The 57,671-nt window shown below is 28.9% G+C and carries 43 protein-coding genes, 2 tRNA genes, 2 pseudogenes and 1 riboswitch (2 of these 48 only partly in view); of the genes and pseudogenes, 40 read left to right on the forward strand and 7 right to left on the reverse strand.

Going from position 1 to position 57,671, the window contains the following annotated elements:
* Nucleotides 1-1,051, forward strand: partial view of a bifunctional O-acetylhomoserine aminocarboxypropyltransferase/cysteine synthase gene (locus DIC82_05715; protein ID AWK50564.1) — the 3' portion only. 221 nt of this gene lie to the left of the window's left edge; 1,051 of the gene's 1,272 nt are visible here — the last part of the coding sequence; the start codon falls outside the window, past its left edge; its stop codon occupies nucleotides 1,049-1,051.
* A 265-nt stretch (nucleotides 1,052-1,316) separates the two neighbouring features.
* Here DIC82_05715 and DIC82_05720 read toward each other — a convergent pair whose 3' ends face one another.
* Complete coding sequence (locus DIC82_05720) at nucleotides 1,317-3,248, reverse strand: threonine--tRNA ligase (protein ID AWK50565.1); 1,932 nt, start codon at nucleotides 3,246-3,248, stop codon at nucleotides 1,317-1,319.
* Between the two features lie 1,042 nt (nucleotides 3,249-4,290).
* On the opposite strand from DIC82_05720, the gene DIC82_05725 reads away from it, so the two are divergent.
* Nucleotides 4,291-4,375: transfer RNA gene (locus DIC82_05725), tRNA-Leu, on the forward strand.
* Between the two features lie 4 nt (nucleotides 4,376-4,379).
* Nucleotides 4,380-4,454, forward strand: a tRNA-Gly gene (locus DIC82_05730).
* 152 nt (nucleotides 4,455-4,606) lie between these two features.
* On the opposite strand, the gene DIC82_05735 is transcribed toward DIC82_05730, so the two are convergent.
* Nucleotides 4,607-5,011 (reverse strand): HNH endonuclease, encoded by a 405-nt coding sequence (locus DIC82_05735; protein AWK50566.1) that lies wholly within the window; start codon nucleotides 5,009-5,011, stop codon nucleotides 4,607-4,609.
* A gap of 287 nt (nucleotides 5,012-5,298) precedes the next feature.
* On the opposite strand from DIC82_05735, the gene DIC82_05740 reads away from it, so the two are divergent.
* Nucleotides 5,299-5,973, forward strand: coding sequence for a hypothetical protein (locus tag DIC82_05740; GenBank protein AWK50567.1), 675 nt, complete (start codon nucleotides 5,299-5,301; stop codon nucleotides 5,971-5,973).
* 175 nt (nucleotides 5,974-6,148) lie between these two features.
* Here the strand turns inward: DIC82_05740 and DIC82_05745 are convergent, their stop codons facing one another.
* The gene (locus tag DIC82_05745) at nucleotides 6,149-6,622 is read right to left on the reverse strand and encodes a 2-C-methyl-D-erythritol 2,4-cyclodiphosphate synthase (GenBank protein ID AWK50568.1); all 474 of its coding nucleotides are present in this window, start codon (nucleotides 6,620-6,622) and stop codon (nucleotides 6,149-6,151) included.
* Nucleotides 6,623-7,053: 431 nt separating this feature from the next.
* Here DIC82_05745 and DIC82_05750 point away from each other — a divergent pair, with 431 nt between their 5' ends.
* Nucleotides 7,054-8,088 (forward strand): hypothetical protein, encoded by a 1,035-nt coding sequence (locus tag DIC82_05750; GenBank protein AWK50569.1) that lies wholly within the window; start codon nucleotides 7,054-7,056, stop codon nucleotides 8,086-8,088.
* A 14-nt stretch (nucleotides 8,089-8,102) separates the two neighbouring features.
* On the opposite strand, the gene DIC82_05755 is transcribed toward DIC82_05750, so the two are convergent.
* Nucleotides 8,103-9,044 carry a polysaccharide deacetylase gene (locus tag DIC82_05755; protein AWK50570.1) on the reverse strand — a complete coding sequence of 314 codons (942 nt, stop codon included), beginning with the start codon at nucleotides 9,042-9,044 and terminating at the stop codon, nucleotides 8,103-8,105.
* Between the two features lie 312 nt (nucleotides 9,045-9,356).
* Here DIC82_05755 and DIC82_05760 point away from each other — a divergent pair, with 312 nt between their 5' ends.
* A complete protein-coding gene (locus DIC82_05760; protein AWK50571.1) occupies nucleotides 9,357-10,100 on the forward strand; it encodes a DUF3298/DUF4163 domain-containing protein in 744 nt (247 codons plus the stop codon).
* Nucleotides 10,101-10,308: 208 nt separating this feature from the next.
* On the opposite strand, the gene DIC82_05765 is transcribed toward DIC82_05760, so the two are convergent.
* Nucleotides 10,309-11,358 (reverse strand): [FeFe] hydrogenase H-cluster radical SAM maturase HydE, encoded by a 1,050-nt coding sequence (locus DIC82_05765; GenBank protein ID AWK50572.1) that lies wholly within the window; start codon nucleotides 11,356-11,358, stop codon nucleotides 10,309-10,311.
* A gap of 244 nt (nucleotides 11,359-11,602) precedes the next feature.
* Complete coding sequence (locus tag DIC82_05770) at nucleotides 11,603-14,266, reverse strand: ATPase (GenBank protein AWK50573.1); 2,664 nt, start codon at nucleotides 14,264-14,266, stop codon at nucleotides 11,603-11,605.
* Nucleotides 14,267-14,891: 625 nt separating this feature from the next.
* Here DIC82_05770 and DIC82_05775 point away from each other — a divergent pair.
* The 27 genes and pseudogenes from DIC82_05775 (at nucleotide 14,892) to DIC82_05905 (ending at nucleotide 48,099) form a co-directional block, all read left to right on the forward strand.
* The gene (locus DIC82_05775; protein AWK50574.1) at nucleotides 14,892-16,607 is read left to right on the forward strand and encodes a methyl-accepting chemotaxis protein; all 1,716 of its coding nucleotides are present in this window, start codon (nucleotides 14,892-14,894) and stop codon (nucleotides 16,605-16,607) included.
* Between the two features lie 127 nt (nucleotides 16,608-16,734).
* Nucleotides 16,735-17,577 carry a patatin family protein gene (locus tag DIC82_05780; protein AWK50575.1) on the forward strand — a complete coding sequence of 281 codons (843 nt, stop codon included), beginning with the start codon at nucleotides 16,735-16,737 and terminating at the stop codon, nucleotides 17,575-17,577.
* A gap of 245 nt (nucleotides 17,578-17,822) precedes the next feature.
* Nucleotides 17,823-20,177 carry a formate C-acetyltransferase/glycerol dehydratase family glycyl radical enzyme gene (locus DIC82_05785; protein AWK50576.1) on the forward strand — a complete coding sequence of 785 codons (2,355 nt, stop codon included), beginning with the start codon at nucleotides 17,823-17,825 and terminating at the stop codon, nucleotides 20,175-20,177.
* A gap of 3 nt (nucleotides 20,178-20,180) precedes the next feature.
* Nucleotides 20,181-21,113 carry a glycyl-radical enzyme activating protein gene (locus tag DIC82_05790; GenBank protein AWK50577.1) on the forward strand — a complete coding sequence of 311 codons (933 nt, stop codon included), beginning with the start codon at nucleotides 20,181-20,183 and terminating at the stop codon, nucleotides 21,111-21,113.
* A gap of 213 nt (nucleotides 21,114-21,326) precedes the next feature.
* Nucleotides 21,327-22,004, forward strand: a complete 678-nt coding sequence (locus tag DIC82_05795) for a fructose-6-phosphate aldolase (protein ID AWK50578.1) — start codon at nucleotides 21,327-21,329, stop codon at nucleotides 22,002-22,004.
* 413 nt (nucleotides 22,005-22,417) lie between these two features.
* Nucleotides 22,418-23,116: a FadR family transcriptional regulator gene (locus DIC82_05800; GenBank protein ID AWK50579.1), complete on the forward strand. Its 699-nt coding sequence runs from the start codon at nucleotides 22,418-22,420 to the stop codon at nucleotides 23,114-23,116.
* A 384-nt stretch (nucleotides 23,117-23,500) separates the two neighbouring features.
* A pseudogene (locus DIC82_05805) lies at nucleotides 23,501-23,670 on the forward strand (L-lactate permease).
* A gap of 26 nt (nucleotides 23,671-23,696) precedes the next feature.
* Nucleotides 23,697-24,485: an electron transfer flavoprotein subunit beta gene (locus DIC82_05810; protein ID AWK50580.1), complete on the forward strand. Its 789-nt coding sequence runs from the start codon at nucleotides 23,697-23,699 to the stop codon at nucleotides 24,483-24,485.
* Between the two features lie 89 nt (nucleotides 24,486-24,574).
* Entirely contained in the window at nucleotides 24,575-25,765 is a 1,191-nt protein-coding gene (locus DIC82_05815; protein AWK50581.1) for an electron transfer flavoprotein subunit alpha, read from the forward strand.
* A 3-nt stretch (nucleotides 25,766-25,768) separates the two neighbouring features.
* Nucleotides 25,769-27,172, forward strand: a complete 1,404-nt coding sequence (locus tag DIC82_05820) for a 2-hydroxy-acid oxidase (GenBank protein AWK50582.1) — start codon at nucleotides 25,769-25,771, stop codon at nucleotides 27,170-27,172.
* Nucleotides 27,173-27,550: 378 nt separating this feature from the next.
* Nucleotides 27,551-28,876: a zinc chelation protein SecC gene (locus DIC82_05825; GenBank protein ID AWK50583.1), complete on the forward strand. Its 1,326-nt coding sequence runs from the start codon at nucleotides 27,551-27,553 to the stop codon at nucleotides 28,874-28,876.
* Between the two features lie 62 nt (nucleotides 28,877-28,938).
* Complete coding sequence (locus DIC82_05830; GenBank protein ID AWK50584.1) at nucleotides 28,939-29,763, forward strand: AraC family transcriptional regulator; 825 nt, start codon at nucleotides 28,939-28,941, stop codon at nucleotides 29,761-29,763.
* 374 nt (nucleotides 29,764-30,137) lie between these two features.
* Nucleotides 30,138-31,094, forward strand: a complete 957-nt coding sequence (locus tag DIC82_05835) for an L-glyceraldehyde 3-phosphate reductase (protein AWK50585.1) — start codon at nucleotides 30,138-30,140, stop codon at nucleotides 31,092-31,094.
* A 479-nt stretch (nucleotides 31,095-31,573) separates the two neighbouring features.
* Nucleotides 31,574-33,520, forward strand: a complete 1,947-nt coding sequence (locus DIC82_05840; GenBank protein AWK50586.1) for a nucleic acid-binding protein — start codon at nucleotides 31,574-31,576, stop codon at nucleotides 33,518-33,520.
* A gap of 182 nt (nucleotides 33,521-33,702) precedes the next feature.
* Nucleotides 33,703-34,770 (forward strand): mannose-1-phosphate guanylyltransferase, encoded by a 1,068-nt coding sequence (locus tag DIC82_05845; GenBank protein AWK50587.1) that lies wholly within the window; start codon nucleotides 33,703-33,705, stop codon nucleotides 34,768-34,770.
* A 287-nt stretch (nucleotides 34,771-35,057) separates the two neighbouring features.
* Nucleotides 35,058-35,639 carry a hypothetical protein gene (locus tag DIC82_05850; GenBank protein ID AWK50588.1) on the forward strand — a complete coding sequence of 194 codons (582 nt, stop codon included), beginning with the start codon at nucleotides 35,058-35,060 and terminating at the stop codon, nucleotides 35,637-35,639.
* A gap of 519 nt (nucleotides 35,640-36,158) precedes the next feature.
* Nucleotides 36,159-36,794 carry a redox-sensing transcriptional repressor Rex gene (locus tag DIC82_05855; GenBank protein ID AWK50589.1) on the forward strand — a complete coding sequence of 212 codons (636 nt, stop codon included), beginning with the start codon at nucleotides 36,159-36,161 and terminating at the stop codon, nucleotides 36,792-36,794.
* Between the two features lie 308 nt (nucleotides 36,795-37,102).
* Complete coding sequence (locus DIC82_05860) at nucleotides 37,103-37,888, forward strand: crotonase (protein AWK50590.1); 786 nt, start codon at nucleotides 37,103-37,105, stop codon at nucleotides 37,886-37,888.
* A gap of 220 nt (nucleotides 37,889-38,108) precedes the next feature.
* The gene (locus DIC82_05865; protein AWK50591.1) at nucleotides 38,109-39,248 is read left to right on the forward strand and encodes an acyl-CoA dehydrogenase; all 1,140 of its coding nucleotides are present in this window, start codon (nucleotides 38,109-38,111) and stop codon (nucleotides 39,246-39,248) included.
* 13 nt (nucleotides 39,249-39,261) lie between these two features.
* Complete coding sequence (locus DIC82_05870; protein ID AWK50592.1) at nucleotides 39,262-40,041, forward strand: electron transfer flavoprotein subunit beta; 780 nt, start codon at nucleotides 39,262-39,264, stop codon at nucleotides 40,039-40,041.
* A 22-nt stretch (nucleotides 40,042-40,063) separates the two neighbouring features.
* A complete protein-coding gene (locus DIC82_05875) occupies nucleotides 40,064-41,071 on the forward strand; it encodes an electron transfer flavoprotein subunit alpha (protein AWK50593.1) in 1,008 nt (335 codons plus the stop codon).
* A gap of 184 nt (nucleotides 41,072-41,255) precedes the next feature.
* A complete protein-coding gene (locus DIC82_05880) occupies nucleotides 41,256-42,104 on the forward strand; it encodes a 3-hydroxybutyryl-CoA dehydrogenase (GenBank protein AWK50594.1) in 849 nt (282 codons plus the stop codon).
* Nucleotides 42,105-42,552: 448 nt separating this feature from the next.
* Nucleotides 42,553-43,485, forward strand: a complete 933-nt coding sequence (locus DIC82_05885) for an 8-oxoguanine DNA glycosylase (protein ID AWK50595.1) — start codon at nucleotides 42,553-42,555, stop codon at nucleotides 43,483-43,485.
* Nucleotides 43,486-43,626: 141 nt separating this feature from the next.
* On the forward strand, nucleotides 43,627-45,114 hold the full coding sequence (locus DIC82_05890; protein AWK50596.1) for an iron hydrogenase: 1,488 nt from the start codon (nucleotides 43,627-43,629) through the stop codon (nucleotides 45,112-45,114).
* A gap of 435 nt (nucleotides 45,115-45,549) precedes the next feature.
* Nucleotides 45,550-45,834 (forward strand): co-chaperone GroES, encoded by a 285-nt coding sequence (locus tag DIC82_05895; GenBank protein AWK50597.1) that lies wholly within the window; start codon nucleotides 45,550-45,552, stop codon nucleotides 45,832-45,834.
* A 57-nt stretch (nucleotides 45,835-45,891) separates the two neighbouring features.
* Complete coding sequence (gene groL / locus DIC82_05900) at nucleotides 45,892-47,517, forward strand: chaperonin GroEL (GenBank protein AWK50598.1); 1,626 nt, start codon at nucleotides 45,892-45,894, stop codon at nucleotides 47,515-47,517.
* A gap of 159 nt (nucleotides 47,518-47,676) precedes the next feature.
* The gene (locus tag DIC82_05905; GenBank protein AWK50599.1) at nucleotides 47,677-48,099 is read left to right on the forward strand and encodes a pilin; all 423 of its coding nucleotides are present in this window, start codon (nucleotides 47,677-47,679) and stop codon (nucleotides 48,097-48,099) included.
* 17 nt (nucleotides 48,100-48,116) lie between these two features.
* Here DIC82_05905 and DIC82_05910 read toward each other — a convergent pair.
* Nucleotides 48,117-48,406: pseudogene (locus tag DIC82_05910) on the reverse strand (transposase).
* A 301-nt stretch (nucleotides 48,407-48,707) separates the two neighbouring features.
* Nucleotides 48,708-48,805: riboswitch (purine riboswitch) on the forward strand.
* A gap of 145 nt (nucleotides 48,806-48,950) precedes the next feature.
* Here DIC82_05910 and DIC82_05915 point away from each other — a divergent pair.
* The 7 genes from DIC82_05915 to DIC82_05945 all read left to right on the forward strand — a co-directional run.
* The gene (locus tag DIC82_05915) at nucleotides 48,951-50,408 is read left to right on the forward strand and encodes an IMP dehydrogenase (GenBank protein AWK50600.1); all 1,458 of its coding nucleotides are present in this window, start codon (nucleotides 48,951-48,953) and stop codon (nucleotides 50,406-50,408) included.
* Nucleotides 50,409-50,623: 215 nt separating this feature from the next.
* Nucleotides 50,624-52,165, forward strand: coding sequence for a GMP synthase (glutamine-hydrolyzing) (locus tag DIC82_05920; protein AWK50601.1), 1,542 nt, complete (start codon nucleotides 50,624-50,626; stop codon nucleotides 52,163-52,165).
* 348 nt (nucleotides 52,166-52,513) lie between these two features.
* Nucleotides 52,514-53,455, forward strand: coding sequence for a hydrolase (locus tag DIC82_05925; GenBank protein AWK50602.1), 942 nt, complete (start codon nucleotides 52,514-52,516; stop codon nucleotides 53,453-53,455).
* A gap of 232 nt (nucleotides 53,456-53,687) precedes the next feature.
* Nucleotides 53,688-54,008 carry a hypothetical protein gene (locus tag DIC82_05930; GenBank protein ID AWK50603.1) on the forward strand — a complete coding sequence of 107 codons (321 nt, stop codon included), beginning with the start codon at nucleotides 53,688-53,690 and terminating at the stop codon, nucleotides 54,006-54,008.
* Nucleotides 54,009-54,663: 655 nt separating this feature from the next.
* Nucleotides 54,664-56,013: a glucose-6-phosphate isomerase gene (locus DIC82_05935; GenBank protein AWK50604.1), complete on the forward strand. Its 1,350-nt coding sequence runs from the start codon at nucleotides 54,664-54,666 to the stop codon at nucleotides 56,011-56,013.
* Between the two features lie 5 nt (nucleotides 56,014-56,018).
* A complete protein-coding gene (locus DIC82_05940; GenBank protein AWK50605.1) occupies nucleotides 56,019-56,450 on the forward strand; it encodes a YaiI/YqxD family protein in 432 nt (143 codons plus the stop codon).
* A gap of 279 nt (nucleotides 56,451-56,729) precedes the next feature.
* On the forward strand, nucleotides 56,730-57,671 hold the 5' end (the start) of the coding sequence (locus DIC82_05945; GenBank protein AWK50606.1) for a triple tyrosine motif-containing protein. 1,512 nt of this gene lie beyond the right edge of the window; 942 of the gene's 2,454 nt are visible here — the first part of the coding sequence; its start codon is at nucleotides 56,730-56,732; its stop codon lies off the right edge, out of view.

A 57,671-nucleotide genomic window follows, 5' to 3' on the forward strand; every position in this document is an offset into this window, starting at 1 on the left:
AGCTCTTTGTACAACTTCAGGTCAAGCAGCTTCATTTATAAGTATATTAAATATATTAAGTGCTGGAGATCATATTGTAAGTGCAGCTACTATATATGGAGGGACAATAAATCTTTTTGCAGTAACACTTAAAAGGTTTGGTATAGAATGTACATTTGTTGATGCTGAGGCATCAGAAGAAGAAATACAAAAAGCATTTAAATCAAATACTAAGGTAGTATTTGGAGAAACTATTGCTAATCCTGCAATTACAATATTAGATATAGAAAAGTTTGCCAATATAGCACATAAAAATAATGTTCCACTTATTATTGATAATACATTTGCAACACCTATTCTTTGTAGACCTATAGAATTTGGCGCAGATATAGTAATTCATTCTACTAGTAAATACATGGATGGACATGCAGTACAGTTAGGTGGGGTAATTGTTGATAGTGGAAACTTCGATTGGACAAATGGTAAGTTTCCAGAATTTACTGAACCAGATGAGTCATATCATGGTATAGTATATACTAAACAGTTTGGCAAAGCAGCATATATAGCTAAAGCTAGAGTTCAACTAATGAGAGATTTAGGAGCATATCCAACTGCAAATGCTGCATTTCTTTTAAATTTAGGACTTGAAAGTCTTCCAGTTAGGTTAGAAAAGCATTGTAGAAATGCAGAAAAAGTAGCACACTTTTTAAATGAAAGCGATAAAGTAGAATTTGTAAACTATCCAACACTTGAAGGAAATAAATATAATGATCTTGCTAAAAGATATCTACCAGATGGATGTAGTGGAGTAATTTCATTTTCTATCAAAGGAAATCGTGAAAATGCAATTAAATTTATGGATGGTTTGAAATTAGCAGAAAATGTAGTTCATGTTGCAGATATTCGTACATGTGTACTTCATCCAGCAAGTTCAACACATCGTCAACTTACAGATAGTCAACTTGTAGCAGCAGGTATAACACCTGGTCTTATAAGGTTATCAGTAGGAATTGAAAATGTTGAAGATATTATAGAAGATGTTAAACAAGCACTTGAATCAATTAATAATTAACAATTGAGAATGAAAAGCCTGCTGGCTTTTATGAAATAATATATAAAAGCATAAGCTGCGGAAAATCAACTTAATTGGTTTCCGCAGCTTAATATTTTGCTAATAGTTATATTTTACAACAAAGGACTCAATCTTTAAGAATCATAAAATTATATACTTAAGATATTCCGAAGGAAAAGTGAGAATCAAAATTTTACATTTTGTCATTCTAACTTTCTCCTTGGTCTATCATCCTTTAACTCTTAACTCTTAACTCATAACTGAATTAAAGTTCTCTGTTGGCTATTTCTGTTACGATTCTTTCGATGAATGCATCTAAATTCATAGCACCTTCATCATCATTTTTTCTGCTTCTTACAGAAACTTCATTGCTAGCAGCTTCTTTTTCGCCAACAACTAGGATATAAGGAGTTCTTTCAAGTCTTGCTTCTCTAATCTTATAACCGATCTTTTCAGCTCTGTAATCCGCTTCAACTCTAATTCCTTTATTTTTTAATGATTTTACAACTGAATCAGCGTAATCATTGTACTTATCAGAAATTGGTAATACTTTTGCTTGAACTGGAGCAAGCCAAGTAGGGAATGCACCTGCATATTCTTCTATAAGCATTGCTAATGTTCTTTCATAGCAACCAATTGAGGATCTGTGAATTATATATGGACGTTTCTTTTCTCCATCTTTATCTATATAGCTCATATCAAATCTTTCAGCTAAAGCAAAGTCAATTTGAACTGTGAATAATGTATCTTCTTTACCATGAACATTTTTAAACTGTAAATCAAGCTTTGGCCCATAGAATGCAGCTTCATCATTAGCTTCAACATAGCTAACTCCTAAATGATCTAAAATAGTTTTCATTATACCTTGAATTCTATCCCATGATTCAGGATCATTAATATATTTTTCAGTATTATTTGGATCCCATTTAGAGAATCTATAAGTTATTTTATCTGCAATACCTAAAGTAGTCATAAGATATTGAATTAATTCAAGAACACCTTTAAATTCATCTTCTAATTGTTCAGGTGTAACAATTAAATGACCATCAGCTAAAGTGAATTGTCTAACTCTTATAAGACCATGCATTTCTCCTGATGCTTCATTTCTAAATAGAGTAGAAGTTTCACCGTATCTTATAGGAAGATCTCTATAACTATGTTGTTCAGCATTATATATAGTGTATTGGAATGGACAAGTCATTGGTCTTAAAGCAAAAACTTCATCGTCTTTTTCTTCATCACCTAATACAAACATACCATCTTTATAGTGATCCCAGTGACCAGAAATCTTATATAAGTCGCTCTTAGCCATTAATGGAGTTTTAGTTAAAACATATCCTCTTTTTTCTTCTTCATCTTCAACCCATCTTTGAAGAAGTTGAACTATTTTTGCTCCTTTTGGCATTAGTAAAGGAAGTCCTTGACCTATATTTTCGTCAGTTGTAAATAGCTTTAATTCTCTACCAAGCTTATTATGATCTCTCTTTTTGGCTTCTTCTAAAGCTTCTAAGAATGCATCTAAGTCTGCTTTCTTTAAGAATGCAGTACCGTAGATTCTAGTAAGCATTTTGTTCTTTTCGTCACCTTTCCAGTAAGCACCAGCACTTCTAATAAGCTTGATTGCTTTAACTGGCTTTAATGATATAAGGTGAGGACCAGCACATAAATCAGTAAAGTCTCCAAGCTTGTAGAATGAAAGTATTTCATTCTCAGGAAGATCGTTGATTAATTCTACTTTGTAAGGTTCATCTTTCATTAGTTCTAAAGCTTCATTTCTTGAAAGTTCAAATCTTGAAATTTCAGGATTTTCTTTGATTATTTTTTGCATTTCTGCTTCAAGTTTTTCAAGATCTGAAGCTGTGAAAGCAACATCTTTATCAAAGTCATAATAAAAGCCAGTAGCAATAGAAGGTCCTATAGCTAATTTTGTCTCAGGGAATAATCTCTTTACGGCATAAGCTAAAACATGAGATATACTATGTCTTAACGCATTCTTACCTTCTTGAGAATCAAATGTACATATGCTTAAAGACACATCTTCATTAATTTCACGTCGCAGGTCACAGACTTTACCATTAACTATACCGCAACAAGCATTTCTAGCTAAGCCCTCACTAATTGATTTAGCAATTTCATAAACTGATAATCCAGCTTCGAATTCTTTAACTGAACCATCATTTAAAGTTATTTTTATCATTTTTAAAACTCCTCTCAATACTTTATTTAGTTAACAATTAACAGTTAATTGATTTGGAAAAAATCACTATGTAATTAAAATAAAAAAACTCCGTCTCTAAAAATATAGAGACGAAGTAATATTCGTGGTTCCACTCTAATTACCTAAAAATAGATTAATTAAAAAAGTCTAAATACTAAAATATAGTAATATAAAAGACTATTTTAAATAATTTAAAAAAATAGGTCACTTAAATTTATCGTAACGTGATAATGACGGGCTTCATTAAAGCCACTCAGAGGTGGTTTTCAGTCTAAATTTATTTAAGAATAATCACACCAGCATATTCTATCTCTGAAAAATAAGATTTTAGCTTACTGTCCTCATCAACGTATTATTATTATTATATTAATATTTATTATTATTATATTAATATTTATTATTATAATCATTGAAATTTTCTATGTCAACAAATTAACAGAAAAAAATTGTAAATAGATATTTTTAAAAGGAATATATTTCTAATATTCACATAATTCTAATGCTATGTTAACAAGACATTAATTAAATCTTAATAGGAATTTTATTAAAATGCATTATAATAAAGCTGAATAGAAATATATGCCAAGTTATTTACATTAAAGCTTGCAAAACTTGGAGAAGAGTTAAACCATAGTTTAGATATATTATCATATAAATCAGATGAACTTATAGAAAAAGTAAAACAGTTTAGAATAGAAAAAGAAGACTTTGAAAATAAAGTAGAAACAGATGTACAAACTATAGAATTGAAATCATTACAGGGAGAAGATTTACAATAAATAGAAGGTTTAGATATAAAGAATGAGCCTTTAGAAGAATCAAATTTAGTACAGAAAATTGTGGATATAAAAAAAAGAAGAAAATCAGTATATAAGAAATTTGGATTTAATATTAGAGGAAGAGTCAAGAAATTTTTATGTATAGAATATTATGTAAGATAAAGATTATAATTCAAAATATTTTTTATTTTGGAAGAAAGTCTCTTGATTTAATTAATTCAAAAGATATATAATATTAATATGCAGATGTGGCGGAATTGGCAGACGCACTAGACTTAGGATCTAGCGCTTTTCGGTGTAAGGGTTCGACTCCCTTCATCTGCACCAATATGCGAAAGTGACTCAACGGTAGAGTGCCACCTTCCCAAGGTGGACGCTGCGGGTTCGAATCCCGTCTTTCGCTCCATAATATATTTAATTAATGCATAATATAAAGTATGCATTAATTTTTTTACTCAACTTTACAACTCGGAATTTGCTTTGGTAATCAAAGAAAAAAGAACTTTCTAAGAAATAGAAGTTCTTTTTTCTAATAAATAGTAAATTTAATAATAGGAATTACTCAATGCTTTTAATTAATTTATCTAAAGTCAAATTAACAATCATTTCTTCTGAGTAGAATTTCTCACCCATTATTTTAAAAATCATATCTGATTTTTTATAACCTTCTTTATAAAGTTTTAAATTTTTAGTTATTCTCTTAAGTGTGTTTTTAGGAATATTCAATTCTAATGTTAATTCTTTAAAAGAGTAATAATCCTTTTTTAATATATCAAATAATTTATTTTGAAGATCTAACTTATATCGAAGATCGACTTCTTTGGATTGATGGGGTCCGTATTTTCCTCTATGATGTGATGAACACAAATATTTATAATTTAACTCTATATCAAAGCCACCTTCACTTCTGTGAACAATATGATGTATATCAGCTTCGGCATTACATATTTCACATAAAGACAATATTTTAATCCTCCTTAGAATTTATCTCATATTACATATGAAATTACTTGACATGTAATATTATAAAGTAATCAATAAGAAATATCAATTTTAATATATAGAATATAGTATAATTTAACAAAAAAGAAACTAAATGGAGTATAATATAAATAGAGACAAACAAATTTCAAATAACAAATATAGGAAACTAAAAAATAGAATGTAGTATTCTTTATACTATGATAAAAGATAAGGGATAACATTGATATATTATATTTTATAAAATATTAACTGGGAAGGTGAGTGAATTGAGGGAAAATTATAATTCAATTAATTATTGGGAAATCTTTATCAACGAAAATAAAACAATAAGAGGACATATGTTTACGCAAAAACCACCTAATGAAAACAGTATTTATTTTCATACACTTATGTTTTCAAATAAAAATGGAATAAATAATTTATGGGGATACTTTCCTAATATAAGGAGTCTACTGGGATATATTCAGTATTCATTTCTACAAGAAGCCTTTTATAAATGGATATATGGACAGGAAAAACTAGTCACTAAGATTCCACAGTTAACAGTTGATAAAATAGCTGATGAAGGAGAAAAACTGAAGAAAATAAGTAAAGAAACTTGCATTGATATGAAAAGAGAGTATGAACTTCTAAGCAGATTATGGGAAATGCCTGTTGATAAAATTGAAAGAGAATTAAGAAAATTTGTTATAAATTTTAATAGAAGATGGATGGGTGATAATAAAGAATTTATATATATAAAATTTTTTAAGACTCCAGAAGAATTGGGAGAGTTTGTGATTTCATCTACTCTATTAACGGGTACAGAAGAAGAACTAGAAAATAGAATAGGTATGACAATAGGTGAATGGAGAGAAATTTGCAAGGTTGCAGTAAAAGATTCAAGAAAAGGTCAAATATTTAGAAAAGTTTTGCTGAAAAAATTAAGTGAAGTATATTAAAAAAAGTTAAGCGACAAACATTTTGTATATAAGCGTTAAATATTAGAAAACGATAAGCTTTACAATGAAAACCTTTTAATAAAAATAATAGAAGAGGTATTTATTTAGTTACTTAGTGAATTATAATAAATATCTCTTCTATCTTAATGTATCATAAGTTTTATGTTGCGTAAAATTAAATGTTTTCAACAGAAGCTATGCTTTGGGATGAAATTCCAAGCATTTCACCAGTAAAACCAAGTCCCTCTTCAGTAGTAGCTTTAATATTTATCTTATTAATATCTATAGCAAGAGCTGCTGATATGTTTTCTCTCATATTTTCTATATGTGGTAACATTTTAGGCTTTTGAGCTATTATTGTAGCATCTATATTATTTATTAAATATCCAGCTTTAAAAACTAGTTTGCCAGTCTCTTGAAGTAATGCAATACTAGATATCCCCTTAAAGGTATTATCCGTATCTGGAAAGTGCCTGCCAATGTCCCCCAGTGCACATGCTCCTAGTAGGGAATCCATTATAGCATGAAGAAGTACGTCTGCATCAGAATGACCTAGTAATCCTTTATCATATGGAATTTCAACTCCACCTAAAATTAACTTTCTGTTTTCAACTAATCTATGTACATCATATCCTAATCCAACTCTCATATAGTCACCTCGTTTAAATGTTTTAATATAATATATATTTTAACATATATATTGTAATTCACAATGCGAACTATACATTGTGAATTACAACATATATATTATAATGGTTGGTTATATAAAAAAACAAGTCAGTATGCTAATTAGAAACACGTCTGTTTTTATTAATATATATATTTTTAGATGGCATTGTCTTAATGTTAAATTTAACAAAAAATAAAGAAATAAATTTGTTTATAATGAAATGTATAAATGTTATTCTACGTTTTTTTATAAAGTCTACATAAATAATTTTACTTTTCATAAATAATCTCCAAAATATTGATTTCAAATCAAGTGTATAAAGGTTTATGGATAAGTAGATTTATATGCTATAATAACATAGTATGAATAAGTTATATAAAGAGTTAATCTTTTAAAGAGGTGTTAATTATATGGAAAATTTGAGCTTTAATAAAGATAAATATGTATTTGCTTCACTCCCATCAATGTTATTAATAGGAGATTCAGCAGAATACAATAGAAATAAACAAATAGCTTTATTTTTGAATGAATTAAACATGTATAGTGTTTTACTTAAAGACTTAGTAAACTTTTCACTTAAAGAAAATGATAGAAATATAGCTTTAAACATAGCTTATTACATAACTGATAATGATGATTTACTTAAAACAATAATTCGAAAAAAAGATTTACCCATATCAAAGCTAAGTAAGTTAACTAAGATTAAATCTGAACAGATAGAAAAATGTAGAGATTATATTATAGCTTATTATATAATATTAACAAATCCTGATTATAGACTTATACAAGAATATTTTAGAATAAAATTAAGAGAAGATAATAATGTAATCGGCATTTCAAATAAGAAGCAGGATTTGTATAAGGGTTTAGTAATAAGATCATTAAAAAAATCTGCTTATATAGTAACTTCTAAAGGCGAATTTATGAAAATAAAAACTGATAGTAAAGCAAGTATTGGGGAACTTTCAGAGGGGAGAAAAAAGAAAACTCTAAGAAACTATAGAATACATATTTCTATTTTGTTATTTATACTCATATTAATCGGAAGTGGAATTATTATTGAATACAGAAGAACTCAAAGTATAGTTGTTATTGAAACAACTTCAAATATAAAAATTAATATTAATAAATTTAATAAAGTTATATATGCATATTCACCTACTGATAAAGGACAGAAACTTATTGATAATGTTGATATTTTGAATAAAGATATTGATGAGGCTATGGCTGAAATATTTAAATATGCATTAAATAATGAAATGTTGGATTTAAGCAAAAAAACTTTGGTGACAATAAATGGACAAGCGATAAAATATGGTTTACTTACTAAAACCAATAAAATTATATCTGAAAATAATATACCTATAGTTATAAATAATTCAGGTAATCAACAAAAGTTACCACAATATTTAACACAAGATGAAGAAGATAAAACAGAAAAATAACTCTCAATAGAGAGTTATTTTTCTGTTTTATTTAAAATTTCTTTAAATGTATTCATATCATATTTAGAGCTGATATAAATCCTATCAAGTTTAAGGGAATTATCGCCTCTATCTGAAAGACCTCTTTGAGTTGTAAATCCTAAGATATAACCAGCATCTTTCGCTGCTTGTATACTATTATCATTAAAATCTCCAAAAGGATAGGCAATTGAATAAACTTTTTTACCTGTCATTGATTCTAAGGATTTCTTGGATTCTTTTAATTCAGTAAGTTGCTCATCATAAGTCATTTTATCAAGATTAGGATGATTGACAGTATGACTTTGAATATCTATGCCATAACTGCTCATTTCATTTATAGCCTCTTTTGATAAATAATAATTACCATCTAACGCAGATGTTATGCAAAATATAGTCGCTACCATATTGAAATCTTTTAATATAGGGAAAGCGTTATAGTAATTATCCATATATCCATCATCGAAAGTAATAACTATACTTTTATTTGGAATAGGAGAGTTGTTTAATAAATATTCCTTAAGTTCATTTAAAGTCAATGTTATATAACCTTCATCTTTTATGTACTTAAGTTGGGTTTTAAGATTTTCAGGAGTTATTGTCACTTCATTATCGGCAGATTCTTTAACAGAATGATAATATAATACTGGTACACCTCTATTATCATTGATTAAAGTAACTTCACCAAAAGCTCGAATATCTTGAAGTATATTTTTATCATTATTGATATATTCTTGATTTTTGGAATCGTTTTCTATAATGAGTTGTTTTCTCGTATCATCATTAGTTGTTGCAGTATTTTTTGGATAAATATTATTGTATATAATGTAGACACTTAATATAAGAATGAAGATAACAATAAGAAAAGTTAAAATGTTTTTATTTTGAGAAATACTTTTTATTAAAGAATATCTTTTTGAATTATTATTTCTAGACATAGATCTATTAATTGACCTCCTTACATTGGAATTTAAGAAACTATTCTATTATCATTATATCCTAAATTATAATAAAATCGCTCAAACTTTAAATAAAATTTAATCAATTTTATTCAGTTATTTCAATATGAAATTAGAATAATATTATTAAAAGTATAGCATAATATAAGCAGAGGACAACTTATTAACATTATACACAGGCACCTGTGGATAACCTGTTATAAATATGTTAACATACATAATATTACATATTAATTTTGTGGATATATAATGAATGAAGTCATAAAAAGTATAAATTAAAGAGGTGTTAAAATGACTCTTATAGCCAATATAACAGGCGTAATAATCATAGGTTCCATGTTATGTACAGCTTATCCACAACAATTGTGTATAAGTTGTAAAATACAAAGTGAAAATAAATTTAAAATTGGGGAAAAGTCTATAATTAAAAACTTAGATTATTTAAAAGAAGACATAAAAATACCACAACTAGTAGATGGAAATGACGAAAAAGCGATAAAATTGATAAATAGTGTAATTAATAAAGACATTTTACCCAAAATAGAAGACGCGGAAAAAATCTCAAAAGAATATTTTGCAGGAGCAGGACAAGAAAAGCCAATATTTCCATATGAAATTCATTCAAGATATACAATAGCTGAAGATAATAACATACTTTTAAGTTTATATAATGATTATTACGAGTATTTAGGAGGAGCCCATGGAATGACAACAAGGACTTCTTATACAATAGATAAAGAAAAAGAAAGTATAATAACTCTAAAGGAGTTATTCGTTAAAGGATATAAGTATAGTGATATAATTAATAAAAAGATAAAAGAAGACATTAGCAAGAATCCTGAGAATTATTTTGATTCAGGAAATGAATTTAAGGGTATTAGCGAAACTCAAAGTTTCTATATAGAAGGTGATAATCTTGTGATTTATTATCAATTATATGATATAGCACCTTATGTATTTGGGATTCCTGAATTTAAAATTCCACTAAAATCATTTGATGAAAATTATATTTACTATAAAAGCTTAAAAGAATAATAAAGAATAGGAAGCAAGAAATAATAAATGCTGTAAAAAAGATTTACATAAATATGAGTTTGGAATCTATCTTAGAGGATTTACTATGGTGTATGAAGAAACGAACATAAATTTAAAAAAAATGAAGCAAAAGAAAAAGATGTCTCTAAAATTAGTTTTGATATGTTGAGACATCTTTCTAATATATATAATATTTTATATTAATTTCTTAGCTTTTGTCATGAGCATTGGTATTTTTATTTCCTCTAAATCCGTAGCTGTCCGAAATAACTCTTCCAATTCCAGTTACTTTGCCTGTTATACAACTTCTACAATGAGCTGGTGTATCACCTGTGCATATTTTGCCTGGATATAGAGCATAAAGCTTTCTATATTCACCTTCAGTTACATTAGGCATTACAACATTAGCACCACTTTGAAGTGCAATTATTCTCCCATTTGGAGTTAAAGATTCCATTGCAGTTGTTGCAGGAATATTTATATCAGGAAGTATCAAACGTGTTAAAGCCATAACTTTTAAGGATAAAGTAAGATTTCCACCTTGTGCATCTTTTAAAGGAGTATCCTCATTAGGTATAAATGGACCTATGCCTATCATATCTGCATTTATTTTTTTAAAGAATAATATATCATTAGCAATAGATTCCAAAGTCTGATTTGGAAGACCAACAAGAATACCACTTCCAACTTCATATCCTAAATCACTTAAATTTTTTAAACAATTCAATCTTTCTTCGAAACTCATATTGGGATCCATATCTTCATAGAGTTTTTTATCTGTAGTTTCAATACGTATTAAATATCTATCAGCACCAGCTTCTTTAAATGATTTATACTCATCATAAGTCTTTTCACCTAAACTTAAGGTCAAGGCAACACCTAATTTTTTTATTTCTTTTACTATATTAGTCATTCTCTCTTTAGTAAAGTAATCATCTTCACCACCTTGAAGAACAATAGTTTTATAACCATAACTAACTGCTTTTTTTGCAAAATCTAAGATTTCTTCTTGTGTTAGTCTGTATCTTTCAATATTTTTATTATCTCTTCTTAATCCACAATACATGCAATTTCTTTTACATATGTTTGTAAATTCAATTAATCCTCTTAAATGAACATAGTCACCTAGATACGTTTGACGAATTTCATCTGCTGCCTTAAAAAGTTCTTCATTTATATTATCATTTTGTAATAATTCTAATATTTCTTCTTTATCTAAATTATGAGTAACTTTAGCTTTTTCAATAAGTTTATTCATAGCGCCTCCTAAGTCAAAATAAAATTAATAATTAACTGTTATTAGTATACTATAGAATTTAAAAACATAACAATATAATAGTTCTAATTAATAAGCGAAATCAAATAAATATATATATAATTGTATAATGGAGATAAACAGTTATAAAAAGTAACTAAAGTAAAAAGGCTATATCAAAGTAATTATTAGTTAGCTTGATATAGCCCCAATTTAGTTATCTGGTTATGTGAAATTATAACTTGTTTTAAGCTGCCTTATTTTTTTCTCTGTGATCATTTTTTTCTTGAGATTTTTCATTTTTGTCTTCAATAGCATCTCTAATTAATTTAAATATTTGTATTATTAAAGTTGGAACGAAAGCAAATAAGTGAATTAATAATAGTTGATTAGTGCTAAGTGGAGTTATTTCAAATAATCCTTGAAGGAATGGTATAAGTAAAACTGCATTTACTAAAACAACACCTGCTATAAAAGCTATCCAGCTGAATTTATTACTGAAAACTCCAAGTGAAAATATAGATCTTTTTCCACGGCAGTTAAATCCATGGAATAATCGAGCTAAACATAATGTACTAAATGCCATAGTCATAGCAATTCCATTATTGCCTGTAGCTAAACCAATATGATAAGAAACCATAGTAAATATTCCTATAATTAAACCTTGAATACTGACATCTTGAATGAAATCTTTAGTTAATATAGATTCACTAGCATCTCTAGGTTTGTCTTTTAAAACATCTTTTTTAGATTTTTCCATACCAATTGCAATAGCTGGTAAGCTATCTGTTAATAAATTAATAAATAATAAATGTACTGCAGCAAATGGTACTGGAAGTGCAAATAGTGATGAATACAGTACTGCAAGTATTCCTGACATATTACCTGAAAGAAGGAATTTAATTGAGTTCTTTATATTAGCATAAATATTTCTTCCATTAGTAATTGATTTAACAATAGTTGCAAAATTATCATCTGTTAAAATCATTGAAGCAGCATCTTTTGATACTTCAGTACCAGTTATACCCATTGCAATACCAATATCGGCTTGCTTTAAGGCTGGAGCATCATTAACGCCATCTCCAGTCATAGCAACAATTTTGCCTTTATCTTGCCATGCTTTAACGATTCTTATTTTATGTTCAGGTGATACTCTAGCATAAACTGAAATATGTGTTAACTTAGAATTGAGTTCATCATCGGACATCTTATCAAGTTCTAATCCTTCTACAGCTAAATCGCCTTCTTGTAAGATTCCAATTTCCTTAGCAATAGCAGAAGCTGTAATCTTATGATCACCAGTAATCATAATTGGTTTAATAGAAGCTTTTATACAATCTGCAACTGCTGCTTTAGATTCTTCTCTAGGTGGATCAATCATTGAAATTAATCCTAAGAAAGTATAGTTATCTTCATCTTCTAATGTAAGCTCTTTATTTTCATCAAGTTCTTTATAAGCAAAAGCTAAAACTCTTAAGCCTTGTGACGAAAGTTCCTTATTAATATTATTTATAGTAGTTTTATCTTTTTCAGTAAAGGCTACTACTCCATTGGAAGTTTTAATTGAAGTTACTCTATTCATTAAGACATCAAGAGCACCTTTAGTAAGCATTGTATACTTGCCATTTATTTCATGAAGTGTACTCATAAGCTTTCTATCAGAGTCAAAAGGAATTTCCCTAAGTCTTTCATAAGTATTTCTACAGTCAATTTCATTTAAAGAATATTTATGACCTAAATTTACAAAAGCAACTTCGGTTGGATCACCGATTTCAGCGCCATCTATAGAGGTAGAGTCATTACAAAGTACAGAACTAGTTAAAAGAAAGTTTGAATCAGGATCTTTAAAATCTATCTCGTCACTATCAATTAACTTATTATCAACAAAAATCTTTTGAACAGTCATTTTGTTTTGAGTTAATGTACCAGTTTTATCAGAACAAATAATAGACACACAGCCAAGACCTTCAACAGCCTTAAGCTTTTTAATGATTGCATGTTCTTTAGCCATTGATTGAGTTCCAATAGCAAGTACAATTGTAACTATTGAACTAAGAGCTTCAGGAATGGCAGCAACAGCAAGAGCTACAGCAAACATTAATGAATCTAAAAGAGGCGTACCTCGATACATGCTTAATCCAAACACAATTACACATATGCCAAGTATCCCAATGGCTAATTTTTTAGAAAAGTCGTCTATAGAAACTTGAAGTGGAGTGGTTTTTTCTTCTGTTTCTTCGAGTAGAGTAGCGATTTTTCCAAGTTCTGTGTTCATACCAGTGTTAGTTACAAGGACAGTAGCTCTACCATAAGTTACTAATGAACTAGAGAAAACCATATTTTTTTGATCACCTAAAGCAACTTCATCCTTATTAATAACATCAGGAAATTTATCGACACTTTCAGATTCTCCGGTTAATGAGCTTTCATTAACCTTAAGTGAATAATTTTCTAAAATCCTACCATCAGCAACAACTAAGTCTCCGGCTTCTAATACTAAAATATCTCCTGGAACAACATCCTTTGAAGCTATTTCAATTTTAACTCCATTTCTAATAACTTTGGCATTAGGAGCAGATAAAGCTTTTAAACTAGCTAGAGATTGTTCGGCTTTAACATATTGGACAGTACCTAAAATGGCATTCATAGTTATAACAGCTATAATTACAATAGTACTTTCCATATTACCAGTAATAGCTGAAATAATAGCAGCAACAATTAAAATAACTACTAATAAATCTTTAAACTGTTCTGCAAATATAGAGAACATACTCTTCTTTTTCTTTTCATTTAAAATGTTTTCGCCAACAGAATTTATTATTTCGGTAGCTTTTGCACTAGTCAGTCCGTTTAAGGTCACATCAAAGTCTTTCATAGACTCTTCTGTGGTTTTACAAAAATATTTTTTCATGTAACATCTTCCTTTCAAATCTTAATAAGGTACATTTATACACATTTGAATAAATTCTTATTGAATAATTGCAAAATAGATCCAATAAAATGAGTGTAAAAAATTAAAATTCCTATGGCATCTAAAAAATAGCTGTTTAAAGATGCCGAAAGTCTTCTTATAATAATTATTAACAAAAAAGACCTTTAATATAACTTCAAATTTTTGAAGTTATATTAAAAGTCTCGTTGCCACATGGGCACATAACACCAGACTATAAATATAGTCGCGATTGTTGATGTCATATTTATAACTACTCCCTTTTAACATAAAATAACTATTAATATTAATATATTGTAAAAAGGACAAACTGTCAATGATTTAATTTTTATTTTACATGAATTTAACTGAAGGGTAGAATAAGTACATTTTAGATAAACAGGGTTAAAAGCTATTAATTAATTTTATAGATACGATTTTAATAAGATAACAAATAAACCTAGAATATCATAAGTATCTCAAAAAAAGATAAAAATAGACTAAATAAGTGAGGATATTATACGAATATAATATTATATTCATATAATTAATAACTTATTCTTGTTAACGTGTGCAAAAGGATCTAATTTATTTAGGGGGAAAGAAAATGAAAACAAACTTTAAAAGATTAAAAAATATAAAAATTGTACAAAGCATAATAATAATAGTAATTATATCTTTATTATCCACAATCACTATTGGGGTTTTAGGATACATAAATACAGCTAAAATGTATAATGCAAATATAGAAATGTATAAGAATGTAATTCCTAATTTGAGTGATTGGGGAGAAGTTAACGGAAATATGGGAGTTTTAAGAAATACGTTAACTAAGATAATTGATAGACCATTTGATGAAGCAAATGAGAAAACAATGTTAGAATTAAATAAAAATATAACAGATATAATAAATAAAAATGTTACTTTATCAGAAAATAATAGTGAAGAGCATGAAATGGTTATGGCATTGAAAGAGGGATATGAACATTATTATTCTTTCATACCTAATATTATTGAACAAAGAAAGAATAATATAATCCCAGATGCTAAAATAACAAATGTTGATATGGGTGTATATGGAACAGAAATTGCTAAGCAAAACACAGCACTTATACAATATCAAAAGGATAAAGCAACAACTGAAATCAACAATTCTAAAAGTTTATATGAAAAAAACATAGCTATGTTTATAAGTATAACAGGTGTATCTATTGTAATATTAGCTTTAATATCAATAGGAATAATACTTATGATTAGGAATTCAACAAAAGGATTTATACATAAAGTATCTGTTTTATCAGAAGGTGATTTTACAGTAGAATTTGATAATGAATTATCTAATGAATTTGGGCTAATGGAGGGTGCATTAGGTAAAACTATAAGTTCTATTGCAAATACTATTTCTAAAATAAAAGATGATTCAATACAGGTTAATAATAATTCTATTTCGCTTACAAATGTGTCAGAAGAAATGAAGTGTTCCATAGAAGAGGTATCTAATGCAATTCAAGATGTAGCAAAAGGATCAGGTGAGCAAGCTAGTCAACTTATGAAAATAAATAATGATGTAAGCTCTTTTGGAGATAAAATAGAAATAATAACACAATCTATAAGTAAAGTAGATGAAAATACTAAAAATATTAGTAATAGAGCAAATGAAAGTGATACTAAGTTAAAAAATCTAGGTGTTTCTATGAATGAAATTGCAACATCTTATAATGAAGCAAGAAAAAGAGTTACTGATTTAAGTCTTAGTGTGGATAAAATAACAGAAATAACTAATATGATTAATGGGATAGCAGAGCAAACTAATTTACTTGCTCTAAATGCCGCAATTGAGGCAGCAAGGGCTGGAGAAGCTGGAAGAGGATTTTCTATTGTTGCAGATGAAATTAGAAAATTAGCAGAACAATCTAAAAGTTCATCGCAGGATATAAATGATTTATTGAGTGTTATAAGTACAGAGACTAACCTAGTTGAAGAAACAACAACTTCTGCTAATGAAGAATTAAAAGAACAAATTAATATAATAAGTGAAACTATAACGTCATTCAGAGAAATAGTAAAATCTATAGATGAGATAGTACCACAAGTTGATGAAATGAATCATTCAATAATTGACATTAAGAAAAGAAAAGATAATATTATAGAAAGTGTAGAAACTTCATCAGCTGTATCAGAAGAAAATTCAGCATCTGCGGAAGAAATTACTGCATCATCACAGGAAATGGAGGCGGCTGCATCTCAAGTTTCAAAATCATCAGAAGAATTAAAATCTATAATGCAAGAGATTATAAATCAAATTGAAAAATTTACTTTATAGACATATTTTTTTGATTGTGCCTAAGTACTAGAAAGTGAAATTGGAAATTAAATAGAAGAATTTGTATGATTAAATATTCTATTTAAGTTATAATATATTAATAGAATATTTAGTGGAGGTTTAAATTATGACTGGACTTGTACTTGAGGGTGGAGCATTTAGAGGATTATTTACAGCAGGTGTATTAGATGCACTTTTAGACATAAAAGCAGAAATAAAATATGTGATAGGGGTTTCAGCAGGAGCCACCAATGCTTACTCATATGTCTCTAAACAAAGAGGAAGAAATTTAGAGATAATGGAAAGATTCATGGATAATAAAAGATATATTAGCTATGGAAATTTAATTAGGTGCAAGTCTATTATGGATTTAGATTTTGTATTCGATGAGATACCCAATAAGCATTGTATTTTTGATTATAAAACTTTTCACGAATTTGATGGAAAGATGTTAGCAGGAGCTTTTAACATTGAAACTGGAGACGTTGAATATTTTGACAAAGACTTATTAGATAAAAGAAGTTCAATTCTTAGGGCAAGTATTGCAATACCACTGATGTTTCCATTCGAAAAAATTAATGGACAATATTATGCAGATGGAGGTCTTTCAGACCCTATACCAGTTAAGAAATCAATAGCTGATGGTAATGATAAAAATATAATTGTATTAACAAGAAATGAAGGATATAGAAAGAAAAAATCTAAAGCTACTGAAATAACATATAAAATCTATAAAAAGAAATATCCAAAGCTAGCGAATGTATTGAAAGAGAGATATATTAAATATAACGAACAGCTTGATTATTGCAAAGGTTTGGAAGAAAATGGAGAAGCAATTATAATAAGACCTACAATAAGTATGAATATAAGTAGATTTGAAAGAGATAAAAGTAAATTAAAGGCAATATATCAAAATGGATATGATTTAATCACAAATGATAAAGAGAAAATACTTAATTATATAAGATGATTTTAGCTGATATATAGCCGTTATAATACTTCACATGAAAAGCTTCACTTTAAAGATAAAAAACACTTCTTAATATTAAAATTGGGTTTAATATTTAAGAAGTGTTTTTTGTAGAATAAATTTATATAATTCAAAAAAATATATAAAATAATAAGAAATACATTGAAAAACAATGTCAAATAATATAAAATAAAGATAAATAAATAAAAAACAAGAACAAATAAGCGGAAAGGAGAAAAAGGGAAATGGATAAAATAATTATGTCTCCTAGAATTAAAAGATTAAAAGAAAAGATGTTACGTGATAAAAGATATGCATCTGTTGAACAAGCACTTATAATAACTGAAACATATAAGCAAAATGAAGATAAGCCGATTATTATAAAAAGAGCATTAGCACTAAAAAATTCTCTGTTAAAATTAGAAATTGATGTAGAAGATGAAGAATTAATTGTTAGTAACCGTACTAAAGGGGTTAGATATGGAGTTGTCTTCCCTGAAAGTGGGAGTTCATGGATTGATAGGGAAATTGAAGATTTGCCAACTAGAGCGCAAGATAAATTCAATGTAAATCCAGAAGATATAGAAAAATTTCGTAAAATTATTAAACCATATTGGAAAGAGCGATCATTAGAAGATGTAATTAGAAAGAGATTTGGAAAAGAAATTGATGAAATTGCAAAGGTAGTAAAAATCAATCAAAAAGATCATGCACAAGGTCACATATGTCCGAATTGTAAGGAATGGCTTGCATTAGGTCCAGAAGGAATAAAACAAAAAGCACTTAAAAAAATAAAGGATTCCAATAAAGAAAACAAAGATTTTTATGAGAGCATAGTAATTGTTATGGAAGGTACTCAAGAATTTATGATGAGATACCATAACTTAATGAAAGAAAGAGCTAATACTGTATCTGACGGAGTCTTAAAATCAAACATGTTTGCAGTTGCAGAAAACTGTGAAAATCTTTCAAAAAGACCTGCGAAGTCTTTTCATGAAGCAGTTCAATCTATTTGGTTCTTATTTGTTATACTTCATATGGAATCAAATGCATCATCATTTTCTCCAGGAAGAATGGATGAATTCTTATATCCATATTACAAGAAGGATATAGAAGATGGAATACTTGATAATGAAAAAGCCTTAGAAATAATTGAATGTATTTGGTTAAAGTTTAATCAAATTGTATATTTAAGAAATTCTCATAGTGCTAAATTCTTTGCAGGATTTCCTATAGGTTTTAATATTGCAATCGGTGGTCAAAATGAAGATGGAAATGATTTTTCTAATGAACTATCATTCTTATTTTTAAAGGCACAAGAACATTTAGGATTACCACAACCTAACTTATCTGTAAGATTGCATAAAGAAACATCTGAAGAATTATTAAAGGAAAGCATAAAAGTTGTAGCAAGAGGTAGTGGGATGCCACAATTTTTTAATGATGAAGCAGTAATTTCTTCTATTATGAAACTTGGTATTTCTGAAAAGGATGCAAGAGACTATGCAATTGTTGGCTGTGTAGAGATTACAACACAAGGTAATAATCTTGGGTGGAGCGATGCTGCCATGTTTAATTTAAATAAAACTTTAGAATTAACACTTAATAATGGTAATTGCTTACTTACAGGTGATTCAATTGCTCCGAACTTAGGGAATATAACAAACTATAAAACTTATGAAGAGTTAGAAAAAGCATTTGAGAGTGAAATAGATTATTTTATTGATAAGATGATTTTAGCTTGTGAACAAGTTGAAAAGGCGCATATAGATGTGCTGCCATCACCATTTTTATCATCAGTTATAGATGATTGTATAGAAAAAGGAATTGATGTTACAGCAGGCGGAGCAGTTTATAATCTATCAGGGATTCAAATGATACAAGTTGCAAATTTAGCAGATAGTTTAGCTGCAATTAAACTTTTAGTATATGATGAAAAAAGAATTTCAAAAGAAGATTTATTAAAAGCTCTTCAAAGTAATTTCGAAGGATATGAAGTTATAAGAGCAATGCTATTAAATCGTGCACCCAAGTATGGTAATGATGTTGAATGGGTAGATGAAATTGGAGCTAAATGGGCTAGATATTTTAATAACAAATTAACTCATTATACGAATTATCGTGGTGGAAGATATCATACAGGAATGTATACAGTATCGGCACACGTACCAATGGGAGAAAATGTAGGTGCATCTACAGATGGAAGATATGCAAAACAACCATTAGCTGATGGAGGAATGTCACCAGTTTATGGACGAGATGCGGCAGGACCTACAGCTGTATTAAATTCTGTATCAAGATTAGATAATATATTAACGACTAATGGTGGATTATTAAATATGAAATTCTTACCCGAATTCTTTAAAACTGAAAATGGTGTTGATAAATTCTCAAAATTCCTAAGGACCTTTGTGGACCTGGAGATACCTCATATTCAGTTTAATGTATTAAGAAGAGAAGATTTGTTAGATGCTCAAAAGAACCCTGAAAACTATCGTAGTCTAACTGTGCGCGTAGCAGGATATACAGCATATTTTACTGAACTTGCAGGAGAATTGCAAAATGAAATTATAGCAAGAACAAGTTATGGAGATGTATAGCTTATGAAAAAAAATGATACATTAATAGGAAGGATTTTTGACATTCGAAGATTTTCAGCTCATGATGGTGATGGAATAAGAACAACAATCTTTTTTAAAGGTTGTCCATTAAAGTGTGTGTGGTGTCAAAATCCAGAGGGTATTTCTCCAGAAGAGAATTTAATATGTTTTGAGAATAAATGCATTAATTGTGGGCTATGCACAAAAAATTGCTCCAATAAATCCATAATAGAAAAAGATAATAAGATATGTATTATTAAAGAAAAGTGTACAGATGAACAAAATAAAGTTGCAATTGATATTTGTCCTACAGGTGCATTGACCATGGACTGTAAGAATTATTCTTTAGATCAAATAGTTGAAATATCAATAAAAGATAAAGCGTTTTTTAAATATGGTGGTGGAGTTACTTTATCTGGTGGAGAACCATTTTCCCAAAAGGATTTCATTATTGCTTTGCTCAAACGTCTAAAAGAGATTGGCATAAATACAGCTATAGAAACTTCACTATTTGTATCTAGCGAATATTTATTAGAAGCACTACCTTACCTTGATATGATTTTTGCGGATTTTAAAGTATTTGATAATGAAAAGCACAAAGCTTTTACGGGAGTTTCTAATGATCTTATTAAAAAGAATATTAAGCTTATTTTAGAAAGTGATAAGAAAGATTGCGTTATTATTAGAACACCATTAATACCAAACTTTACAGCAAACAATGATAATATTAATAATATAAGTAAATATATTTTAGATATTCATCCAAATGTAAAATATGAATTGCTGAATTATAATCCACTTGCAAAATCAAAATATAACTTGATGGATAATTTAAATTATTGTTTTGAAGAAAATCCTAAAATGTATACAGATGATCAAATGAAGTATTTTCATGATATTGCTTATTCTGCAGGAATAAAAAACTTAATAAAATAATAAAAATATATAGGTTTAAATTAAGACTTTATCCGATAGCTACCATACAACACTCCTACTTATATGATCAACTGGGATATAATGAATGCACGCTCCTAGACGAGGCACCCCTTGAACTTTGATATGCAAAAGTAATGATAATATTGTTTATATAAAGACTTTTATTATAACATATATAAATAAAAAAATTGAAAACAGAAAGGAAGAATGAAAATGTTAATATTAATCGATGATGCAAATTTAGAGGCAATCAAAAAAATCTATGAAAAATTTCCATGTGATGGAGTAACAACAAATCCTTCTATCTTAAAAAAGCAAGGTGGAAATCCAATGGAAGTGTTAAAAGCAATTAGAGAATTCTTACCAGAAGGAGCACAACTTCATGCACAAGTAGTATCATTAACTGCTGAAAAAATAGTTGATGAAGCTCATCATATGTTAGAAGTACTTGGTAAAGACACTTTTATAAAAGTTCCTGTAACAAGTGAAGGAATTAAAGCAATGAAACTATTGAAGAAGGAAAATGTAAATATCACAGCTACAGCTATATATACATCAATGCAAGCATTTATTGCAGCAAAAGCAGGAGCGAGATATACAGCACCATATGTAAATAGAATAGATAATATGGGAGCAGATGGTGTGCAAGTTGCAAAAGACATTCATGATATGTTTAAAATTCATAAATTAAATGCTGATGTACTCGCAGCAAGTTTTAAAAACTCACAACAAGTTTTAAACTTATGTAAACATGGAATTGGATCTGTTACAGCAGCACCAGATGTAATAGAAGGATTAATTAAACATGATGCAACTACTAATGCAGTAGATGTGTTTACAAAAGATTTCTATAGTCTAGTTGGTGAAGGAAATACAATGGAGAATTTATAGTTAAATTTTTTTGATTTTTATGAAAAGCTGATTAACAAAGGAGCTGTTGCAAAATAGAAATTTAATTTCTATTTTGAATAGCTCACTTTTTTACAAAGAATTAAAAGAACATTTCTAAGAATAGGATTATTAGTATATAACTTAGTTGCATTGATTAATAAATTAATACAAAAGGATTATAGAAATAATAAAAAGTATATCAATTAAATTTTCTAATAGAAACAGAAATATAAATTTAAAAGGTATAGCTTATGAACTTTATTTTGTATATTTAAGTCTTATAGGATTTAATTTATATTAGATTTGTGATATATTTATCAATGCAATATTGAAAATTTTTTATATGAAAGAAGCAATTTCTTTGAGTATAAAACAGTGAAATATAATAAAGTAAACAAAGGAGATAAATAACTATGTTCAAGCCTATTAGGACTCCGAAAGTGTATGATCAGGTTATAGAGCAAATTAAAAATAAAATAAAAAGTGGTGAGATAAAAAAAGGAGATAAGTTGTCTTCAGAAAGAGAACTGGCAGAATCACTTAATGTCTCTCGTACTTCTGTGAGAGAAGCATTAAGAGCACTAGAGGTAGTAGGCCTGGTGGAAAGTAGGCAAGGTGCAGGAAATTACATAAGGACTAATTTTGACAACTCACTATTTGAACCTCTTTCAATTATGTTTATGTTACAAGAAAGTTCAATTCAAGAGATGTATGATTTAAGAGAAACATTAGAATTGCAATGTTCTAGGTTATCAGCTAAGAATATAGAGGATAATGAGCTCGAACTTTTAGAGGCAATATTAGATCGAATGTATATTGCAAAAAGTGAGAAAGAGAGTCTTGAATTAGATATTAAGTTCCATTACTTAATTGCAAAAACGTCAAGAAATGTGTTACTTATTAATGTTCTAGAAGTGATATCACAACTTATGGATGAATTTATTAAGAAGTCTAGAATGCAGATATTGCATAAAGGAAATACAAGAGAAAACCTATTAGAAATACATGAAAATTTAGTAAGAGCTTTAAAGTGCAGAGATGAATTAAAAGTTTGTAATGCTATGAAAGAACATTTTAATTTAATTAGAAAAGCCTATGGATATGAAGAATAGAGTTATTTTCACAAATTAAATATTATCAATAATACTGGTAAGAGACTATGCAATATTAAACTGCATAGTCTCTTACCAGTATTTATTTGTTATATTTTAAACAAATAAATTCAAAGTAGGTTAAATTAATTCATAATTTTAATTTTTTTATAATAATGTAATTGATAAGAAAAGACGGAAGAGTAAGCGTTAAAAAGAAAAAAGAAACAAAATCTATGTAAACATTTTCTGTTAAATAAATAACAATTCTTTACAAGGAGTATTTTGTCAATTATAATCAAATTAGTTAATGGTCATACCAATTTCGAATTGGTATGATATGTTATTGGAATGGGGAGATGAAAGTGTATTTATTATTTTTTTATAACTCCAACAACTTTTGTAGCTACAGCTGTAAAGATGATTTCACCTCAAAGTATAGCAGTTGCAACAGCGGCAACTAGCATAGTTGGAAGTTAAGGAAAATATTAAATTCAGATTTAAAGGTTTGTTTATTCTACATTGTCGCAGCAGGATTATTAGTATTTTTCTGCGGATCAATATTTGTATTTTAAAATATAATTTTTAGGAGGAAGTTATTATGAATATTTTAGTTTGCATTAAACAAGTGCCAGGAACTTCTAAAGTAGAGGTTGATCCAGTTACAGGAGTATTAAAGAGAGATGGTATAGATTCTAAAATGAATCCATATGATTTATATGCATTAGAAGCAGCATTAAGAATAAGAGAAAGCAAAGGTGGGACAGTTAAGGTTTTAAGTATGGGACCTAATCAAGCACTAAGTGTAATTAAGGAAGCATATACAATGGGAGCAGATGAAGGAACATTACTATCAGATAGAAAATTTGGTGGTGCAGATGTTTTGGCTACATCATATACAATTTCGCAAGGTGTCAAAAAAACAGGTGATTTCGAACTTATAATTTGTGGTAAACAAACTACAGATGGTGATACAGCTCAAGTTGGTTCTGAAATGGCAGAGTGGTTAAATATACCTCATGTAGCTAATGTTAAAAATATAATCAAAGTAGAAGATTCATCAATTACAGTTGAAATGGACATGCCTGAAAGCATTGAAACTGTAAGGATATCATATCCATGCTTAATTACTGTTGATAAGGGTATCTTTGAACCAAGATTACCTTCTTATAAACAGAAATTATCAACTAAAGATAGAGAAATAAAAATATTGAGTCTTAACGATTTTGATGATAAGAATGAAAAAAATTATGGACTTAATGGTTCACCTACTCAAGTAGAAAGAATATTTCCACCAGAAGTTAATAATGATAGAGAAATGTGGGCAGGAAGTTCAAATGAATTGAGTGAAAGAATAGAAAGCAAATTAAAGAGTTTAAAGTTTATTTAATTACTTGTTTCAAAAAAATAATAAGAATATGAACACAAAATATTAAAAGGGGTTAATTTAAATAGAAAATTAAAGAGGAGGAAGAAATCATGGCAAAGTTAGTTGTAAATCAAGAAAAGATAGGAAATATTGAAGAGTTAATAAAAATATGTCCTTTTGGAGCTCTTGAAAGTAATAATGGTATAGTTGAAATAAATGGCGCATGTAAAATGTGTAAGCTTTGTGTTAAAAAAGGACCTAAAGGTGCAGTTGAATATATAGAAGAGGAAATTAAGGAAATAGATAAAAGCCTTTGGAATGGAATTGGAGTTTATGTTGACCATGTAGATGGAGAAATACATCCAGTTACTTATGAACTAATAGGCAAAGCTAGAGAATTAGCAGGTAAAATAAATCACCCGGTTTATGCTGTATTTATTGGAAATAATATCTCTCACAAAGCTGAAGAATTATTACATTATGGTGTAGATAATGTATTTGTATACGATGATGAAGAACTAAAATATTTTAGAATAGAGCCATATACAGCTGCATTTGAAGATTTTATAAATAAGGTTAAGCCAACAGCTATATTAGTTGGAGCTACAACTATAGGTAGATCTCTTGCCCCAAGAATAGCTGCAAGATTTAAAACTGGACTTACAGCAGATTGTACGATTTTAGATATAAAGGAAAATACAGATTTGGTTCAGATTAGACCTGCATTTGGTGGAAATATAATGGCTCAAATAGTTACTCCTAATTCTAGACCTCAACTAGCAACTGTTAGATATAAGGTTATGACAGCACCGAAAAGAAGTGAGGAAATTACAGGTGAGATAGTTGAATGCAATATAGATAAAGAGAAACTTAAATCTGGAATTACAGCTCTTGAAATAAAGAAAAAGGATACAGAGGTTGGAATAAGTGATGCAGAAATAATTGTAGCAGCTGGAAGAGGTGTCAAATCGGAAAAGGATTTAGAACTAGTGAAAGAATTAGCTAAAGCTTTAAATGCAGAATTTGCATGCACTAGACCATTAATTGAAGCCGGATGGGTTGATGCAAAAAGGCAAATAGGGTTAAGCGGAAGAACAGTAAGACCAAGACTTATAATAACTTGTGGAATATCTGGAGCAGTTCAATTTACAGCAGGAATGAATAATTCAGATTATATATTTGCTATTAATACCGATGAAAAAGCACCAATATTTAAAGCTGCTCACTATGGAGTTGTTGGCAATATATATGAAGTAATTCCACAACTTATAGAAAAAATAAAAATGGCTAAGGAGGCATAGGCTATGAGTTACAAAGAAGTTGAATTAAAAGATTATGAAAATATATTATGCATTGCAGAGAATGATAAAGAAAGAGTTTTCTTTAAGGAAAAGATAAATGAAGATTATAGCCATGATGAATTAGGTGGAATAAAAAAAATGCCGGATATAGTAGTGCAAGCTATAAGTACAGAAGAAGTTTCAAGAATAATGAAATATGCTTATGAAAATAATATTCCTTTAACCCCAAGAGGTTCTGGTACAGGGCTTGTTGGTGCAGCGGTTCCACTTAAAGGTGGAATAGTTATAGATCTTAGTAGAATGAATAAAATATTAGAATTAGATGAAGAAAATCTTACACTTACATTAGAGCCAGGAGTGCTACTTATGGAAATCGGTAAATATGTTGAAGAATTTGATTTGTTTTATCCACCAGATCCAGGAGAAAAATCAGCAACAATCGGTGGTAATATAAGTACTAATGCTGGTGGAATGAGAGCTGTAAAGTATGGTGTTACTAGAGATTATGTAAGAGGGTTAGAAGTAGTACTTCCAAATGGAGAAGTAGTAAATTTAGGTGGAAAAGTAGCTAAGAATAGTTCGGGATATTCATTAAAAGATTTAATGATTGGTTCAGAAGGAACCTTAGGAATAGTAACAAAGGCAATTTTAAGATTATTACCACTTCCTAAAAAATCATTAAGCCTACTTATACCTTTCCCAAGTCTTGAATTAGCAATAGATACTGTACCTAAAATAATTAAATCTAAGTCAATACCAACAGCAATTGAATTCATGCAAAGAGAAGCAATATTGGCAGCAGAGGAATTCCTAGGAAAGAGTTTCCCTGATAAATCTTCAGATGCATATCTTTTATTAACTTTTGATGGAAATTCAATAGAGGAAATAGAAAAAGATTATGAAAGTGTTGCAAGCATTTGCTTGGAATCTGGAGCGTTGGACGTATTAATCTCAGATACAGAAGAAAGACAGGAATCAATATGGTCAGCTAGAGGATGTTTCCTTGAAGCTATTAAAGCATTAACTACTGAAATGGATGAAGTTGATGTTGTTGTACCAAGAAATCAAATTGGAAAGTTTGTAACTTTTACTCATGAACTAGAACGCAAGGCTAATATAAGAATAAAAAGTTTTGGTCATGCTGGAGATGGAAATCTACATGTATATATATTAAGAGATAAATTAGATGAAAAAGAGTGGAATACAAAGTTAAGTGAAATTATGCAAATAATGTATGATAAAGCTAAAGAATTAGACGGACAAGTTTCAGGAGAACATGGTATAGGATTTGCAAAGAAGGGATATTTAAAGCAATCACTTCCAAGTGGATGTATTGATATAATGCAAAAAATAAAGCTAGCTTTCGATCCTAAGAATATATTAAATCCAGGAAAAGTTTGTGAATAAAATTTAATTTATAAATAAAGTACTCTGATACAATATAGGGTCAGAGTATTTTGCTTTAGTAAGGCATAATCAAAAAAATAACAAGTCAATATGCTAGTCTATTTCGTGTCATACTTCGTCAGCATGTTCACCTATAGCTCGCTATGAGGTAAACATACTTCCTCGTCTGACTCAAAATATACATCGCATTTTGGACTTGTTATTTTCTTTCATATTCCTGATTAAATTATAATCTAAATAAAGATATTTAATAAATAATATTACTTCAGGTAAAATAGAAAGTATTAGTAAGTTGTTGACTTAGATTTAATTTATATATAAAATCAAATTTGTACATAGTAGATCAAATTAAATTATTTATAGAGGAGATAAGATTACTTGAAGGAAAAGAATGATTATAATAAACAATTAAATGATGGAAAAATAAAAGGAAATGCAGATAACTGTATTGATATAAGAAAGTGCAATGAAGAAGAAATAGAGAATAATAAATGTAAGAACTGCGGAGAAGAAGCAAGTTATTTCAGTGATGAAAATAATGACTGGTTATGTGAGAAGTGCAGAGATATAGAAGAAAATCTAGATAAACTTGCAAATAAAATGGAGAAAAAGTTAAGTAAAAGAGTATATTCTTTTGATCTAAATGAATTAATAAATTGTTTATCTAAAGATGAGATATATAATATAGCAAGAAATCTTGGTGTAAATAAGATATCGGGTTTAAATAAAGAAAAGTTAATTGAAAGATTACTTGAAGAATATAAGGGCTTAGTTGAAAAAAGACTTCTAGTGTTTGAAGAAGAAAGATATAAAATTTTAAGAAGTTATGTGGATAGTAAAGGCGTAAAACTTTTTGATGATATTGATGAAGACGAAGCAGATAAGAGTGTATATTTTATACAACAAGGAATGCTTTTCCCAACTGTAAAAGATGATGTATCAGTGTTTTTAATGCCTGAAATAGTACAAGAACTAATTAGAGAAAGAAATGATATTGAATATAGGCGTGTAATAAAAGCCAATAGTGAAACTTTAAATATCATTAGAGGAATGAATAAAGTATATGGTATTTTAAGATTAAAAGATGCTAAAGAAATAATAGAAAGATATTCGAATATAGAAAACTGTGAAGTAGAGGAGTTAATTAGAGAAGCTGGGTATTATTATAATGAATATAGAGAAGAAGGAATATTTATTGTAAATAATGAAATAGAAGATTTCGAAGAATTATTAAAGGATATAGATAAAGAAAAAGATTTGAGTTATGCTATAATTCCCAAAGAAGAATTATTAAATATGTTAGAAGAAAATTGGGTTTATAATAGCAAAGCTGGAAAAGTTTTTTATAAAGAATTTACTGATATGTTTAGTGTAGATAAGGATATGCTAATAGCTATGATGGAAGACTTGATTTTTGATGTTCAAGAAAATGAACCAAAAGATTCAGTAGATAAAATGGTAGAATTAATTAATATAGAAAATGAAGATGCTAAATATGTTGCATGTAGTATGATGAATAAGTTTGTTAAGAAAATAAGGTTATGGAGATATAAGGGATTAACAACTAATGATATAAAATCAAATTCAGCTAGGTTAAAAGAAAATAAGTCTGTTGGAAGAAATGACCCTTGTCCATGTGATAGCGGAAAGAAATACAAAAAGTGTTGTGGAAAAATGAATACAATATTGTCAATTGTTAATTGAAGTATAAAAATGAGAATGTTATAATTGCAATAAAAAATAACAAAGAGGATATATTATAAAAAATGATGGATATAAATAAATTGAACTTAATAAATAATTTAGATTTTAAATTATATTATTGTGGTACAGAGAAATGTAGTCCTAATCATTATTGGGGGCCTGCAATTAAGGAACATTTTAAAATACATTATATACACAAAGGCAAAGGTATTTTTAGGTTGGGAAATGAAACTTATCATTTAAAAGAGGGGCAAGGATTTCTTATATGTCCGAATGTTATTTCATATTATAAGGCAGATGATAAGGACCCTTGGACCTATTCTTGGTGCGCATTTGATGGGATTAATGCAGAAGCATACTTAAAACGAGCTAATTTAACAATTAATAATCCTATTCTTGAATACAATAAAGATGATAAGGTAAGTAAATGTTTCGATGAAATGATGCAAGCTACCAATGGAGAAAAGAGCAGTGATTTAAGATTACAGAGTTTATTATATCTTTTTTTAGCTACTATAATTGACGAAGCAGTTTTAGATCCAGATTATAAAGAATTCAAAACAAATAAAAATATGTATATAAATAAAGCAATTGATTTTATACAAGTTAATTATTCAAGTAAAATAAGAGTTTCTGAATTAGCAAAGTTTATAAGTTTGGATAGAAAATATATTTCAAAATTATTTAAAGAGATAGTTGGAGTTACCATTCAAGATTATTTAATAAGTTTTAGAATGAATAAGGCTAAAGAGATGATGAAAGACATGCAGTTATCAATAGGAGACATATCACGTTCTGTAGGTTATGACAATCCATTAATATTTTCAAAAACATTTAAAAAAGTTAATGGACTATCACCAAGTAAATATAGGGATTCTATTAAATAGTTTGTGCCTCACATATTTAGAAAAGAATCGAAGAAGTGTTTTTTATTTTACATAAAATTTTTACTCTATATAAGACAGTGTAATTCTACTTTAATAGGCATGCCTCCCATAAGTTGTTATATGATTTTAAACTTTTATGTTTATATTATACTTGTCAATTTTAGGCATTAACAATACTTATACACTTAGTATTGCTAGTATATTATTATGATTTAGAGACATAAGGTAATATATATATGACATTATGATATTTATTCTATGTTATAACAATGCTATCCTTAAGAAAATAAAGAAACGCAGGATAAGTTTAAAATGGAATATATAGAAAGATAACAAAGACATATATAATATAAGTTATTAGGAGGAATTAGAAAATGATATACAATAGATGTGGAAACAGTGGACTTAAATTACCCGCTATATCTTTAGGATTATGGCATAATTTTGGAGCGGGAGACATTTTTTCAAATAGTGAAGCAATTTTAAAAAGAGCCTTTGAACTTGGAATAACACATTTTGATTTAGCGAATAATTATGGTAGACCAGCTGATGGTTCTGCAGAAGAAACATTTGGTAGAATATTAAAGAAAAATTATACTTCATATGACAGAGATAAAATGGTTATATCAACAAAAGCCGGTTATGATATGTGGGAAGGACCTTATGGTGATGGTGGTTCTAAAAAATATTTAGTTGCAAGTCTAGATCAAAGTTTAAGACGTATGGGGCTTGATTATGTAGATATATTTTATCATCATAGATATGATCCAGAAACACCGCTAGAAGAAACAATGGCTACTTTAGATTTGATGGTTAGACAAGGTAAAGCTTTATATGTGGGAATATCAAATTATGGACCAGAAGAAACTAAGAGAGCGTCTGAGATTTTAAAGAAACTTGGAACACCTTGCTTAATAAATCAACTTAGATATTCAATGTTTGAAAGAGGCATTGAAGGTAAACAATTTGAAGTCCATAAAGAAGAAGGTATTGGAACTATAGTTTTTAGACCACTTGCACAAGGACTACTTACTGATAAATATATTAATGGAATTCCAAAGGATTCAAGAATAGCAAAGAATAGTTTATACTTACATGAAAGTGATGTAACAGAAGAGAAAATTAATAAGATTATTAAATTAAATGAAATGGCAAAAGAAAGAGGTCAAACTCTTGCACAAATGGCACTAGCTTGGAATTTAAGAGGAGATGTAACTTCAGTATTAATTGGAGCAAGCAGATCATCACAAATTGACGATAATGTTAAAGCTTTAGATAAATTAGAATTTTCTAAAGAAGAATTAGATAGAATAGATGAAGTTTTAAAATAATAGAAAGTTTTCAGTCTAGAGTAAGGGGAACTCGACTTACATGGGGTTGCTGAGTAAATTCGAGAACTAAGATGTAAAATTTAAAATCTAACTTAAAGTGAAATAGAAATGATGATTGAGTATAGGGTATTAATATTTTCAATTATTGTTTCTATTTTTTATTGTACAAATAACATTAAATTACAGCATATAGTATGAGATTTCTAGAATATAAAATGAGGGGGTTGGAGATTCAAGAAAAAGATTTTTTAATAAATAATAGAGAATAACGATTTATTGACTTAAATGTAATGTATATGTAAAATGTAACAAGGCATAGCATTGTAACGGAATTTAACTAATTGACTTAATGTAATATATTTATAAAATCAGTGTTAGGCGACTGGCATGTTGCTTGTTGAAAAATATGCCTTGTGTCATATAGAAAAAGTATATATCTAATTTTAGAAATTATATAGGCAAAGAGGAGGAACTGTTACTTGAAAGCAAAATGTTACTATTGCAATAAAGAATTAACTGAAAGAACTATTAAAAGACATATGAAAAATTGCAGTGAAATGAAAAAGAGCATATACGAAAAAAGAATTGATGATAAAGAACAAAGAAATCAATTTATTATAGCTATTAAACCTAAATATGCTGGAAATGAATACTGTATATATTTATCAATGGATGGAACATTAGGATTAGTACATATAGATCAATTTATAAGAGACATTTGGGTAGAATGTTGTGGGCATTTAAGTGGTTTTAAAATCAGAAATAAGTTTTATCAAGATAATCAAATGAATACTCAGTTAAATGATATTTTAAATATTGATGAAAAGTTTGAATACGAATATGATTTTGGAAGCACAACATGTTTAGTTTTAGATGTAGTAAATATAATAGAGGTGCCTAGTAGTTTTTCGCAAATAGAAATAATAGCAAGAAATCATGAGATTAAGCATGTGTGTAAAATTTGTGGAGCAGAAGCTAAATATTTTAACTATGAAAAGGATGAATGGGGATGTGAGAATTGCATTGATGGAGATAATGACATTATAATGGAATTTGATTATTGTAATTCACCTAGAGATGGTGTTTGTGGATATGAAGGACATAAAGAATCAGAAAATATATATTTACCAGATAATTATAACAAATATAAGATTTCTGAAAAGAAAATAAAAAAACAAGATGACTATGAAAATATGCTTACTTATAAAGATGATTTCTTTAATGATTTACCAAACATGGAAGATGGACTTGATGATTTAATTAGTAAAAGTAGAAAGATAATAAATAATATATTTATTAAAGGTATCTACTCTTTTGATATAAAGGAATTAATAAGTGGGTTATCTAAAGATAATATATATGATATAGCTAAATATCTTGGTATGAATAAAATATCAAGTTTAAATAAAAGTAAATTAATAGAAAAGTTTATTAATGAATATGAGTTATTAATTGAAGAAAGAATGTCTTTATTTGATGAAGAAAGATATAAATTTTTAAAGAGTTATTCTGATAATGGTGGAGTAAAAGCATTTGAAGAAATAAAAGAATGTGATTTGGAGAAAATAGGATATTTTTTACAAAGTGGTATGCTTTTTTCAGCAAGTAAGAATAATCAATTATTAGTATTGATGCCAGATGTTGTTCAAAAGTTAGTTAAAGAAAAAAATAATATACAATATAGAAATATGATAAAAGTCAATAGCGAGACAGTAAATCTGTATAGAGGTATGAATAAGGCTTATGGAATTCTCGAATTGAAGGATATAAAAGAAATATTTAAAAGATATTCACCTTATAAAGAAAGCACACAGAGCATACAGAACAACTCACTTTATGAATCTCAGAAACATAGAATAGAAGATGTAATAATAAATGCAGAAGATTATTATAGAGAATATGAGATTAAAGGCACATTTTTTATAAATTGTTATATAGATAATTGGGTAGATTTATTAAAAGAAATAGAACAACAAATAAATGTTGATTATACTATGATATCAAAAGAAGATTTATTGACTATGTCAGATGAAAATTATATGTATGAATCTAATTTTGGGAGCACCTTTATAAAAGAATTTCTTAGCATGTTTAATATGGATGAAGAAATTTTAGAAGGATTGATGGAATCTTTATATTTAGAAATTCAAGAAAATGAGTTAGATGATGTTGTAACTGAAATATTAGAACAATTAGAAGATGATAATAAAGAAATTAAAGATTTTATGTGTAACAGTGTTGGAAAGTTTCTGAGAAATATTAGATTATGGAAATTTAAAGGTGCTAATATTAATGAAAAAGAACCTAATATAATAAAGAACGGAAAACAAAATCCTGTAAAACGAAATGAGCTTTGTTCATGTGGGAGTGGAAAAAAATATAAAAATTGTTGTGCTAAGGATGGCAATGTAATAAAGTTGTTTTAATCAGATGAAAGAAAGTAACAGACTTGATATACAAATATATTAGTCTGTTATTTTTATATCATTTAATATAGAGAATATCTAAAATAATTAATTACATCTGATGTTCTTTCTAGCAACGTACTCACAAATGCACAGATTTCAACATATAATGAACTAATATCATTACATGGAGTTGAAAATGCGTGATATACGGGCTAATTTTAGCTGGAGGTAAGGGCAGTAGGCTATATCCTCTATCAAGAGCTGGGGAGCCAAAACAATTTTTAAAGCTTATTAACGATAAAAGCTTTTTAGTTAACACTGTTGATCGGGTAATCCCAATAATAGATAGAGATAATATTTATGTTGTGACTAATATGGACTACAAAGAAAAAGTTAAAAATGAACTTATAGGAATAAAAGATGAGAATATTTTTGTAGAACCTGCCAATAAGGAAACTGCTACCTGTATAGGTTTATCTGCGGTAAAGCTATTGAAACAAGATGCTAATGCAGTTATGGTTGTATTACCATCAGATCACTATATTCAAGGTGAGAAGAATTATATAGATACGCTATCACAAGCAATTGAGATGGCAAATAAGAGAAGATGTATTGTTACACTAGGAATCGAACCCAATAGACCAGAAACAGGATATGGTTATATAGAAATGGGGGAGCGGACTACTGGGAATATACCAACTTATAAAATAGCAAGATTCACTGAAAAACCCAATTTAGAGGTCGCCAAAGATTTTATATTAAAGGGAACTTATTTATGGAATTCTGGAATGTTTATATTTAGAGCGGATGTTATTTTAAGAGAAATAGAAAAGTATCTACCTAAATTGCATAAACCATTGATGGAAATATATAAGAGCTTGGGTGAAGAGAATGAGGAAGAGATTATAAAAGAACAATATGAATTTATAGATGGAATATCCATAGACTTTGGAGTTATGCAAAAAACGAGAAAAGCATATGTTATAAAATGCGATTTTAGCTGGGATGATATGGGAAGTTTTGGAGCTTTAAGCAGGTTGCTTAGCACTTATAGAAATAATAATATATCTTCCAATGTTTATGTTGATGAATGTGAAAATTGCTCCATATTTGGAGGCAAAAATTTAATAATTGGATTTGGAATAAAGGATTTAGTGGTAGTAGATGCTGGGGATGTCATACTTGTAATGGATAAAAATAAGGATCAAGAAATAAAACATTTATTAAACAAACTTAATGAACAGAGTAAGTTTAATAAATTTTTATAGAAAACATTAAAAAATATATGTTTTTGACTAATAGGTTGGCTTAGTTATACTCAAATATCTGTTTTTGCTAATTTAGTTTGATTAATTATGAAGTTTGATATTACTGGATATTTATGCATCAAATATTTGTCCCAATTATTTGATAATGTATTGTAAATTTATACTGTGAGTATTATCATAAGAGTATAAAATAAATTTTAATTATATTAAAAAAATTACTATATATTAAACTTAAAAAGTTTTTAAAAGTAAAATAATTAAAATATAGAGGATGTGATTAGACTTTGATGATTAATACTCACAAAGCTATGGGTGAAAATATTATAAAATATGCTAATACAAAGAGCATTTATTTAATTAATGATAAAAGATTTATATGGGGGAACGTGAAACCTGATTGCGTACCTAAATATAAATTCATGAAGCATTATTTTAATGAAAGCATAGATATGGTGGTTGAAAAAATTATATATTTATCTTCATTAAAATTAGAAGATATATACTATAATGTGACCATTGGAAAATTTAGTGAAGAGCTTGGAGTAGTATGCCATTTTCTGTGCGATTTTTTTTGTGCTCCTCATTACTATAGATGGGAATTTAAAAGTACTAGTGCAGTAAAACAGCATATGATGTATGAAAGCAAATTAGCTAAACTAACTAAAGAGTTTAAGTTAACAGGAATTATAAATACAGATATAGAACCAAGTAATATAAAATCCTTTATAATACAATTACAAAAACAATATGATGGGATATTAGATTATAATAATGATTTGACATTTTCATATTATGTTTGTGATAGCGTGTTGAATATGATTTTAAATAATGTATTTTTAAATGATTATAAAGTAAGTAAAGCAATTTAATTACTTATCATATATACTAAATATCTTAAAATAAATTTTGATTATTTTGAGATATTTTTTTCACTATTTTTAATGAAATAGTGAAAAATTATTGCATAAATATAATAAAAAGAATATAATACAACAAAACATATGGACACGTGCACATATATTCGACAAAATTTGTGAAATTTAGAATGCACGGAAAATTTATATATTACTCATTAGATGATAAAGATATAAAAATTATATTTAATAACGGCTTTGAATATAGTACTGAAATATTATTTTAAATTTGAATTTTATAAATATTTTAATGAAATACTTTAATTAAGATTCACATAATAATATATAAATGTGGTAGAATTATAAAGCATAGCGATTATAGAACGGTTAGAAGTTTCAAAATTATTTATAATTATATATAGATTGTTAAAAAATAGACTAATTATTATTAGATTGGCTAATCATATAATTGAATAAGCCACTTTAAAATAAATAGTTAAAAATATTAAATTATTGAGGTAGGAGAAAATAGATATGGAAAAGAATAAGAATATATCCATGGCAGTTATAAAAAGATTGCCTAAATATTATAGATATCTTGAGGAACTTATGAAAAATGATGTGGATAGAATTTCATCAAAGGAATTAGGTGAAAAAATAGGTTTTACGGCATCTCAAATCCGCCAAGATTTAAATTGTTTTGGAGATTTCGGACAACAAGGATATGGATATAACGTAAAAGAGTTATATAATCAAATTAGCTCTATATTAGGATTGGATAGAGGTTATGAAGCAGCGCTAGTTGGAGCAGGTAATATAGGCCAAGCAGTTTCAAATTATTCAAGATTTGAAAATTTAGGGTTTAAAATAACAGCTATATTTGATGCAAATCCCAAACTAATAGGAATGAGGATTAGGGATGTAGAAATTATGGATATAGATGAAATGACAACTGTTTTAAATGAACATAAAATTGATATAGGAATAATATGTGTTCCAAGAAAAAATGCACAAACTGTTGCTGACGAGTTAATAAAGGGTGGCGTGAGAGCAATTTGGAATTTTGCACCTGTAGATTTAGTAGTACCGGATTATGTAAAAGTAGAAAATGTGCATTTAAGTGAGAGTTTGCTAACTTTGATTTATTTATTAAATGAAAGTGATAGTTAAAAATTTAATTACTATATTTTAGTCATATAAGAAATAACGAATTGGTCTGCTAGATATCATACCCAATAAACTAGCAGATCCATTCGTTATTTTTTATAATAATTAAAATAGAGTAAAAAAAATATACTAAAACAGAATATTTTATTGCAAATAAATTAAGTACGTATTATAATTTTAATTAGGGTTTTAGAGCCTCAATGTTTTTTTTAGATTCATTTGTTATAATATTAACAAATGAATTTAAAAAATATTGAAAATAGTGAGAAAATTAAAAAAATAAATAAGCAAGTTTGAAGGAGGACCTTAACATGGAATTAAAAAATGTGATTCTCGAAAAGGAAGGACATTTAGCTATTGTTACAATCAATAGACCAAAAGCACTAAATGCGTTAAATTCAGAAACATTAAAAGATTTAGATACTGTTTTAGATGATTTAGAAAAAGACAGCAATGTGTATGCAGTTATATTAACTGGTGCAGGAGAAAAATCTTTTGTTGCTGGAGCAGATATTGCAGAAATGAAAGATCTTAACGAAGAACAAGGTAAAGAATTTGGAATCTTAGGAAATAATGTTTTCAGAAGACTAGAAAAATTGGATAAGCCGGTTATCGCAGCTATCTCAGGATTTGCTCTTGGTGGTGGATGTGAACTTGCTATGTCATGTGACATAAGAATAGCTTCAGAAAAAGCTAAATTTGGCCAACCAGAAGCAGGTCTTGGAATAACTCCAGGATTTGGTGGAACTCAAAGATTAGCTAGAATTGTAGGACCTGGAAAAGCTAAAGAATTAATATATACTTGTGATATTATTAAGGCTGATGAAGCTTATAGAATAGGTTTAGTAAATAAAATAGTTGCATTAGAAAGTTTAATTGATGAAGCAAAAGCAATGGCTAATAAAATTGCAGCTAATGCTCCAAAGGCAGTTAAGTATTGTAAAGATGCTATTGATAGAGGAATGCAAGTAGATATAGATACAGCAATACTAATAGAAGCAGAAGACTTTGGTAAATGCTTTGCAACAGAAGATCAAACAGAAGGAATGACTGCATTCTTAGAAAGAAGAGCAGAAAAGAATTTTCAAAATAAATAAATAAATAAATAAATATATATGTTGAAATTAAATTTCTACATTCAAATACTTTTTATGTAAATGTGTTTTTAGGACTCTTGTTGTAGAATTATTAATTCAACATATATAAATATATAAATATATAAATATATAAATAAAATTTATAAATTAAGTTAAAAATCTATTAGAGGTATATATAGGTTGTTATAAAATAGGTTTAATTAACAAGGAGGGTAATTTAATGAATTTCCAATTAACTAGAGAACAACAATTAGTACAACAAATGATTAGAGAATTCGCAGTAAATGAAGTTAAACCAATAGCTGCTGAAATTGATGAAACAGAAAGATTCCCTATGGAAAACGTTGAAAAAATGGCTAAATTAGGAGTAATGGGTATACCATTTGCTAAAGAATTTGGTGGAGCAGGCGGAGATGTTCTTTCATACATAATAGCTGTAGAAGAATTATCAAAAGTTTGTGGGACTACAGGAGTTATACTTTCAGCTCATACATCATTATGCGCATCAGTAATCAATGAAAATGGTACTCCAGCTCAAAGAGCACAATATTTACCTGATCTTTGTACTGGTAAAAAACTTGGTGCTTTCGGTTTAACTGAACCAGGTGCTGGTACAGATGCTGCAGGACAACAAACAACAGCTGTATTAGATGGAGATAACTATATCTTAAATGGTTCAAAAATCTTTATAACAAATGGTGGAGTTGCTGAAACTTTCATAATATTTGCTATGACAGATAAGAGCATAGGAACTAAAGGTATTTCTGCATTTATCGTAGAAAAATCATTCCCAGGATTCTCAGTAGGAAAACATGAAAACAAGATGGGTATTAGAGCATCTTCAACTACTGAATTAGTTATGGAAAATTGTATAGTGCCAAAAGAAAACTTACTTAGTAAAGAAGGTAAGGGATTTGGTATAGCAATGAAGACTCTTGATGGAGGAAGAATTGGTATAGCTGCTCAAGCTTTAGGTATTGCAGAAGGAGCTTTTGAAGAAGCTGTTAACTACATGAAAGAAAGAAAACAATTTGGAAAGCCACTTTCAGCATTCCAAGGATTACAATGGTATATTGCTGAAATGGATGTTAAAATACAAGCGGCTCAACATTTAGTATATAAAGCTGCATGTAAGAAGCAAGCTGGTGAGCCATACTCACTTGATGCTGCAAGAGCTAAATTATTTGCTGCAGATGTTGCAATGGAAGTTACAACTAAGGCAGTTCAAATCTTTGGTGGATATGGTTACACTAAGGAATATCCAGTAGAAAGAATGATGAGAGATGCTAAGATAACAGAAATCTATGAAGGAACTTCAGAAGTTCAAAAGATGGTTATCGCAGGAAGCATTTTAAGATAGGAGGAATTTTATAATGAATATAGTAGTTTGTGTAAAACAAGTACCAGATACTGCAGCAGTAAAGATTGATCCTAAAACTGGTACGTTAATAAGAGATGGTGTTCCATCAATAATGAATCCAGAGGACAAACATGCATTAGAAGGTGCACTACAATTAAAAGAAACTAATGGAGCTAAGGTAACAGTTATAAGCATGGGACTTCCAATGGCTAAGGCTGTACTTAGAGAAGCATTATGCATGGGAGCTGATGAAGCTATCCTATTAACAGATAGATGCCTTGGAGGAGCTGATACTTTAGCTACTTCAAAGGCACTTGCAGGAGTTATTAAAAAGTTAGATTTTGATATAGTACTTGCTGGAAGACAAGCGATTGATGGAGATACTGCACAAGTTGGTCCAGAAATAGCTGAACATTTAAATATTCCTCAAGTAACTTATGTTGAAGACATTAAAATTGAAGGAAATGGATTAATAGTAAGAAGAGCATTAGAAGATGGATACCAAGTAGTAGAGGTTAAAACTCCATGTCTATTAACTGCAATTGAAGAATTAAATGAAGCTAGATATATGAATATAGCTGATATATTCTCAACTTCTGACGATGAAATAAAAGTTATGACAGCAGATGATATAGATGTAGACAAGGAAGAACTAGGACTTAAAGGTTCACCTACAAAGGTTAAGAAGTCAATGACTAAGGAAGTTAAGGGTGCAGGAGAAATCGTTAGAGAATCACCTAAAAATGCAGCATATTATGTTGTAGGAAAATTAAAAGAAAAACACTACATCTAAGATAATAGGAGGGTAATTTATTATGAATATAGCAGATTACAAAGGCGTTTGGGTCTTTGCTGAACAAAGAGAAGGCGAATTACAAAAAGTATCTTTAGAACTACTTGGTGAAGGTAGAAGAATTGCTGATGAATTAGGAGTAAAGTTAACTGCTTTATTACTAGGAAATAACATAGAAGCATTAGCAAAAACATTAGCAGAACATGGAGCTGATGAAGTTTTAGTTGCTGATGACAAAAACTTAGAACATTTTACAACTGGAGCTTATACTAAAGTTATTTGCGATTTAGCAAGTGAAAGAAAGCCAGGAATATTATTCGTAGGAGCTACTTTCATAGGAAGAGATTTAGGCCCAAGAATAGCAGCTAGATTATCAACTGGATTAACTGCTGACTGTACATCAATTGATGTAGAAGTTGAAAATGGTGCACTTTTAGCTACAAGACCAGCATTTGGTGGAAACTTAATGGCTACAATTGCATGCCCAGATCATAGACCACAAATGGCTACAGTAAGACCAGGAGTATTTGCAAAGATTAATACTGATGGCGCAAACTGTAAAATAGAAAAGGTTGAAGTTAAATTAGCAGAAAGCGATATAATGACTAAGGTCTTAGAAATTGTTAAAGCTAAGAAGGATATTATAGATATAGCTGAAGCAGACTTTATAGTATCAGGTGGTAGAGGAGTTGGAAGTAAAGAAAACTTTGAACTACTTGAAGAATTAGCTGAAGCTTTAGAAGGATCTGTAGCTGGATCAAGAGCAGCAGTTGAAAATGGATGGATTGACGGAGCATATCAAGTTGGTCAAACTGGTAAAACTGTTAGACCTCAAATTTATATAGCTTGTGGTATTTCAGGAGCTATCCAACACGTTGCTGGTATGCAAGATTCAGACTTAATCATTGCAGTTAATAAAGATGACACAGCTCCAATAATGAAGGTTGCAGATTATGCAATAGTTGGAGATCTTACTAAGGTAGTACCAGAATTAATCGCTCAAGTTAAAGACATAAAGAACGCTGAATAATTTGATTTAATTAGGTTAATTGCTATATTATAATTATAAAAAATTAATAATATAACAACCAAAATAGTTAATCAATGATGTACATAAATATTTAAAAAAATAATAAATATTTATATTATCCTTAGTTAAAATAAAGGTATTTTAACTAAGGATATCTATGATAAAAATTTGAGGAGGAATAATTATGAAAAAGATTTTTGTACTTGGAGCAGGAACAATGGGTGCTGGTATTGTTCAAGCATTCGCTCAAAAAGGTTGCGAAGTAATCGTAAGAGACATAAAAGATGAATTTGTTGACAGAGGAATAGCTGGAATAACTAAAGGCTTAGAAAAGCAAGTTGCTAAAGGAAAAATGACTGAAGAAGTTAAAGTAGAAATACTTTCAAGAATTTCAGGAACAACTGATATGAATTTAGCTGCTGATTGTGATTTAGTAGTTGAAGCTGCTATTGAAAACATGAAAATTAAAAAAGAAATCTTTGCTGAGTTAGATGGAATTTGTAAGCCAGAAGCAATTTTAGCTTCAAATACTTCATCTTTATCAATTACTGAAGTTGCTTCAGCTACAAAGAGAGCAGATAAGGTTATAGGAATGCATTTCTTTAATCCAGCTCCAGTAATGAAATTAGTTGAAATTATTAGAGGAATAGCTACTTCTCAAGAAACTTTTGATGCTGTTAAGGAATTATCAGTTGAAATTGGAAAGGAACCAGTAGAAGTTGCAGAAGCTCCAGGATTTGTTGTAAATAGAATATTAATACCAATGATTAACGAAGCTTCATTCATATTACAAGAAGGAATTGCTTCAGTAGAAGATATAGATACAGCTATGAAATATGGTGCTAATCACCCAATGGGACCTTTAGCATTAGGAGATCTTATAGGATTAGACGTTTGTTTAGCTATCATGGATGTTTTATTTAGTGAAACAGGAGATAGCAAGTACAGAGCTAGTAGCATATTAAGAAAATATGTTAGAGCTGGATGGCTTGGAAGAAAATCAGGAAAAGGATTCTACGACTATTCTAAATAATAAAATAGAGCTAATAGCATAGAAAAATAGAATGTATATCTGATGTAGAGGATATACATTCTATTTTTTTTATCTTTTTTTACAATAGCCAATCCTTATCTATCGATGAGAGTATAAAATCAATATCAATTGTAAATTTGAAAAGGGTAGTGCAACTGCTTCGAATTCTAATGATTTATCATAACGCTTTAAGATAATATTTATAAATAAGTTTTAAAATATTTAATGATTATAAACTAAATGATATAATATATTAAAAGATAATTATTTTTGATAAGTTATGTATTTAAATATTAAAAGAAACATTTAAAAGAATATATAAATGGAAAAAAGAGTACACTAATGAGGAAAATAGGTGCAGAAATTTTAGATAATATTATTCTTAAAGAAAAACATAAATAAGATGTATAAACAATTCACGTTAAATATAAAGGAGGCTCAATATATAATGGATTATAAAAATATAAAGTCTTGTGATAGCTATGTACTAATAGAAGAAGTTAAGAATTTTAAATTAAAACATATATTTGAATGCGGACAAATTTTTAGATTTCAGGAAATTTCAGAGGGTAATTTTATCGTTATTGCTTTTGGAAAGTTAATAGAACTTAAGGAAGAAAACAATAATATATTAATATATAATTCAACTGAAGAAGAAGTCAAAAATATATGGCTAAAATATTTTGATTTAGATAGAGATTATTCCAAAATAAAGGAAGAACTATCTAAAGATAATCTTCTTAGAGAAAGCATTGAGTTTGGATATGGAGTACGGGTTCTGAATCAAGACCCTTTTGAAATGTTATTGAGTTTTATTATTTCAGCAAGAAATAATATTCCATCAATAAAAAAGACTGTAAATAAAATATCAACTATGTGGGGTCAAAAGATTGATTATAAGGGTAATGTTTATTATGCTTTTCCAAGTATTTATGAAATAAAGAATGCTACATTAGAAGAAATACAAGAAACAGGAGCTTCTTTTAGAAGTAAGTATATAATAGATACAATTCAAAATGTATATAACTCTACCAAGGAAAGAGAAGATTTAAAGGAGAATGAAGATAATCCATTTTTGAAATACAATTTAGATTATATTAAAAGTTTAAACGATGATGAATGTCATGATGCTTTACAGGAGTTTAAAGGAGTTGGAGCTAAAGTTGCTGATTGTATAATGTTATTTTCTATGGAAAAAACATCAGCCTTTCCAGTAGATGTATGGGTTAAACGTGCTATGATTCATTTTTATGGAGCGGAAGAGTCCTCTTTAAATAAAATTAGGATTTTTGCAAGAAACAAATTCGGTAAGTTAGCTGGATTTGCACAACAATATTTCTTCTATTATGCAAGAGAAAACAAGATAAAAATTGAAGAATAAAGAGGATACAAATTAAGGTCAAAATTAGGAAAATTCAGAAAATTGGAACTATACAATACTTGATATATTTTTAACAATAGTATGTTATAATTATATCATGTAAAAAATAAGATAAAAATTATTCATGGGAGAGTGTGTATAATGTTTCAATTTGATAATCAGCTTTTAAAGTTAAAACATGAGGTTCTTACTAGAGTCGCAGTATTAGCAAAGGAAAGTAATATCAGTAAAGAAGAAATAGAGAAGATTCCTTATGCTATGATTACAGGAGAAATTGCAACGTATAGAGATACTGTTGAACACGAAAGAGATGTAGTCTTAGAAAGAGCAAAACTTGCGGCAGGATGTATGCCAAATGGTAAAAATGCACAAGAGCTAGTTGATATAGATGAAGAAAAACAAATATTATATGTTATAAAAACGGCATGTGATAGATGCTCAACAAAGAAATTTCAAGTTACTGATGCTTGTAGAAATTGTATAGCTCATAAGTGTGAAAGTTCATGTAATTTTGGAGCAATTACATATGTTGATGGAAGAGCGTATATTGACCCAGACAAATGTAAAGAATGTGGAATGTGTAATAAAGCATGTCCTTATAATGCTATAGCAGAAGATATGAGACCTTGTAAAAAATCATGTCCAACAGGAGCATTAAGCTATAATCCAGAGGATCTTAGTGCTGAGATTACAGAAAGTAAGTGTGTAAATTGTGGTGCTTGTATGTCAGCATGTCCATTTGGAGCTATAGAAGACAAGAGTTCACTAGTTAAGGTTGTTAATAGATTAACAGAGAAAGAAAATATTTATGCTGTAGTTGCACCAGCAATAACTGGAGAATTTGGGCCAAAAATAACTTATGGACAAGTTAAGAATGCAATTAAAGCATTAGGATTTACAGATATGGTAGAAGCGGCTTGTGGAGCAGATGCAGTGACTGTACATGAAAGTAATGAATTTGTGGAAAGAATGGAAAAGGGCGATAGCTATATGACGAATTCATGTTGTCCAGGCTTCTTAAGTTACATTGAAAAGATTATGCCAGATCAAGTTGAAAGAATTTCAGGAACTGTTTCACCAATGGTAGCTACAGGTAGATATATAAAATCTAAAGATAAGGATGCAAAAGTAGTATTCATAGGACCTTGTACTGCTAAGAAAAATGAAGTATTAATAGAATCTATAAAAGATTCTGTAGATTATGTATTAACTTTTGAGGAATTAGTAGCTTTATTTGATGCATTCGATGTTAATCCTGCAACTTGTGAAGATATAGTAGTTGATGATGCTTCAATCTTTGGTAGAAACTTTGCCTTAGGTGGAGGATTAACCGCTGCTATAGAAAACTATGTGCAAGAAAAGGGTGTTAATTTAGATTTCAAGCCAGTTAAAGTTTCAGGTGGAGCAGAAATTAAGAAAACTATGACTATGGCTAAAGTAGGTAAGTTAGGTGGAAACTTTATTGAAGGTATGATGTGTGAAGGTGGTTGTATTAATGGAGCTGCTAAGATTGCAGCAGTAATGAAGGCTAAAGCACCATTTACTAAAACAAATCAACAATCAACAATTAAGAGTGTATTATCTAATAAAACAATAGAAGAATACCATAATATAAACTTAGAAAGATAATATTTAAAGGATTAAGACTTCAATCAGTATAAAGTAATTCTTAGCTTCAAGTAGGGTTTTCTTAATAGGAATACAATTTTCTCAACCTGAAGATTAGAAGAACTTATCCAAGAGTTAGAATCAGTAGTACTCTCACTTTAGTAAGTTAAAGTATTACTGATTCTAGTTATTGTATAAGTTTACTTGATTGGAGTTTTTTTTGAATTGAAAAAAATAATTATATAGCTGAATAAAACGAAGAAAATTTAAGCAAATGGGATATATTTTAAGATAATAAGTAATATTCGCTGAAAAAAGGGATATAATATTAGAAGTAATGTTTGAATTATATGGTTATAAAGGATATTATAATTATATTAGCACTCGATGCTGATGAGTGCTAACAGAAATTTAAAACATAAAAAGAATGTATATATATTTTAAGGAGGGTTTTTCATGAATATTAAACCACTTGGTGAAAGAGTAGTAATTAAAAAATTAGAAGCAGAGGAAAAGACTAAAAGCGGGATAGTTTTAACTGGTACTGCAAAGGAAAGACCACAAGAAGCAGAAGTAGTTGCAGTAGGTCCTGGAGCTGTTGTAGATGGTAAAAGAATAGATATGGAAGTAAAGGTTGGAGATAAGGTTTTATACTCTAAATATGCTGGTACAGAAGTAAAAGTAGATGGAGAAGAATATACTATATTAAAACAAGAAGACATACTAGCAATAGTTGAATAAATAATTTGAAAATAATCAGAAATTAAAATAAGTTATTATAAGGAGTGTGTTATATAAATGGCTAAGATGTTAAAATTCGGAGAAGATGCAAGAAGATCTATGCAAATAGGTGTGGATAAATTAGCAGATACAGTTAAGGTAACTTTAGGACCTAAAGGTAGAAATGTAGTATTAGATAAAAAATTTGGAGCACCATTAATAACAAATGATGGAGTTTCAATTGCAAGAGAGATAGAATTAGAAGATCCATATGAAAATATGGGAGCTCAATTAGTTAAAGAAGTTGCAACAAAAACTAATGATGTAGCTGGAGATGGAACTACAACTGCAACACTACTTGCACAAGCTATAATTAGAGAAGGGCTGAAGAATGTAACAGCTGGAGCTAATCCAATTTTAATTAGAACAGGTATTAAAATAGCTGTAGACAAAGCTGTTGAAGAGATCCAAAAGATTTCTAAGCCAGTTGATGGTAAAGAAGATATAGCAAGAGTTGCTGCAATTTCTGCTTCTGATGAAGAAGTTGGTAAATTAATAGCAGATGCTATGGAGAAGGTTGGAAATGAAGGTGTTATTACTATAGAAGAGTCTAAATCAATGGGAACAGAATTAGATGTAGTTGAAGGAATGCAATTTGATAGAGGATATGTATCACCTTATATGGCTACAGATACTGAAAAAATGGAAGCCAATTTAGATAATCCGTATATATTAATAACAGATAAAAAGATTACAAGTATTCAAGAAATTTTACCAATCCTTGAACAAATAGTTCAATCGGGTAAGAAATTATTAATTATTGCTGAAGACATTGAAGGAGAAGCAATGGCTACATTAGTAGTTAACAAATTAAGAGGAACATTTACTTGTGTGGCTGTAAAAGCACCAGGTTTTGGAGATAGAAGAAAAGAAATGTTACAAGATATTGCTATATTAACTGGCGGAACTGTTATAGCTGAAGAATTAGGAAGAGACTTAAAAGAAGTTACAATTGATATGCTAGGTACAGCTGACAGTGTTAAGGTAAGCAAGGAAAATACTGTTATAGTTAATGGAAAAGGTGATTCTGCTTCGATAAAGGATAGAATTAACCAAATAAAAATTCAAGTTGAAGAAACAACTTCAGAATTTGATAAAGAAAAATTACAAGAAAGATTAGCTAAATTGGCTGGTGGAGTTGCAGTAATTAAAGTTGGTGCAGCAACTGAAACTGAACTTAAGGAAAAGAAACTTAGAATTGAAGATGCATTAGCTGCAACAAAAGCTGCCGTTGAAGAAGGAATAGTATCTGGTGGTGGAACTGCTTATATTAACGTAATTAATGAAGTTTCTAAGTTAACTTCAGATGTTGCTGATACACAAGTTGGTATTAACATAATTGTTAAAGCATTAGAAGAACCAGTAAGACAAATAGCAACTAATGCTGGAGTAGAAGGTTCAGTAATAGTTGAAAAAGTTAAAAATAGTGAACCTGGAATAGGATATGATGCATTACATGGAGAATATATAAACATGATAAAGGCTGGAATAGTAGATCCAACTAAGGTTACTAGATCAGCACTTCAAAATGCAGCATCAGTATCATCAACATTCTTAACAACAGAAGCTGCAGTTGTTGATATTCCATCAAAGGAACCAGCAATGCCAGGTGGCGCAGGAATGGGAATGGACGGAATGTACTAAGAAATATAATAACTATATAGTTATTAATATTTGCCTCAAGATAATTTGAAATTATCTTGAGGTTTTTTATGCGTTAATTCAAAAAAATAGTCAATTGATAGTATAGAAAATTTAAAAATAGACCATAATTCAGTAAAAACAGATAAAAGGGAGGAAATTATGAAGAAAATAATTTCGTGTAAATTGAAAATTAAACACAAGAAAAAGCCAGGATTTACTTTAATTGAATTAATAGCTGTAATGGCGATTATTGGGATTTTGGCAACGGCAATTTTACCTAATGTAAATGGGTATATAAATGAAGCTAAAAAGGTTAAAGTTGTGGATCAATGTAGAAAAGTTGTAATGGCAGCTGAATCATATAGATTAAAATATGATACGTTACAGGGCAATATAAATATATCAGAGATGAAAGCTAAAAATGGAGTTAATAAGTATTTAGATAAAGTTGATTTGAGCAAGTTACCATCTACTACTACATTAGAACAGTGCTCTAATATTGTGAATGGAGCAGAATTTAAAATTAATGCTAGTGATATTTTAGTACCTAATACGATATCTATCCCTAATTTAGCATCTTAAATTTCAACTGTACCTTAACTCTGGAACATCCTTTCGACATGCCCTTTAGCTGGGACTACACTGCAGGTTTTAATCTCAATTCCGAGTTGGTTACATGCATAACCGAATTGAGTGAATGTATCCTCTTCAATAGAAGGGGATTTTTTTTCTGTTTATACTCAAAAACAGTATATCTATTAGTAAAGGATATATATGGAAGTCCATAGCTTGTTAATATTTGATGAAGTATATTGTAATATCCATTTAATGCTTCTTGATAATCGAAATAAGCGCCTATAATAGTGCCGGTAGCATCCTCAATAGCAATAAGTGCATTATGTATTTTGGCAATTTCTTTCTTTGAGTTAGTTCCTTTTTGCAGCTCTCCTCTTATTTTCGTTTGATTCAACTAATTTTTTGAGTATTGTGTATTTTTTATTTTCATCCATTGTTATATCCACCTAATCTCTTGTATTTCAATGAGGTTATTCTACTATAAGTTATTATTCTGGTATATAATCAAATGTGGTCTATTAAGATATTATCATAAATGAATCGAAAAAAATGCAATTTTAAATTCAAATTTATTGACTTTAGATTATACATACATTATAATAGTTTTAATTCAAAACATAGTACATTTAAAAACTCGTATATACCTTGAATATGGCAAGGAGTATCTAGCGGAAGCCGTAAATTTCCGACTATGAGTGATATTGGTATAGGCTAAATATAGATTTTTATTAGCATATTAACATCACTTAGAAGTTAATGTGCTTTTTTTATACATGAAAATAGCCCAAAATATGAAATATAAAAGTCATAAATTATAAAAAATGAAATAAATAATTCAAATATAAGGGGGATTTATAATGGCAAAAATAATTAAAACTGCATATACTTTTGATGACGTATTACTGGTTCCTAATAAATCGGATATATTACCAAGGGAAGTAAGTACAAAAACACACTTAACTAAAACAATAAAGTTAAATATTCCTTTAATGAGCGCTGGAATGGATACAGTAACTGAATCAAAGATGGCGATTGCTATGGCAAGAGAAGGCGGAATAGGAATTATACATAAAAATATGACTATTGAGGAACAAGCAAAAGAAGTTGATAAAGTTAAGAGACAAGAAAATGGAGTTATTACAGATCCCATATTCTTATCACAAGATCATCTTATTCAAGATGCAGAAAATTTAATGGCACAATATAGAATATCAGGAGTTCCAATCACCACTGAAGATGGAATATTAATTGGAATAATAACCAATAGAGATATAATATTTGAAACAGACTTCCAAAAAAAGATTTCAGAAGTAATGACAAAAGAAAATTTAATTACTGCATCAGAAAGTACTACAGTAGAAGAAGCTAAGGAAATCTTAAAGAAACACAAAATTGAAAAATTACCTTTAGTTGATAAGGATGGATATTTAAAAGGCTTAATAACAATGAAAGATATTGAAAAAGTAAGAAAGTTCCCAAATGCAGCTAAAGATGATAAGGGTAGATTATTATGCGGAGCTGGTGTTGGGGTAACTGGTAATATGATGGAAAGAATTGATGCTTTAGTTAAGGCTCAAGTTGATGTAATAGTTCTTGATACAGCACATGGACATTCAAAAGGAGTTTTAGATGCTGTGACTAAAATTAAAAATGTATATCCAAATCTTCAAATTATAGCTGGGAATGTTGCTACTGCAGAAGCTGTAGAAGATTTAATAAAAGCTGGAGCAGATTGCGTTAAAGTTGGTATAGGACCAGGATCAATTTGTACTACTAGAATAGTTGCAGGAGTTGGTGTTCCACAATTAACAGCAGTTATGGATTGTGCTGAAATGGGAAGAAAATATGGAATTCCTGTAATTGCGGATGGTGGACTTAAATATTCAGGAGATATAGTTAAAGCATTAGCAGCTGGAGCTTCAACTGTAATGCTAGGATCATTATTTGCAGGCTGCGATGAAGCACCAGGAGAAATGGAAATATATCAAGGAAGAAGTTATAAGGTATATAGAGGAATGGGATCAATTGCTGCTATGGAATCTGGATCTAAAGATAGATACTTCCAAGAAGGTAATAAAAAATTAGTTCCAGAAGGCGTTGAAGGAAGAGTCGCTTATAAAGGATATGTTGCTGAGACTATATTCCAAATAATGGGTGGGATTAAATCAGGACTTGGATATTTAGGGTCAAAGAATTTTGATATCTTATATGAAACAGCTAACTTTGTAGTTCAAACAGCTTCAGGACAAAGAGAAAGTCATCCACATGATATTAATATTACAAAGGAAGCACCTAATTATAGTGTAGGACAATAGTTGTTAATTGTTGATTAACCTCAATAATTACTGTTTAAATAATGCACAATGTACAATTTTGATTTCTATGCGCGTAGTTTAAATATACCGTCTTTAGACCGTATAAGCTTTTAGCCTTTAACAAAGTACATAAATGTAAAAAATTCGTATTTTGTATTGATAAATTAAGGTATTTAGTTAATAATACAAATAGAATAATTTTTTAGGAGGAAAGCATGAAAAAAGAATTAATTTTAGTTATTGATTTCGGCGGACAATATAATCAATTAATTGCTAGAAGAGTTAGAGAATGCAATGTATATTGTGAAGTTCATCCGTATACTTTAAGTGCTGCTGAGATAAAAGAAATGAATCCAAAGGGAATCATATTTACAGGTGGGCCAAATAGTGTATATGGTGAAGATTCTCCTTTATGTGATAAAACATTATTTGAAGCTGGAATTCCTATACTTGGAATATGTTACGGTTCACAATTAATGGCACATATTCTTGGAGGAAAAGTTGCAACAGCTCCTGTAAGTGAGTATGGGAAGACAGAAGTTGGTGTTAATGTAGAATCGAAGATTTTTAAAGGTTTATCATCGTCTACAATATGTTGGATGAGTCATACAGATTACATAGAAAAAGCACCAGAAGGCTTTAAAATAGTAGCCAATACTCCAGTATGTCCAGTTGCAGGTATGGAATACGAAGAAAAGAATCTATATGCAGTTCAATTCCATCCAGAAGTAATGCATACACAAGAAGGGACAAAGATGCTTTCAAACTTTGTATATGATGTTTGTGGATGTTCTGGAGACTGGAAAATGGACTCATTTGTTGAAAAGACAATTGAAGAAATACGTGAAAAGGTTGGAAATGGTAAAGCTTTATGTGCATTATCGGGTGGAGTTGATTCATCGGTTGCAGCAGTATTACTTTCCAAAGCTATTGGAAATCAATTAACATGTGTATTCGTTGACCACGGCTTACTTCGTAAAAACGAAGGAGATGAAGTTGAAGAAATATTTGGACCTAATGGACAATATGATTTAAACTTTATTCGTGTAAATGCACAAGAAAGATTCTATGAAAAGTTAACTGGAATAGAAGAACCAGAACAAAAGAGAAAAATAATTGGTGAAGAGTTCATCAGAGTATTTGAAGAAGAAGCTAAAAAAATAGGATCAGTTGATTTCTTAGTACAAGGAACTATTTATCCAGATGTAATTGAAAGTGGTCTTGGTAAATCTGCAGTTATAAAATCACATCATAATGTTGGAGGACTTCCAGATTGTGTAGATTTTAAAGAAATAATAGAGCCATTAAGATTATTATTTAAAGATGAGGTACGTAGAGCAGGCTTAGAACTTGGCATCCCTGAAAAGTTAGTTTATAGACAACCGTTCCCAGGACCAGGTCTTGGAATACGTATAATAGGTGAGGTAACGGCTGAAAAAGTTAAAATCGTTCAAGATGCTGATTATATATATAGAGAAGAAATTGTAAAAGCAGGTATTGATAAAGAAATAGGTCAATATTTTGCAGGACTTACTAATATGCGCTCAGTAGGTGTAATGGGAGATGAAAGAACTTATGATTATGCAATAGCGCTTCGTGCAGTAACTACAAGTGATTTCATGACAGCTGAATCAGCAGATCTTCCATGGGAAGTACTTGGAAAAGTAACAACTAGAATTATAAATGAAGTTAAAGGGGTTAACCGTGTAATGTATGATTGTACAGGAAAACCACCAGCGACTATAGAATTTGAATAACGGATAAAAACCTCGGATGCCAGTTTTATGCTGGTATCCGAGGTATCTTTTTGCCTTCAGGCTCTACTTTAACTCTAAAAAATTTGGGATTAACATTTGCAAGGTGTCTTAACTGTTGTTTATGACATATTCAAAGCCAGCTGCTACTATTGAGACAGTAATATTTAGAACAACAATAATGTAACTATAACTTGTATAGAAGTTAAATTTAGTAAAGAAAGTTTAAGCAAGATTAATTATTAGTTATAGATATAAAATATATTCTGTATATTTTTATACGAGAAGAAAGGAAGCGAATGCTTAGTGATTTTGTGTATTTAATATACAATTTTTCACTAAAGATAAAATATGGAGATAAAAAAAATAAAGGGAAATACATTTTGTATTGATACTGGAATGTCATATATACCTTTTTATAAGATTAATGATGAAGAAATTATTATGTTGGACTCAGGGTGGGCAAAACAAGAGAGAGAAGGAATAGATAAGCTTCTAGAAATAAACAATTTTAAGGTAGTTGGTATAGCATGCAGTCATGCTCATATAGATCATATAGGAAATAATGCATATTTGAAGAAAAAATATAACTGCATTATTGCTATGTCAGCTTATGAAGCTCTTGTTTGCAGTTCAACAGTGAATCTTAAAGTTTATTACAGTAACCAAGCATTATCAGAGGTTACAGAACATTTCGGACATATGGTTTGTGAAACAGATATTATGATTTCGGATACCCAAGATAAGATATATGTAAGTGGCATTAAATTTAAAATTGTTCATACACCAGGACATAGTCCTGCACATATATGCATTATTACTCCAGATGATGTTGCATATTTAGGAGATGCTCTTATAAGTTATGAAGTAATGTCAGGTGCTAAAATGCCGTATGCTTATATACTTAGAGAAGATTTAAAAAGCAAAGAAAAACTTTATGATTTAAAATGCAGCAAATATGTAGTGGCACATAAAGGGATATATAATAATGATATTACAGAACTTATAACTGATAATATAAACTTTTATAAGAATAGAGCACAAAGAGTATATGATGTGATAGATAGTGCTATGACAATGGAAGAAATATTAAAAACAGTTATTAAAAATTTTAATATTCATGTAAATAGCAGATATAAATATACTGTAATAGAAAGAATGCTCAGGTCATATGTTGAATATTTAAATGAAATGGGAAGTATAGAGTTAAGTATAGATGATGGATTCCTTAAATATACAAGAAGTTCAGCTGAAATTTTTAATGAAACTTGTGCAAGTTTAACTGAATATTAAATTACAAGTTCTAGTTATTAGGGTAAAAAAGGTTGAGAATTTTATAAAATTGATGTCCGTTATTTCTGTGGTTTTCATTCATATGTGGAGTTGTATATTTTTAACTAGAATTAATAACAAATATAATAAATCAGCATAATATAATATTAAGATTTGTTAAAAGTTTTAAAATTTTTGTTGGAAAATATTTTTAATTGAATAAATTATAATCAATTAACAAGGAGAGAAGAATATGGGAAACAGAAATGATGAGAGAGAATGCAGAAATAATAATTCAGATGAACTTGAAAACAGGGATACAAGAAATTGTTCACGTGGTGAAAGAAATGAGTGTCATAATAGAAACCATGATCGTTTTGCTGATGTTTTAGCAGAAGCTTACAATGATGGGTATAAACAAGGATATTGTGATGGGTATAAAGATGGTCGTGAAAAAGGACGAGTTGAAGGATATCAAGCAGGTTTAAAAGATGGGTATGAGAAGGCAAGACAAGAAGTTTTGAACTTTATAAAAAGAAATAGATGCTGCTGTTGTAGATGTGGTTGCCGTTAAAACAAGAAGCGTTTTGTAAAAATAAATAGCACCATAAAAAGAGGAATTATAAAAATAGTCCTCTTTTTTAATGTGCTTAAAGTTATAATTAGTGAAAATATGTAAAGGCATAAGAAAATTTATTACGCATATAGTTGAGTTGAATGATATAGTTAATGATTTTTCTTTTAAGTTAGATAGGTAGGTTGTATTAATTATTTTAAAGAAGGAAAAAATGAGACATTTCTATGATGAAAACCCTTCTACAAGAATTCTAAGATTAATTGAGCAAAGACATTTTGTTTTAATGGATACTCTTATTGAAAAGTTTTAAGTAAGTTCTAAAACAATTAAAGAATTAACAATGTGAAAATTCTAATAAAAATAGATTCAGAAGGCAGAACCTATAATGAGTATGTAAAAGGGTAAATAGATGTATATTAATTTATATTATAGTAAAAATAATATTGAGAAAAAACTTAAATAACAATAATTATTAAATAAATTAGATTGCAATAAGATATCACTTTAAGAGTGATTTTAAATGAATGAATTTAATTGAAACATATAGATTATTTGCAAAAAAAACTATATGTGAAGATATGATTTAAAGAATTTATGATATAATTAAGCGATAAAATAAAAAAACTAATTATATATGGAGGTAGAATAGAAGATGAGTAAAGGAATATCATTAGATTTATCAAAGGTTGCACCTTATTTGACTATGAATGAACTTGATTACATGGAGGACATGGTTAAAAGTGCTCATGACAAATTACATAATGGAACAGGAGCAGGAAATGACTTTTTAGGTTGGGTTGATTTACCAGTAAACTACGATAAAGATGAATTTGCAAGAATTAAAAAAGCTGGAGAAAAAATTAAATCAGATTCAGATATTTTAATAGTTATTGGAATAGGTGGATCATATCTTGGCGCTAGAGCAGCAATTGAAATGCTAACAAATAATTTTCATATTGCATTAGATAGTGATAAAAGAAAAGTTCCTAAAATATTTTATGTAGGTAATAACATTAGTTCTACATACATGACTGAACTTTTACAAGCAATTGAAGGAAAAGATATAAGTTTAAATATAATTTCAAAATCAGGTACTACTACAGAACCTGCATTAGCGTTTAGAATTTTAAGAACATATTTAGAAAAGAAATATGGTATTGATGAAGCTAGAAAGAGAATTTATGCAACAACTGATAGAGCTAGAGGTGCATTAAAGACATTAGCTGATGCTGAAGGATATGAAAGCTTTGTAGTTCCTGATAATGTTGGAGGAAGATTTACAGTATTAACAGCAGTTGGATTATTGCCAATAGCAGCTGCTGGAATTGATATAGATGATATGATGAAAGGTGCTGCTGATGCAAGAGAAGTTTATTCTAATCCATCTCTTAAAGATAATGATGCTTATAAATATGCAGCAACTAGAAATGCTTTATATAATAAAGGAAAATCAATAGAAGTACTAGTTAATTATGAACCATCACTTCACTACTTCAATGAATGGTGGAAACAATTATATGGGGAATCAGAAGGAAAAGATAATAAGGGATTATTCCCAGCAGCAGTTGATTTTACTACAGATCTTCATTCCATGGGACAATATATTCAAGATGGAAGAAGAATAATGTTTGAAACAGTTATAAATGTAGAAAAGGCAAAATATGAAATTAATATAGAAGAAGCTGAAAATGATATGGACGGCTTAAACTTCTTAGCTGGAAAGACTATGGATTTTGTTAATAAAAAGGCATTCCAAGGAACATTGCTAGCTCATAATGATGGTGGAGTTCCAAATATGGTATTAAATGTACCAGAAATTTCACCATATTACTTTGGATATATGGCTTATTTCTTTGAAAAAGCTTGTGGAATAAGTGGATATCTTTTAGGAATAAATCCATTTGACCAACCAGGAGTTGAAGCATATAAGAAAAATATGTTTGCTCTTTTAGGAAAGCCAGGATATGAAGATCTTAAGGCAGAACTAGAAAAGAAACTTTAATTTAGATGAAAATTATAATTGATGGAGATGCCTGTCCAGGCATCTCCATTATTGAAAAAATAGCAAGGAACCATGAAATTCCAATGATAATTTATTGTGATATTCATCATTTTATCCAAAGTGACTATGCACAAGTTAAAGTTGTTGATAGTGGATTCCAAAGTGTAGATATGTATGTGATGAATGAAACTAAAGAGGGCGATATAATTGTTTCTCAGGATTATGGTGTAGCTGCAATATGTTTATCTAAAAAAGCAAAGGTAATAAATCCTAAAGGCTTTATATATGATGAAAAGAATATTGATAGATTGTTAGAAGAGAGGCATATGTCACAAAAAATCAGAAGAGGTGGAGGAAAAACTTCCAATCCAAAAAAAAGAACAGAAGAAGATAATTTAAGATTAGAAAAAAATTTAATAAAACTTGTAAAGAGTTAATACTAGGTGTATAAAAAAATATCATATTGACTTATTATTTTTAATACGCATTATTTAGAAGCTTAATTGTAGGCTTCTTTTTTTGAGGGGAAATTTAAGTTGAAAGATAAAAAAATAAAATATCATTTTAATAAATACTTCATGTATTAGTTTACATAAAGAAGTATGATATAATTAAAACAAAAAAATTAGCTGAAGTTATTTACAAATAATGGTATAAATGTATAATATAATAATAGGGGTTTGTTTGAGAGCAATTATGAAAGGGGCATGGATTTTATGGAAGAACTTCAGTTAAAATATGTTGAGATAATTTTTGATAAGCAAATGCCACAAAATGTTGGCACAGAAATAAATATATTAAGCAAAATAGATAGTCAAATTGGAAATTTAGAATATAAATTTATTGTTGGTAAGGGTGGTATATGGAATACTATACAAGAATTTTCAGAAAAGAATGAGTGCGTGTGGAAACCTAAAAGAGAAGGGGAGTATATGGTTATGGTACAAGGTAGAGAAAAGGATGGAAGAAAGTCTTTGGATTATCTAGCTAAGGAAGATTACTCTATAGTTAGAGAAGAGGTAATAAATACCATGCACGAAGAGGGATCTATCGAAAAGGCTGTAAATCAAGGAGAAGTAAAAATAGATTTTAAAGATATATTAGATAATGAAGATGAAAATTTATTGGTAATTAAAGAAAACGCTGTACAAAGTAATACAGTAGATAAAGTGGTATTCCTTGAACCCGTGGAACTTTTAGAGGATGAAAAGGAAATTTTAATAGGCAATGATGATGTTCAGGGAGAAATAGCTTTTCCTGAAGAGGGAAAAAGAATTGATAATGATAAAATAGATATCATAGAAATTAAAGATAAAGAAATAACTGTTAAAGATAGCAAAGTTGATTTTCTTCATGAAGTAATATTAGAAAAAAATCATGCATTATCAGGAGAATCAAAAGATAATAGAGAGAGAGAATTAGGTGTTATAAAGGAAATTATAATTGATAAAGAAGAAATTTTGATTGGAGGAAAGTGCTCCATAGAAGTAAAAACATTTGATGAGAATATGTTTTTATATAGATTCTATATTAAAAGATATAAGGAATGGGATATTGTTAGAGATTATGATGCAAGCAATATTTTAAAATATACAGCTACTGAAGCAGGTGAAAAAGAATTCTTAATTCAATGCAAAAAAATGGAGTCTACTGAGATT

Source organism: Clostridium beijerinckii (assembly GCA_003129525.1).
Lineage (GTDB): Bacteria > Bacillota > Clostridia > Clostridiales > Clostridiaceae > Clostridium > Clostridium beijerinckii_D.

Excerpts from the sequence above, each read along its gene's own strand:
- DIC82_05765 (AWK50572.1), bottom strand. The coding sequence starts at position 11,358 with ATGAATAAACTTATTGAAAAAGCTAAAGTTACTCATAATTTAGATAAA.
- DIC82_05785 (AWK50576.1), top strand. The coding sequence starts at position 17,823 with ATGGATAAAATAATTATGTCTCCTAGAATTAAAAGATTAAAAGAAAAG.
- DIC82_05810 (AWK50580.1), top strand. The coding sequence starts at position 23,697 with ATGAATATTTTAGTTTGCATTAAACAAGTGCCAGGAACTTCTAAAGTA.
- DIC82_05800 (AWK50579.1), top strand. The coding sequence starts at position 22,418 with ATGTTCAAGCCTATTAGGACTCCGAAAGTGTATGATCAGGTTATAGAG.
- DIC82_05830 (AWK50584.1), top strand. The coding sequence starts at position 28,939 with ATGATGGATATAAATAAATTGAACTTAATAAATAATTTAGATTTTAAA.
- DIC82_05775 (AWK50574.1), top strand. The coding sequence starts at position 14,892 with ATGAAAACAAACTTTAAAAGATTAAAAAATATAAAAATTGTACAAAGC.
- DIC82_05865 (AWK50591.1), top strand. The coding sequence starts at position 38,109 with ATGAATTTCCAATTAACTAGAGAACAACAATTAGTACAACAAATGATT.
- DIC82_05855 (AWK50589.1), top strand. The coding sequence starts at position 36,159 with ATGGAAAAGAATAAGAATATATCCATGGCAGTTATAAAAAGATTGCCT.
- DIC82_05925 (AWK50602.1), top strand. The coding sequence starts at position 52,514 with ATGGAGATAAAAAAAATAAAGGGAAATACATTTTGTATTGATACTGGA.
- DIC82_05895 (AWK50597.1), top strand. The coding sequence starts at position 45,550 with ATGAATATTAAACCACTTGGTGAAAGAGTAGTAATTAAAAAATTAGAA.
- DIC82_05795 (AWK50578.1), top strand. The coding sequence starts at position 21,327 with ATGTTAATATTAATCGATGATGCAAATTTAGAGGCAATCAAAAAAATC.
- DIC82_05745 (AWK50568.1), bottom strand. The coding sequence starts at position 6,622 with ATGAGAGTTGGATTAGGATATGATGTACATAGATTAGTTGAAAACAGA.
- DIC82_05755 (AWK50570.1), bottom strand. The coding sequence starts at position 9,044 with ATGTCTAGAAATAATAATTCAAAAAGATATTCTTTAATAAAAAGTATT.
- groL (AWK50598.1), top strand. The coding sequence starts at position 45,892 with ATGGCTAAGATGTTAAAATTCGGAGAAGATGCAAGAAGATCTATGCAA.
- DIC82_05850 (AWK50588.1), top strand. The coding sequence starts at position 35,058 with ATGATTAATACTCACAAAGCTATGGGTGAAAATATTATAAAATATGCT.
- DIC82_05885 (AWK50595.1), top strand. The coding sequence starts at position 42,553 with ATGGATTATAAAAATATAAAGTCTTGTGATAGCTATGTACTAATAGAA.
- DIC82_05935 (AWK50604.1), top strand. The coding sequence starts at position 54,664 with ATGAGTAAAGGAATATCATTAGATTTATCAAAGGTTGCACCTTATTTG.
- DIC82_05870 (AWK50592.1), top strand. The coding sequence starts at position 39,262 with ATGAATATAGTAGTTTGTGTAAAACAAGTACCAGATACTGCAGCAGTA.
- DIC82_05915 (AWK50600.1), top strand. The coding sequence starts at position 48,951 with ATGGCAAAAATAATTAAAACTGCATATACTTTTGATGACGTATTACTG.
- DIC82_05780 (AWK50575.1), top strand. The coding sequence starts at position 16,735 with ATGACTGGACTTGTACTTGAGGGTGGAGCATTTAGAGGATTATTTACA.
- DIC82_05835 (AWK50585.1), top strand. The coding sequence starts at position 30,138 with ATGATATACAATAGATGTGGAAACAGTGGACTTAAATTACCCGCTATA.
- DIC82_05750 (AWK50569.1), top strand. The coding sequence starts at position 7,054 with ATGGAAAATTTGAGCTTTAATAAAGATAAATATGTATTTGCTTCACTC.
- DIC82_05905 (AWK50599.1), top strand. The coding sequence starts at position 47,677 with ATGAAGAAAATAATTTCGTGTAAATTGAAAATTAAACACAAGAAAAAG.
- DIC82_05875 (AWK50593.1), top strand. The coding sequence starts at position 40,064 with ATGAATATAGCAGATTACAAAGGCGTTTGGGTCTTTGCTGAACAAAGA.
- DIC82_05880 (AWK50594.1), top strand. The coding sequence starts at position 41,256 with ATGAAAAAGATTTTTGTACTTGGAGCAGGAACAATGGGTGCTGGTATT.
- DIC82_05860 (AWK50590.1), top strand. The coding sequence starts at position 37,103 with ATGGAATTAAAAAATGTGATTCTCGAAAAGGAAGGACATTTAGCTATT.
- DIC82_05790 (AWK50577.1), top strand. The coding sequence starts at position 20,181 with ATGAAAAAAAATGATACATTAATAGGAAGGATTTTTGACATTCGAAGA.
- DIC82_05815 (AWK50581.1), top strand. The coding sequence starts at position 24,575 with ATGGCAAAGTTAGTTGTAAATCAAGAAAAGATAGGAAATATTGAAGAG.
- DIC82_05890 (AWK50596.1), top strand. The coding sequence starts at position 43,627 with ATGTTTCAATTTGATAATCAGCTTTTAAAGTTAAAACATGAGGTTCTT.
- DIC82_05920 (AWK50601.1), top strand. The coding sequence starts at position 50,624 with ATGAAAAAAGAATTAATTTTAGTTATTGATTTCGGCGGACAATATAAT.
- DIC82_05820 (AWK50582.1), top strand. The coding sequence starts at position 25,769 with ATGAGTTACAAAGAAGTTGAATTAAAAGATTATGAAAATATATTATGC.
- DIC82_05770 (AWK50573.1), bottom strand. The coding sequence starts at position 14,266 with ATGAAAAAATATTTTTGTAAAACCACAGAAGAGTCTATGAAAGACTTT.
- DIC82_05930 (AWK50603.1), top strand. The coding sequence starts at position 53,688 with ATGGGAAACAGAAATGATGAGAGAGAATGCAGAAATAATAATTCAGAT.
- DIC82_05940 (AWK50605.1), top strand. The coding sequence starts at position 56,019 with ATGAAAATTATAATTGATGGAGATGCCTGTCCAGGCATCTCCATTATT.
- DIC82_05720 (AWK50565.1), bottom strand. The coding sequence starts at position 3,248 with ATGATAAAAATAACTTTAAATGATGGTTCAGTTAAAGAATTCGAAGCT.
- DIC82_05760 (AWK50571.1), top strand. The coding sequence starts at position 9,357 with ATGACTCTTATAGCCAATATAACAGGCGTAATAATCATAGGTTCCATG.